The organism is Hyphococcus sp. D3-15, from assembly GCF_055809375.1.
In genome coordinates this window covers 2,965,507-3,023,177 of sequence record NZ_CM147910.1, presented here as the reverse complement: position 1 = coordinate 3,023,177, position 57,671 = coordinate 2,965,507, and the positions used below count along the sequence as shown (strand labels likewise).

Genomic DNA, 57,671 nt, shown 5'->3' with positions numbered 1-57,671 from the left:
AGCGATAGCGACACATCGATCCGCGCGCGAAAGCTCGCCAGGCAAATACTGTTTGCGGAATCTGATATCGAATCGCCGCGCCCCGCGCTGGGCGTCATTCCGCCGCTTGAAACGCGTCTGGCGTTTGAAGGGGAGTTTCATGTGGGCGACGGACCGATCAACACGATCAAGGCAAGCGAGGAAGGCGTCATCATGGCGGCGCCATTCTGGTCCGGCATTGAGCTGACCCAGGCGGGTGAGGGGCGCTTTATCACGCTCGATGATGATGTGCCGGGCGTGCTGCAGTTCGATCCGTCAATCGGCGATGGGGCGCAGGAATATGTGTTTAATCGCGGGGCGCATGAGTTCCGCGGGAAACGCATCACGGCGGCGAACGTGTTGCCGGATAACGCTGGGGAGTATGTCGGGAAGTATACCTCCGCCGGTCTCGACACGTCTTATTTCATCGACTTGACCGATGACGGGTTGACGGTGCGCCATTGGCGCGCCGGTCCCGGAAAATTGCGGCCGATCGGCGAGGATGACTTCGCCTCTGCTGGCGGTGTGTTCGGACGGGTACGGTTCATCCGCAATGACGCAGGCGAGATTATAGCGTTCGAAGGCAGCGACCGTCGCGCCAAGCGCGTTCCTTTCCTTCGGGTTAGCGGGCAATCGTCAATCGAAGCCCGGTTGCCGCAATAGCGGCGGCTATCACCACTACAACTGGCGCAATGAACGAGGTGATCATCATGATTGATCCGTCGAACCATCTTCTTTTGACAGCGGTTACGCTCACCGCAATCGTGCTTGGGCTTTATGTTGAGCGCACGCCGCTGGGCAGGATTTTTCCCGCTGCTGTTTTCTGCATCGTATCCGGGCTGATCCTCGCCAATCTGGGCGTCATTCCGCATTCGGCGCCGATGTATCAGATCGCCAGCGATATCTTCGTGCCGCTGGCGATCCCGCTATTCCTGTTCAAAGCAGACTTGCGGCGGATGATCACCGAGGGCGGGCGTACGATGATCGCCTTCGCGATTGGCGCAGTCGGGACGATTGTCGGCGGCCTGATCGGCTTCATGGTGCTCGATCTCGGTCCTTTGCGCGAAAAACTGCTGGCTGTTTTTGTCGCCACCTATACCGGCGGGTCGATGAATATGATTGCGGTCGCGAAGACCACCGGCCTCGATGACGCGACGGCGATGTCGGCAGCGGTCGCCGCCGACAACATTGTCAGTCTCAGCTATCTCACTTTGCTGACGGCGTTCACGGCCTTGCCGCTGGCGCACCGCCTGTTTGCAAAATCGGGCAGTCAGAACGCAGCGACGGCGGCGCCAGACCGCGATGATGTTGAAATTGCAAGCGCGAAGACCGATCAATGGAACATCGCAATGGGGCTTTGTCTCAGCGCGATCATTTGCGCGATCAGCGTTTCGGTGGCAAACGCCATTGGGCAGCCCAGCTATGCGATCTTGATATTGACGTTCATCTCGGTCGCGCTCGCCAATGCCTTTCCGCAAACCCTGTCTAAGCTGACCGGCGACGAATCGATCGGGATGCTGCTGTTTTATTTCTTGTTCTTTGTGATCGGGGCGGCGGCGGATGTCGGCGCATTGACCGGAACGGCCTTCAATATGGTGCTGCTTGGCGGGATCATTGTCGCCGCGCATGTCGTCTTTGTGTTCGTGGGCGGTCGCCTGTTCGGCCTCACCATTGAGGAAGTGGCGATTGGCTCGAACGCCTGCGTATTGGGGCCTGCGACCGCGGCCGCAATGGCGGGCGCTATGGGTTGGCGCGCGCTGGTGACGCCCGGTATCGTTTGCGGCGTGCTTGGCTATGTGATTGCTAATTTTATCGGCGCCGCCCTGGCGGCTTTGTTCGCCGCCGGTTAGGGGCGAGCCCTCGCGCGGTGCGTCCGGTTACTTGTTTTGCATAGCTTTGTCGGCGCGCCATATCTTCCAGACGCCGAGCGTCAGAAGCGGGACAAGATAGATCGCGATAAAGACATAGGTGAGGATGCCGTATCCTTTCGCGATAAGATCCACAAGTCCGACCGACATCGCCAGCCCGTTGGCGATAGCAAGCATGCCGAACGCGACCGCCGGCCGAACGAACCGCGACATCTGCGCGCCCCGTTCGCGAAAGTTTTCCGCGATCCGTTCGTTTACCGAATGAATTAGTCCGGCGCCCGTCTCAATGAACGTGCCGAGCAGCATGACTTGAAAAACAACGGTCAGCCAAACGATGCCCAGCGCATCCAGAATATATGTTGCGGGGATCGGCGCGTCATTGATGCCGGGATAATAGGAAGCCATCGCGATAAAAAAGAACGCCGCCGGCATGATAGCGATGAACCCGCCAAGAAAGCCGGCGCTGAGCGCTTCCCGGCGGCTGTCGAGCGCGCGTATGGCGAAGAGCACAACCGGCACCACCGAGAGATTATACCCCGCATAGCGCACGCCATCCCAAATCCAACCTGGCTTAACCGGCTCGCTTGAGAAATTTGCGAGAGTGGTGTCGCCAGCTTTGGTCAACGCCATCACCAGAAACAAAAAATACACGGCGTATAACAGCATTGACCATGTGGAGAGGAACCCGGCGATCAAGGCGGAGCCGTAAAACACCAGGAAGATGACGGTGACGAGAAAGGCGCCGGAGCCGATGAATTTAGGGATATTCCACGCCTGATGCGCCAGCTCGCCCGCGGCTGCGCCGATGACGGAAAGAACGATCACCATGAACAGGAGAAATGCAACTTCGAAAACCAGCCAGAACGGCCCGAGCAGATTGCGAAAAAACGTGCGGTAGTCATAGCTGCCGGTCACCCTGGCGAATTCAAAGGACAGGGCGAGGACCGTTCCCCAGATAAGCGTCGCCACCAGCATGGAGAGCAAACCGCCGAGCGGCCCGTGAGGCATGAAAAATTCCGCCAGTTCGCGGCCAGTACCATAGCCCCCGCCGATCACGACCGACTGGAAGATCAGGCCGGGAAGCAAATAGCGTTGAAAGAATTTTTTCATGGTCATTCCTGATGGCTTTTCCGCGCGCGATTGCGGTTTAATTTACCGGCTTTTGTAAATGCACATCCAAGACGGCGCTACGTTGTTCGGTCCGAATTGCGTGGAGCGCCTCTTCAATCGCAGCATCGAGTTCGCTGCAGGTGCGGATCTGCCGCACGAAGGCGCCGCCTGCTGCTGCTGCGATCGCCCCGTAATCGGGCGCGGGTTCAAAACCCAGATCAAGATTTTCGGCCGCGCTGCCTTGTCCGGAAGGGTGCACGGAAAGCATGGAATGGCGCGGTGCGTTCCAGCCATTATTGTTCAGCACGATTTGAAGAAAAGGAAGGTCATAGCGCCGGGCCATCCAGTGGGCGGTCGACGGAATTGAAAACATATAGCTGCCGTCGCCGCCAATCGCGATGACTTCGCTATCGGGCGCGGCGAGCTTCGCGCCGAGCGCGGCGCCGGTGTTCCAGCCAAGCGAGCCGCCGCCGCTGGTGAAAAAGGATCCGGGGCGGCCCATCATCATATGATCGCACACGGTTTTATATTCGGTTATGGATCTCGTTCAGCAGGATGGTTTTGTCCGATACATGGCGGCGAAGTCGCGATACGAGATAGGCTGCAGTGAGGCCATTATCGGGTTGCTCGGAGCGAGCGATCGCTTCGGCGCGATTGTAATGCCGGCTGGCGTAGCCGCTGCGGCGTTCGGCGATCGCGTCAGGGTTGGTTTCCATGTTCTCAAGCGCCGCTTTTATCTGCGGGAGCGCTGTGGCGGCGTCGGCGCGAAAGCTGCGCACGGCGCCGATATGCCATAATGGCATCTGACTTTTTAGCGGATCGATATCGATGTGAAAAATTTTCGCGTCGGCGTTCGGGCGGTTATGGGCCGGAATCCACGGCACATCGCTATCGATCACCAGCACGCAATCGGCGTCCGCGAGGGCGCCATTTTGCACCGGCTCGTTCCACTGGTTGCCTTGATAGAGTTCATGATCATGCGGGAAATTCATCCGGCTCGGCACTGATTCCAATACCCCAACGCCGAAGCTTTCACACAGATCCACCAGCCGCGCGACCGCTTCCGGTTTGCGGCCGATATAGGAGGTGACAATTAGCGGTCTTTGCGCCTGAGACAGTGCGCTGGCCAGCTCTCGCACGCCGCTTTCGGGCAGTGCGCAGTCAGAAACCGGGCTCCACTGGTCCACCATCGTCGCGCGTTTTGGAACAGTTTCTTCCAGAACTTCGCGCGCTGCCGTGACGTAGACCGGGCCTTGCGGATCGCTGCTCGCAAATTGCAGTGCGCGATGGGTGATCTGTTTTATATTTTGTCCGGTGCGCACTTCATTGGCGTAGCGGACCGATCCCCTGACGATCCCCGTCTGGTCATGGGCGTCCTGAATCCATTGAATAAATTCATTGCGGCTGCCCGCCAGTTCGCCATTTTGGGTGATCGGCGACAGGCCCGCAAAGATAAAGACCGGCGCGCGGCCGCGATCGGCGTTGTGCATCGCGCCCGCCAGCGATTGGGTGCCGCAATCCACATGAACGAAAACAGCTTGCGGTTTTCCTGAAACCATGGCGTGCCCATGCGCGGCGCTCATCGCGACTGCTTCATGCGGCGACGTAACGATGCGCGGAATTTTTATGTTTTCACGTCGCGCCTGGGCGATCGCTTCGAGAAGGCCTGCGTGATCGCTGCCAAAATTTGCGAAAATGCAATCTACGCCCAGTTCTTCAAGGGCTTCCAACAATGCCATGCTGGCGGAATACATAATACCTCTGTCATATCTTTGGAAAACTCGCGCAAGCAGGCGCCTGGATTCCGATCACTGTCCGGTTGGGAAAATAGTGCTGTTCGCAAGATCGCATTGGTCGCAATTGCGAGCGTTGAATATTCCCCCGGGTTGTTTTCTACGGCTTGTATCGGCGCCGCGGCTGTTCGTGTTGAGGTGCTCCGATTTTTTCCGCAGTCGTTTCACCTCTGGCGTTTGCGATTATCCGGCATAAAAGTTTGTAATGCAAACAAAAATCGATAAACCATGATTTTGGTGGACCAAAAACCAATTTGATGGTAATAAAAACAAATTCCAGAAACTGAATTCTCCGGAAAAATACGAAGGAGTCATCCATCATGGAGTCCATGGAGGATCGCGATGGTGATATATGGGTGGATGGTTCCTTTGCGCCCTGGCGTGAGGCGACTGTTCATGTTCTTTCCTACACCTTTCAACACGGCGCTGGCGTGTTTGAGGGTGTGCGCGCTTATGACGGCGTGCATGGGCCGGCGATTTTCCGGTTAGCTGATCACACGAGACGGTTGTTTGACTCCGCGAAAATTCTTGGCATGGAGGTTCCCTTTACGCCTCTCGAAGTCAGTGAGGCGCAGCTTGAGCTGGTTCGCCGAAATGGCTTTAAAAGCTGCTATATCAGGCCTGTTTGCTATTATGACGGTAAAGTCGTCGGCGTTTCTGCGGCGGGAAATGACACGCATCTCGCTATCGCTGCGTGGCCGTGGGAGGACTATCTCGGCGCAGAGGCGCAAGAGAAGGGCATAAATGTCAAGACGTCCTCTTATGTTCGCCATCACATGAACGCAGTCATGGGTAAGGCCAAGGCCAACGGCCACTATATTAACTCGATGATGGCTGTGATGGAGGCGCGCCGGTCCGGCTATAAGGACGCCTTGCTGCTGGACGCCCAGGGACATGTGGCGGAATGTTCGACATCCAATGTTTTCGCTTTGCGAAATGGCGAACTTTCAACGCCAGGCCGGGCCAATATTCTTGAGGGCATTACGCGCGATACAATCATGACGCTTGCCGCAGAGCGCGGATTCACCGTGGTGGAGCGGCAAATGTCGCGCGATGAACTATATTGCGCTGAGGAAGTTTTCGTAACCGGCACGGCGGCGGAAATTACGCCGGTAATCGCTATCGACGACCGCGAAATTGGCGGCGGCGCGCCCGGGGAACTCGTGAAGACGCTTCAAAAGGCCTATCGAGATTGCGTGACCGGCGCTGATGACGCGCATGCGGACTGGATTACGCCGGTCGCGTAAAGTCCTGCGCCGCCGGTGTTTTTCAATGCGCCGCGCAGGATTTCATTCACCATTATTTTGTTGGCGTACGGTGCGTTCGGCTAGTCGGGCGGGGCGTTTCGTGCGCTCAAAATTAGGTGGGCGGAAAAACAGTTTGCAATACCAACCAATATTCGATAGGGTGGCTTCATAGGCAACGGGGATAGTGCGCGCGAGTTTCAATGCGCAGACCGACAAGAGGGGCTAAGCATGAAGTTTTCCAGGAATAAATTGTTAATGGCGTCAGCTTTTGCAGCGCTTCACGCGCCGCTGGCGACTGCGGCGCAAGCGCAATCTGCAGTGGATGAAGCAGGCGTTAGAGACACGATCGTTGTGACTGCGCAGAAAAGAGAGCAGTCGATTCAAGATACGCCGCTGGCGGTCAGCGCGATTTCCGGCGAAGACCTGTCGCGCATGGGCGCTGTAGAATTCACCGACTATTTCCGGACAGTGCCGGGCGTCGCCGTGATCGATTACGGCCCGGGCTCCAAGCAATATATTATCCGGGGCATCAATTCGAGCCGCCTCATCGAGGGCGGTCTTGTCGCGCAATATGTTGGTGAATTTCCAATCAGCGCCGGCACCCAAACAGACGTTCGTCTCTATGATATTGACCGCATCGAAGTGCTGCGCGGTCCGCAAGGAACGCTTTACGGCCGCGGCTCCATGGGCGGCACAGTGAAAACCGTGCTCAATGAAGCGGATTCCTCGAAATTCGGCGGCTATGCGGAAGCCCGGCTGAGCACGACGGCCAAGGGCGGTGAGAACTACTCCGTCAACGGCGCCGTCAACATTCCGCTTATTGAAGACGAGTTGGCGGTTCGCATCGTTGGCTATTATGAAGATTTGAGCGGCTTCATCGACAATGCCGCGACCGGTGAGGAAGACATCAACTCAAGCGATGTTCTCGGCGGCCGCATCAATGTCAATTGGACCCCAAGCGACGCGTTCGACCTGAGCTTCACCGCGTTCTTCCAGGACCAGCAATCGGATTCGCTGAATGAAGACACGCCCGGCTTTGTCGCGCCGCCATCGCCATTCCCGCCATTCCTGATGCGCCCATGGTTCCCGACCGGCGTCACGCCCGGCGAATATGAAACCATCAAGGCGATCAACGAAGAATCAAAAGATCAAATCCAGATCTACAATTTGACGGGCAACGTCGATCTTGGGTTTGCAACGCTTACCTCTTCATCGACCTATTTCATCACCGACCGTATCGGCGAACAGGATGCGACAGAGCTTGAAGGCTATGGCGCGCGCATTCACAATATCGGCCATGACGAGACATTCAGTCAGGAAGTGCGGCTAACCTCGCAGCCGGGGATGTTTGAGTATACGATTGGCGGATTTTTCCTCAACACTGGCGACGAGTTCGGCGATACAGGTCAGCAGGTCTATCTGCCCAATGGCGACTTGTTCTTCGACCTTTTCACCAAGCTGGAATACACCGAATACGCAGCTTTTGGTGAAGTGTATTTCCATATTACGGACACGCTTACGGCCACAGCCGGCGGCCGGATCGCAAAATATGACCGGGTGATTTCGACAACCGCCGACCATCCGGCGCCGTTCGATCCCAATCCGGAATCGCGCAACGCCATCGACCAGTCATCCAGCGTGTTCAAGGCGCAGCTCGCCTGGCAGCCAACGGAAGAAGCGTTGATTTACGCCATGGTCGCGGAAGGTTTCCGCACCGGCGGCTTCAACGCCATCGCCCAGATCGACCCGACGGGCACGATTCCATATGAATATGGCTCGGACTCGCTGCGCACCTATGAGGTCGGCGTGAAGTCGAGCTGGTGGGATGACCGGATCACAGCCAATTTCGCGGCGTATTACACCGACTGGTCTGACGTTCAGGTCGGCACGCTGGGCGGTCCGATGAACGCATTTGTTTATCGCGATAATGCGGGCAAGGCGTCTGTCATCGGTGTTGAAGGTGAAATTCGCGCCGAAGTCACCGACGCGCTGACTTTGGCGGGTAGCTTCTCCATTCAACAAGCGGAAATCGCTGAAGATCAGCCGGGCTCGTGCACCGCAGAAGAGCGCGCCAGCATGTCGCCAAGCTGCGGCTTCTTCCCCGGCAGCTTCCCCGGCTTGGCGGGTGACCGCTTGCCGCTGGTTCCGGAGCAAACCTATTCGCTGCAGGCGCAATATCGCGCGCCCATCAGCAACGGCATCGTCGGATTCTTTACGCCGACCTTCACCTATACCGGGGGCAGCTACACCCTGTTCCGTCCGGAAGATCCGCTAAACCGCAAAAACCGTCCATATACGTTGCTTGGACTGCGGGCCGGGGTCGAAATGGACGACTGGACGATGACGGTGTTTGTGGACAACGCGACAAACAAGCGGGCGGAACTGCTTGTAAACAACATCAGCGGTTTCGACAAAGTGAACGTCAACCGGCCGCGCACGATCGGGCTAAGCTTGCGCAAGCAGTTTTAGTTCCGCGCAAGGCGAAGCTGCAAAAGCGCATCTCTCCTGAATGGGCGCGCTGCGCGATTGCGGTCACATGAGTGAAATTCGGTCAGCCGGGGCGACAGGGTCGCTCCGGCTTGCCGCGTTGGATTGACGGGGCGCATGCAAAGCGAAAAATAGGCTTTTGCATAAAAAAAACTCTGTATTGTTTGAGGGATGCAAACTAAACAGCTAGTGTTTGGCGCGTCAGAGTTTGTATGTCTCTCGCCAAATTAGCACCCGCACAGTAGTTTAGCCAAAAAAAGACGATGACAGGACTTCAGGTGAAAACGACCAAAGCCAAGGCGAAAAAAATCAATCGTACGCCAACGAGTGTGAAGCCCGTCGTCGGGCAGGAGGAGCTGGACGCCCCGATTGAGATTGATTATGGGCAGCTGCCCAATCTGGTTGGATACCGGGTGCGAAAAGCCGCCAGCGTTCTTTTCCAGACTTTCAGCGAAAGCTTGCGCGAGGAGCAACTCGCGCCAGGTCAATATAGCGTGCTTTTGCTGATCAGTCTGAATCCGGGCCTTAGCCAGATGCGTCTTGCGGAAGCGACGGGCATTGATCGCTCTACAATTGTGCCGATCATTAGCCGGTTTGTCAGAATGGGCTGGGTTCGCCGCGTTCGCCGCAAGGATGATCGGCGGGTTTATTCGCTACGGTTGACGCCGGCGGGTGAAAACCTGATCGCGGCGGCGCAAGTCAAAATAGAAGCGCATGAAAAAGAATTCGCCGGGGCGCTGACAAAAGCCGAGAAAAAAACGCTTATCGATCTTTTGGCGCGCCTTACAAACGACGCTGACTAGTTCCGCCAAAACCGGATTTTCACTGCGGCAGAAGGTTTTCCTGGCGCAGCATGTGGCCGGCTTCAACCAGTGCGTCGCAAAGCGTGTCAATATCGGCTTCTTCATGCGCCGCGCTTAGCAGGCCGCTGCCCCGCGTGTTCACATCGATACCCAAAACATTGAGCGCCATGCGAAACCGGTTGGTCAACGGTTGAGGCCGGGCGAGATAGTCTTCATAGCGCATGTCGGCCGGCGGGTTCGCGTCGAACAGGACATGAAAAATGGAAAACTCGCCGTAGAAACTGAAGGGCAGGGACTCTGCTCTGGCGGTTTCATTGAGGCGCTTGCGGGCGAGTGCGCCAAGCGTGTTGACTTTATCGCAGGCGTTTGTGCGTTCCAGTTGGGCGATCGTCGCCAGGCCGGCGGCAATGGAAACGGGGTTCGCGGTAAATGTTCCTTGATGCAGGACTTTTGGCCGTCCGGCCCTGCGGGTTTCGTCGGCCGCCATGAGATCCAGAATATCTGCGCGCCCGGCGACGGCGCCGCCCGGCATGCCGCCGCATAAAATTTTCGCCAGCGTTGTTAGGTCGGGAGACAAACCGTAAAAGCTTTGCGCGCCGCCGGGGGCGATGCGAAATCCGCTCAGCACTTCGTCGAGAATGAAGATGGCGCCAGTCTGCCGCGCAGCCTTTTGCACCTGATGCAGGAAATCCGGATCGAGCGGCACGACGCCGAAATGCGTTCCAACCGGTTCGATGATAAAGCCGGCGATCTCATGACCGAACTCTTCGACCGCTTTTGACAGTTGCGCGCTGTCGCCGGGGCGCAGCAGCAGCGTGTTGTTTGTGATTTCAGGTAGAATGCCTGTTGCGGGCGCGCCGTCAAACTGTGCGGCGTAACCGGAAGCGGAATGGTCGTGCCATCCGTGATAGTGACTGGCGAAACGCACGATCTTTGACCGCTCGGTTGCGGCCCGCGCCAGGCGGATCGCCAGAAGGGTCGCCTCGGTGCCGGATCCGGTGAAGCGGACGCGTTCCGCCGACGGCAATAAGCGAATGATCTCGCGCGCAAGGTCAATTTCAAGCGGCTGGTTCGCCGCAAACTGAACGCCCTTCGCAACGGTTTGCTGAACGGTTTCAACGATCTCAGGCGGGCAGTGGCCCAGCAGATTGGCGCCGTGGCCGCCAAAAAAATCCAGATACTCGTTGCCGTCCACATCCCATTTTTTGACGCCCGCTGCGCGGTCCACATAGATTCCATAGGGATCAAAAACGCGCGTGTCGGTGACGACTCCGCCCGGCAGATAGTCGGGCGCTTGCGCCGCGAGTTTCGCCGAGCCGGGGGTTTTTTCAAGATAGCGGTCAAGGATCGTCGACGCGCCGCCGCTTGTCGGTTTCATACTCTGATCCGTCGCTATCTTTTTGACTTCTTATAGCCGCCAAGCTCCAACAATTGATTCACGGCGACGAAGCTACCCCAATCGAGATTTGACAGGACGATCATGTCATATCCGTCAGGGTATGAAAGCGTCATGGTGCTGATCCCGGGAAAGCCGCCGCTATGCCCGTAGCCGCCATCGACAAGCTGCACGCCGTAACCATAATCCGGTGAGGACGGTTTCGGACTTGTCATCAGCGCTACGCTTTCGAGACTCACAAGATCGCCGCTTTTGAGCGCACGCATAAAGGCAAGCATATCGAGAACGGTGGAAAACGATCCGCCGCCCGGTCCGCCGCGCACGACATGATCAAGTATGTTGTTGGTGAAGATAGGGTCTGACTGGTTCGCCAGTTTCGTGCGCGCCGCCATGACGGTTGTCATGGTTCTGTAGTCCGGGTTTTTCGGCGGGTTCCCCTCGGGCAGCGGCTTTTGCGGACGGCGCGCATAGCCTTGCGCATATCCCTTGTTCACATGATCGAGATCCAGCGGGGCTGTATCCGTCATCCCTGCGGGGATAAAGATATTTTCCTTGATGTAGTCAGGGTATTTCTTGCCGGTGACCGATTCAATGATCGCGCCCAGAAGCAGATAGCCGGTATTGCTATAGGACCACTGCGTCCCCGGTTCAAAAGACAGGGTGGAGTCTTCCACAAGCGGCTTGAAATCGTCGACTTCGCGGAACAGCAGGCGCGAGGATTCAATATAGTGCTCGTTGAAATAGTCCGACAATCCCGACGTGTGGCTCAACAGGTTCGCGACAGTCACCTGTTTGGCGATTTCTGGATCGAGCCAGGACGCATCCAGGAATTTATCAATCGTGTCGTCATAAGAAAGGCGGCCTTGCTCTTCGAGCTGGACGATTGAAACCGCGGTGAACATTTTGCCAGCGGAGGCGAGATTGAATTGAGTGTCGAGTGCGTTGGCGACGGAATATTCGCGGCTCGCCTCGCCATAGGCGCCTTGAAAAACAATTCGTCCGTCCTTCGCCAGCAAGATGGCGCCGGAGAACAGGTTCTCTGCGGCCAGCGCATTCAAGGCGGCGTCGATTTCTTCCGCTGTGCGCGCGCAGGGAGCGGTCAAAACGCCCGAGGGGATTGATTGGTCCGCTTTAAGGGATGCGCGGCAATGCCGCGATGCATCTCGCGCAGCGCCGGTTTCGGCCATCGACATCACCGGAATGAGAAGGGTTGCGGAAAAGGCGAGCGCCGACAGGAGCGGGCGGGCCTTGCGTTGGCGAAGGGATGACGGAACCAGGGATTTGTTCGGCATAGTTTTCCTCAATCTCCTTTGCGGACGCGTTCGTCATGCTGTCATAAAATAGATGGTAATGCAAACAAAAATGCGCGCGCTGATCGCATCCGGCGGCGCGAGCGGGGGCAGGCTCGCTTGATCGACTGTAAAATAGATGGTAATACAAACAAAAAGCGTGATGCGTGCTAAACCGACAAGCCATTCTGGCGACATTGCGAATGGTTGCACACCATAAAACACAAAAGGGCGTAATATGAGAAATCTAGCGATTGCGGCAATGTGCGTTTTTGCGATGGCGCCGGCCGGAGCACAGGCGATCGCGCAAGACGCCGATCTTCTGTTGACCGGCGGGATGGTTGTCGACGGGACGGGACGGGAGCCTCGCCGGGCGGACATCGCGATAAAAGGAGATAAAATTGTTGCGGTCGGCCGGAACGTAAAGACGGATTCTGAGCAAAGGGTGGATGTAAGCGGGCTGACCATCATGCCCGGCGCCATTGATCTTCATAACCATTCCGAATTCGCCTTTGGCAAAGTGGAAGACGCTAATCTGAGTGAGAAAACGCTTCGCCAATGCGTTACGACGATTGTGATCGGGCCTGACGGCTCATATGGACCCGAGCAATTGCGGGATGTGTTTTCGACGATCAATGATGAAGGTGTGGCGGTCAATGTCGCCTATTTTGTCGGACATAATGGGGTACGTGAAACGGTGATGGGCGAGCGCCAGAACCGCGCGCCGTTAAAAGACGAACTTTCACTTATGACCGCGCAGGTTCGCGAAGGCATGGAGATGGGCGCTGTCGGGCTGGCGACCGGGCTGATGTACTCGCCGGGCGTGTTCAGTGAAACCGACGAAGTGGTCGCGCTGGCAAAAGAGGTTGCGCCTTTTGGCGGCGTCTATAGCAGCCATGTGCGCGACCCCCATAGCGCTTTGTTGCAGGCGAATTGGGAAGCAATTGAGATCGGGCGTCAGGCGGGACTGCCGGTTAATCTCACGCATCTGACGACGCCGGGAAAACATCACCGCGGCCTGGTGCGCGCCGTGATCGAACAGGTTGAGGATGCAAATCGCGACGGGGTTTATGTGGTCGCTGATCAATATCCCTATCCCGCTGTTGCGACGTTAAAGCTTTGGGACGTGATGTCGTTTCCTGAGGGCGTGCATGTGGAAAGCCTCGAGGATGTGCGCGCATTGTTGAACGACCCCGTTCAGCGCGAGCGCCTTCGCCATGAAACCGTCACCGGCGGCGCGGACGGGTTCAGCCATTATAAAGCATCCGGACCATCCTCATTATACATCCTGGATTGCCCGGGATGCGAGCAATATGACATGAGCTTTGTTTCCGAAGTGGCCGCCGACAAGAACATAAACGGATTTGATGCGGTTGTTTCGCTTCTGCTGGAAGCGGAAGGAGACGTCACTGTCAGCGTCGGCGGGTTTTACGAAGAAGACATGCAAACGCTGATGGTTCAGCCATGGGTGATGATCGCCAGCGACGCCTACCCGATGTTTGATCTCGGCGAGCGTCATTCACCCTCGCTCCTATGGCACGTTCCCTCGTATTCTCGGAAAATATGCTCGCGATATTGCGCGCCTTTCACTTGGCGAGGCGGTTCGGAAAATGACATCGGCGCCGGCGGAGTTCATCGGGTTGAAAGGACGCGGCCGGATTGAAAAGGGCGCCTATGCTGATTTGTGCATCTTCGACGCCGAGAAAATTGAAGACCGGTCAAGCTGGTCTGAGCCAACGCTTATGCCTGTGGGCGTGGAGCATGTGTTGGTGAATGGCGCCTTCGCGCTGCGTGACGGCGCCTCTACGAAGCTGACGCCGGGCGTGTTGGTCAAGCGTGAACTGAAAACATCGCCAACCCCGCCAAAACGTAAATAGAAACGCGAGCCCTGAAATGAGGGCGCGCTGTATTAAACTGAAAGCACTGTAAAAGATGCAGATTGATCTTGCGCGCGTGGACTGGGAGCTGGCGACTCCGCTGCGCATTGCGAATTACAGCCAGTCAACGATCGAAACCGTGCAGGTTCGCCTGCGCGATTCGGCTTTGTCGGGGCGGGGCGAGGGGATAAGCATTTTCTACCGGGGCGAAACCGTTGAGATGCTTGCGGACCAGCTATCTGGCGTGGCTGCAGACATCACAAACGGCGCAACACGCGAGCAGGTTCAGGAATTGCTGCCGCCCGGCGGCGCCCGGAACGCGCTTGATTGCGCATTTTGGGATCTGGAATCAAAGCGCGCAGGCCGGCGGGCTTGGGATCTGGCGGGGTTGCCGCCGGTAAAGCCGTTGAAAACCGTTTACACGCTCGGCGTGGATGATCCGAATGTCATGGGCGCGCGCGCGAAAGCTTCGCCCTATGACATCTTTAAGCTCAAGCTTGATGGCGGTGCGGATCTGGACCGGGTTTCGGCGGTGCGCATCGCCCGTCCGGACGCCGTGATTGTCGTTGACGCCAACCAGTCATGGACGATGGACCAGCTTCGCGAATGGGCGCCTTATTTTTCCGAACTGAATGTCTCGATGATTGAACAGCCGCTCCCGGCCGGGGGTGATGAGGCGTTGGCCGGTTTCGCTTCACCGGTTCCTCTTTGTGCGGATGAATCGTGCCAGACGTCGCAGTCGCTGGCGGCGCTTGAGGGGCGGTATCAGATCGTCAATGTGAAACTGGATAAGGCCGGCGGCCTCACAGAAGCCTTGAAGCTGACGCAGGAAGCAAAAACGCGAGGGTTTCGCATAATGGTTGGCTGCATGGTCGGATCGTCGCTCTCAATGGCGCCGGCCTTCATCATCGGACAAATGGCGGAGTTCGTTGATCTGGATGGGCCGCTTCTCGCAATTTCTGACATTGAGCACGGGATTAAATATTCCGGCAATATTGTCGGCATTCCCGATGCGGCGTTGTGGGGGTAAGGCTTGCGCCTCCCTTTGGCCGACCAACAAATACGTTCGGCCGTCAGCAGATCAGCCGCCCCAGCCGCCGCCGATTGCAGCGTAAAGGTCTACCGATGCGGAAAGCCGGTTGAGCCGGCCCTGCACGAGACTGTCCGACGCGCTGAAAGCGGTTGACTGCGCATTGAGCAGGCTTGTGAGATTGTCAGCGCCGGAACGATAGCGAATCTCGGCAAGCGACAGAGATTTCTGCGCCGCCTCGCGGGCGATGACCAGTTGCTCTTCGCGTTTTTCGGCAGTGTCGAGAGCGCTAAGGCTCACATCCACATCGCGCAAGGCGTTGAGCGTCGCCTGACGGTAGCGGGCGATCTGCTGATCGACGCGGGCTTCGGCGGAATCGAGCTGGCCTTCAAGGCGTCCGCCCGTGAAGATCGGCGCCGCAATCGAGGCTGCGAGCGATCCGATCACGCTGGTTCCGCCCGTCAGTCCCGCATTGACGCCTGAGCTGAGATCAATCGAGGGAAAGAAGGCGCGCTGCGCGGCGGCGACATTGGCGTCGGCGGCGCGCAATTGCGCTTCGGCGCTGAGAAGGTCAGGCCGCCGCAGCAACAGTTCAGACGGCATTCCCGGATTGATGGCGGGCGGCGTCATCGCGAGTATGTCGCCTTCCGGCGCCGCGTATCCTTGCGGCGTCTGCCCGAGCAGCACCGACAGCGCGGTTTCGAGACTTACAAGCTGTTGCACGATTTGCGGCACGCGGGCGCGGGCGTTGGCGAGTGACGCCTTCTGGCTTTCGAGATCGAAACGCGAAACATCGCCCGCTTCATAGCGGGTTTGAATGATGTCGAAGATGCGTTCGGAAATTTCGAGGTTGGAATTGGCGACGGCGAGCTGTTCGCGCGCTGCAAGCACCGAGAAATAGGTGAAGGCCACATCGGAGGCGACGGTGAGTTCGAGCGCGCGCTGGTCGAAAGCTTGCGCGTCGTAACTGGCGCGTGTGGCGGCCCGGCTGGCGCGGTTCTGGCCGAAAAGGTCGAGCTGATAGGATGCCGATCCGCGCGCGGAGGCTGAAATGTCATCAAGCCCGCCGCCTTCAGTGTTGGACGAGGCCGAAGCGCTAGCGCTCAATTGCGGAAACAGGGACGCATTCGCGACCCTGACGGATGCACGCGCAGCGCGCAGCGCGGCGAGTCCGCTCGCAATATCCTGATTGGCGGCGAGGGCTTTTTCGACCAGCGCATCCAGTTCGGGATCGCTGAAACTTGTCCACCACAGCGCGTCTTGTTTTTCGATGCTGTTGAGTTCGCCGGCATAGTCGAAGGCGTCGGGCAAGCGCGTCAGCTCGCTGACCGGCGGCGAAGCGGTGGCGCAGGCGGCAAGAGAAAGCGCGGTTGCGGAGAGGAGGATTTTTTTCATGTTTTTACTCCGACGCCAGGGCGATGACGGGATCGAGGCGTGAGGCTTTGCGCGCGGGCATGAAGCCGAAAAGCAGTCCGATGGCGAGCGCCGATCCGAAGGCGAGCATGGCGGGCGCAGGCGTGATGGCGATGGACATGGCGCCGCTTGCGCCGAGCGCCAGCGATACGCCGAGGCCGATCAACACGCCGATAATCCCGCCCAGCGCGCCGACCACTAGCGCTTCGGTATTGAACTGCATCATGATGTCGGAGCGCCTTGCGCCGGTCGCCATACGCACGCCGATTTCCCGCGTACGCTCCGTCACTGAAACGAGCATGATGTTCATCACGCCAATGCCGCCCACCACAAGCGAGATCGCCGCCACCGAGCCAAGCAGCACGGAAAACGCTTTTTGCGTTTCCTCCACGGATTCAAGAATGGAGGCGGTGTTGCGCAACTGGAAGTCTTCGACGCCATGGCGCGATAGCAACAGGACGCGCGCGGCTTCTTCGGTTTCGGCGATGCGTTTGGTGTCATCGACCGCGAGGGTAATGGATGAAAGGTAATTCTGGCCGAACAGGCGCATCATGCCGGTGGTGATCGGCGCCAGCGCCACATCGTCCATGTCCTGTCCCCAGGCGGTGGCGCCTTTCGGCGCGAGGACGCCTGCAACTTCGAAAGGCGCGCCGCCGATAAAGACATATTGCCCGACTGCGGAGGGGACATCGTCAAACAGATTGTCGGCGACTGTATATCCAAGCACGACCACGGCGGCGCGGCGGGTCTGGTCATCTTGCGTGAAGAAGGCCCCGTAAGCCACGTCCCAGTTCTGCGCCAGCGGCCAGTCATGGGAAACGCCGTCTATGGATGTCTGGTAGTCAGCATTTTCAACACGCAGGGTTTCGCGGCCCGAGCGCGTCGGCACGGCGGCGATGATATTGTCGATTTCGGCGAGCCTTTCGGCGTCCTGCATGGTCAGCGTCGCGATAGCCGATCCGCGCATGCGGGTTCCCGGTGCGCCGGGCCGCACGAAGAGGAGGTTGGAGCCCATCGTCTCGATGCTCGCCACCACTTGTTTCGAGCTGCCTTCGCCAATCGCCAGCATGGCGACGACGGCGGCGACGCCGATCACGACGCCGAGCAGGGTGAGCGAGGTGCGGAACAGATTGGCGTATAGAGAACGAAACGCCATTTTCACCGCTTCGCTCGCCTGCAACAGAAATGACGGCGCATCGACGGTTTTCTCAAATGGGGCGACGGGTGTCGCTTCTGCTGCTTCGCCGGTGTCGGAGATAATCTTGCCGTCAGCGAGTTCGATGATGCGGTGCGCGCGTGCGGCGACGTTGTGATCATGGGTGATCAGGATGATCGTGCGGCCCGCCGCGTGTAGTTCCTCCAGCAGCGCCAGCAGTTCTGCGCCGGAACTGGAATCGAGCGCGCCGGTGGGTTCGTCGGCGAGAATGACTTCCGCATCGTTCATCAACGCCCGCGCCACTGCGACGCGCTGTTGCTGGCCGCCGGAAAGCTCATTGGGCCGGTGCTGGCCACGGTCGCCAATGCCGAGTTTTTCCAGCAGCTCCTGCGCCCGGGCGCGGCGCTCCTCAAGCTTGCCCCCGGCATAGATCGCCGGCATTTCCACATTCTCCGCCGCAGACACTGTCGTCAGCAGATTGTAGCGCTGAAAGACGAAGCCGAATGTGTCCCGCCGCAGCGCCGCCAAGGCGTCAGGCGTCAATTGCGCGACATCACTGCCGTGTACGGAATAGACGCCGCTTGTGGGGCGGTCGAGACAGCCGAGAATGTTCATCAGGGTGGACTTGCCGGAACCGGACTGGCCGACAATAGCGACGAACTCGCCCGCTTTGATGGTCAGGCTGACATCATCGAGGGCGCGGACTTCCGCTTCGCCCTTGCCGTAAATCCGGCTGACATTTTGAATATCGATCAGGGGAGCCATTGTGTTCGCCTCCGCCTATCGCGGTCCGCGCCGGCCCATGCCGGGCGGGCGCTGCATACGGTCGCCGGAGCGCGATGACGGCAGGGTCACAGCCTGTCCGGTGACGACAATGTCGCCGGGTTCGAGACCGAAAAGGATTTCCGCCTGGGTGCGGTTGGAAAGGCCGACGAGCACAGGCTGCGGGCGCGGTTCGCCATTCTCCATCTTCAAGACCATTTTACGCTCGGCGTCCGGATGCGCGGCCATGGCTTCGCGCATTGCGGCGCGGCGCGGATTCTGCGCCTGTGCGTCGTTCGACGTTTCACTGGCCTGTGCGGCCATCAAGCCCGGCCGGCGGTCGCCGTCTTCGCGCGGTTCGCGGGTTCTGTCCGGGCGCGTCCGGGCCGGATCGCGCAGCGCCGCGACGGGGGCTAGCACGGCGTCTTTCGCCGCGCCGGAGACAAAGAAAACCTGCGCGGTCATTTCGGGCTTCAACAGCTCATCGTCATTGGTAATGTCGAGCAGCACTTTATACAGCACGACGTCGTTCAGCACTTCCGGCTGCGGCAGGACCTGACGAACAGTGGTGCGCCATTTTCCGCCGCCGCCGCCAAGCGTGGTGAAATAGGCGTCCTGTCCTTTTTTCACGCGCAAAACGTCCGCTTCGGAGACTTCCGCCTCGACGGTCATGACGGTGAGATCGGCGATACGTAGAATGGTCGGCGTTGTCTGGTTGGCGTTCAGCGTCTGGCCGACGACCGCCGCCTGAGAGACGATCGTGCCGGACATAGGGGCGTAGATCTTGGTGAATTCGAGCGTCGCCTGATCAGCTTCAAGCGTTGAGTTCTGGCGGTCGATTTGCGCATCAAGCTGCGCCAGGCGCGCGGTGGCGATTTTCTTGTCGGCGACAGATGCCTGATATTCCGCCTGGGAGATCGCATCCGCCTTGTAGAGCATGTCGGCGCGCGCGGCATTTGCTTTCGACAATTCGAGCGAGGCTTGCTGCTGGGCATAGGAGGCTTCCAGCTCTTTCAGCTGGGCCAGATCGGCTTCGACTTTGGCGGCGGCCAGCGTTTCGTCGATCTGGGCGAGGAGGTCGCCCTTGTTCACATTCTCGCCGACCTCGAAGAAAAACTCCTCAAGCTGGCCGGAGACCTGCGCGCCCACATCCACATAATTCTTCGGCTGGATTTTCCCGGCGGCGGAAATCGACACCTCAATATCCCCGGTCGTGACTTCTGCGGTTTGATAATCAGGCTCTTTTTCGCGGCCGGTGAATAGGAGATAGCCGGAGACAATCACGACCGCAGCGAGAACCCCTAGCGTCAAGCGATTGATTTTGAACAGATTTCCGATTTTCATCTTAGTGTTTCTTCTTCATTTTCAGCCCGCGATGTGGCCTGAACGGAGGGATGGCCCGACTGCCTGTGATGCCGATTAAACGTGCAAAGTCAGACATTCCGGCGCTGTCATTGATGTTATTTGTTGGGTAATTTTGTGGCCAATTGAGGCGGACGCCCGGGACGCGTTCTCGCTATACGCCGGAACTGGGGAGAGGGCCCTTCGGGCTCATGGGGTTCAATGGGCGGCGAATTCTCTTGAACCGGTCTCATCGCATAAATTTTCGCGCAGCTCGCCTATCCGGGCGCGCATTTTGGCAGTGGGCGCAAACGGGATCATCAGCCTGTAGAGCGGATCTTCGCTGACCGGGAGCTGCGCCAGGTCCTCAATCTTTATGCAGCATGTCTGCGCATTGTCGTCAGCGTCGCCGTCGCAGGGGGCGAGTGACGAGGCTTGCACATGGCTTTTCTCTCCATGGCTCGCGCAGCCGGCGACGCTGAAGCTGACCAGCACCAAAGCTGAAAATACACAGATGTTCATTGCCGCTCTCCTGCCGACAGGAAGACTATCCCAGCGCATTTGCGTCAGCAGCTAACAAAACCGGTTATGACCGGAGCTTTGCCGTGACTATTGGCGCCAGATTGGTAATTTCTATGTGCAAAGATGTGGCTGACGGCAGTCATCAAAAGCGCAGGCGAGGGGTGTGCTCTGATGTCAACACTTTCAAACCGTGTGGATGGGCTGCATGAGCGCTTGCGGGCCCGGCTCAAGAGTCTATATGCGGACCCAAGCCTTTTAAGGCATATTGTTGTGCTGAGCGAAGCGCTGGCGGAAGGTGATGAGGACTGGATTCCCGCACAGCTGTCGCCACTGCTTCTATCGGAGGGCGGCGACGCGGCGTTGAGCCGCCAAATTGCGGATTATCTCGAGCACGAACCATTTTTCGACGGTGCGCTCGCAATCATACTCAACAATCGCCCTTCGCCATCAGCGCCCGCGGACATTCGAAGCGATGGGTTTCAGAGTTATATGTTGCAACTCGAAGTGCTTGGGGATCACAACCGTCCGCTCGCTCTGATGGCTGCGTTTTACGGGATGGCGATTGCGGTCTTTGAGTGGAAGGATCGCGCGCGCTCGGTTCCCTATGATCCAGATGTTCACGGACCGGTAAGGCTGGCGTGGAGTGCGGAGTAACGCATAGCATCAAGCCGGTGCGAAGCGAGGGCCGGCAAGTAATAGATTTTGAAACTAGTTCCCGGAGGATCTTGAGGTTCATGGAAAACTTCAACGGCGTAAAATATTTCCGCTTTGACGGCAAACCCGTGAAGACTGTGTGGGAGGACGGGATCATTGTGGAGACCTATTCGGTCGATCCCGGGACAGCGAGTGAAATCAGAAATGATGCGCTTACTTTCTACATTGAAACCGAAGTGTCGGACCGGCATGAAATTTCCGAAGGCGACTATAAGAACGCAATCGGCAAAGCCTGACGGGCGTCGACCCAAAAGGCGAATGCTGCTTTATCCAGCCACAAGCACAGAAATTTACGCAATGCGCGCGGCGGCGTAGTTTCAGGAATCTTGCGCATCCAGTTTTTCAAGCGCTTTCAACAGAGCTTCGTGGGTGCTGAGCGTATGTTTTACCGCCAAGCGAAGCCTGTCGCCGGCTGCTGGCGGCCAGAGCGCAACGGGCCATGCAAGCAGCGCATGGATAGCCTCATCTTTTGCCGGCGACCGATAGTCCAGTCCCGCCAGAATCAGCGGACCGCCAATGCCGGGATATTTACCGGTAAGCGGCATGACTCCCTGCAGCACGCGCCAATGGCCGCGCCCGGGAAAATAAATATACCCGTTCTCATTGATGCCACACCATTTCACGGCCCAGTCTATGACAGCGCGCGCCTGTTCTTCCGTTCTGACGGCGCGTCGCAGATCTTCCAGATAGGCGGGGTATGCGCTGTTCTTGATGGCGTTGAACAAGGTCGAAAAATACTCGCCTGCAAAAACATTTTCTATGATTGTTATCGCATCATTGAAGTCGGGCTGGTCTGTCTTTTCTAAAGCCGCATTGATTTTTTCCTTGTTGCCGGGCGCGTTCAAGAAATTCACGATCTTGCGGGCCGCCGCCAAATCTTCATCGCGCCCCTTCAACCAGTCTTCATCATCTATTGTTTGGGCGTTGTCCGAGCCGGTCGATTGGTCAGCAAAAGAAAAGCAGGAATAAAAAATCCGCGACAGATGCATAAGCGATTTTAGCGACAGATTGCGGCTCGTCGCGTGATCGATGAGAAGGAACAGGCTTTCAAGTTCCTCCGCTTCATCGCCGGGCTCCACCCAGATCACCGCACGGTCAATACCATTGCATAGATGATTGCCAAAAAGTTTCAGCGCGCCGTCGATCAACCAGTCTGCGGGGGCTTTGTCTTTGAGCGCGGACAGGAGGTCGCCTTTTTCGGTAAACGCAAGGATAATGTCGATATAATCATCGATAACATAGCCGTAGCCCGGATGCGGATCCGCAAACAGGCGCTGCAAAACCCAGTCCTTTATTCGCCGGTCGCTTTCGGGGCCGACATTCTTGAGAACTTCCCGCTCGGAGAAATCCGTTCCGCGCTTTGCGCATTCAAATGCAAGCCATTCCTTATCTTTCGCGGGTAGGCTCGATTGCATGGCGAGCTCGCATGCCCGATCTGCAATTGCAGGATTTTCATGGAAAGAGAGCGCTTCAATGTCCTCTGCCGCCAGCGGTCTGCCGGTGTAGGAGAGAAACAGCATCGCGTTGTGAACGGCGATCGGGTCCGGCGAGCCAAGGACGACAAATTCAAGAAAAAACGCACAGGCCCGGTGCTCGTCCCATGCCGCAAGCGCCGGCTTGATGGCGTCCCAGCTTTCGATTGAGCCATAGTGGCTGATGAAAACATCCTGGATCGCCGCATAGGCGCTGCGCACCATCTGATCGTCAGAGGAGGGGCTGAGCAGAATCCAGCGCGGCAACGGCTATCGGCTTTTGCGCATTGCTTTTGGCCAGTCCGTCTTTGAACTCCGCGCTGTGCAAATTCCGTGGGGCGGCCGGCTTGTTGTCGGTTTTTGTCTGCCCGCCGGCGCGCGCCGCTTCCAGCACGCTCACGGCATTTTCCGGCCAGAGCGCTGCGCGGCGCCACAAAGCGGTTAGGTTGTCTTCCATAGTGAGCGGTGATCCTCTATTGCCGGAAACGCGGTGCATTCGCGATGCCGGGTCGGCGTTGTTACGCCTGATTGAAGGCTTATTTTATTGAATAGGAAAGGTCATAGCCGGCCTCGGCGCGCGTATAGAGGTTGACCGGCGACTTTTCATAGCCCGCGGGGCAGGTTTCTCTAAAGGCGGCGATGACTTTGCCGGAAACCATGCGCCGAAAGGCGTTTTTCTTATCGACGCACATCGAATATCCTGAATATCCGGAAAGTCCTTTGTACTTATTGCCTTTCAAAAGCGCCTGATCTTTTGGCCATTGCGGATATCTCCAGGTGCCATCCGATGCTTTGGTGAAAATCGAGTAATAGGTTTCCCAGAATAAATCGGCGTCCGGTTCAAAGCATTTTCCAGGGGCTAACTTCCACCAGCCTTCCGAGATTGTGCTGCAGCCATTCCCTGAAAACGCACAGCCAAGCGACCCCTTTACATGAAGCGTGGCGACCCAGACGGTATTTCCAGTCTTGTTGCACAAACTCATGCAGCCATCATTGCAACTGCTGGCTTCTGCGGCGCCGGACATCGAAGCGATGAGCGCGGTGCAGGCTGCCGCCGCGATCTTGGCGCCGGGCAGGGCGCGCATTGTGCGGGTCGCGTTTTTCATCTTTCACTCCTGTCTGGTCTAGGCTGTTCATGCGCAAGAATGCGCGCGATCAATTCGCGAAATTCATGGTTGCGGTTCTGATCAGTAAGCGAGGGTTTTGTCGGAGACTTGGGTCGCCCCTAGCTCGCCGCGCTGACGATTTCGAACCAATAGAACAGCGAGCTCGCGTGACGTCTTGTGGTCGCCGACCGGGAACGAACCGTCAAAGGCCCATGCCAAAGCGCCGCCGAGATCATTCGCCGTCCATAGATGAACCATGTTCCGTGCAAATTCCGGAAACATGCTGGAAAGAAGCGCCTGATTGGCTTTGCCGCGCCATGCCCACAAACGTTGATCCTCTTCACTGAGTTCAAGCCCCGGATGATTTTCAGGATCGGACTGCCCGTGATAAGCGGCGTAACCCGCCATGCGATCCAGCTCCCATGCCGTGGGCAGCCGCCAGTCCCGGTATCCGGCAAAGTGAACGGCGCAGCGTCCCGCCTTAAATCCTTGAGTGGATGCTGCAAGCTTGCCCCGGCCCATATACGCCATAGTTTCGCCGACAGAGTAACCGACGGTGGCGCCTTGCCCGAAGAGGTCTGCCGCTTCATGCCAGCGCATCATGATGGGCTCGCCGACAAAAGTTTCTCCTGTCCAGACCATTCCCCATGGCGCGCGAATAAACATGAGATTGCTATCATCATGGGTGACGGTGCCGTCGTCATTGTCGATATAGGCGCCGAAGGGCGTTTGAATGCGCGTCGGCCGAAGCTCAGATGGTTTTTTCGCCAGATGCTCGCCGCGAAAGTTGGTCACCTTGTTTTTCTTGGCTTCTTTAAGCGTGGGCGGAGCTTCGCGGCCGTTCGCCGCCGGCCCGTCAGCGGCGCGCGCATGGGGCGCGGCCGGCGCTTCGCTGGATTTCAGGGAGTTGATAAAACTGATCACCTGATCCGGGTCCGGCGCGTTTTTCCAGACAAGCTGACTGCGATCATCGCCCGTCCAAAAGGCGATGGTGCCGTAATTCAACAAGCGTCCGGGCAGGGTCTGCACCATGTCGGACTGGATCTTGTCGCTGATTGTAAATTCGCGCTTGCTGCGTGAAATGAAGCCTACGGTCAGCCGCAATGACGTTGCGTCGACAATCTCAAAGGAGTGGGTGTAGCGGTGATAAAGCACCGCAAAAAGGATCGGCGCCAGCGCGATGATGAGGCCGAACCCCGAAAGCTCTGCTGCGAGGCCGATGCTCTCGGCGAAGGCGTCAAAGCTCGCTTTCTTGATGGCCCAAAATAGAAACACGCCTGCCATCGATAGACCGGCCGCCCAATAGGAACGCCATGCCGGCCGCATCAGCAATACGGACTTCCCTCCGCGGTGAGTCGCGGCGAATAGTTGAGGCGGCGGCATATGAGTTCCATCACGGCGCATTTGTTTCCCCCGTTTTGAGTCGCGCTGATTGCAGGGCGAGTATGTAACGGCTTTCATTGACTGCAACCCCTAGTGCAATATTACGTTCGGCCAGTCGGGAAGCCTCGGCGCTGCAGATCAACGCAAGCGATGCGTCAGCTCTATGTCCCTCAACATCAATTGCCCCTTCAAGGCAGCGTTCCAACGCATTCGCCGCGGCGGCTCTGGCCGCCATGCGCCTGCGGCAATCTGCGCGCTGACGGTTCGGGACAAAGGGGGTGACCAACTGGTCCGCTTCTTCTCAAGGAACGATAGCTCGCGCTGGCAGCATGCGTTCTCCGCTGAGAGATCGGCTCGCATGCTCTGCTCTTGCTTCCCGGTTCGGTTGACCGGGGAAGGCGCTTCCGGCGCCTCCGGCGCTGACGCGCATGACTGCATCAAGCAGGCCAGGATAAAAGTCGAAGTGAACCATTTCATTGCGATTGCGCCGTCTGAAACTACCACTCTTTTATAAGCGGGATGTCGCGCACAGGCAGCTAACCATTGCGGTTAGGCGTATCCGAGGAGTGGAAAATTCTCCTCGGCGATCTAGTATCAAGCTGTCAATTTCAGGAATATCTCCATGTCCGCCCGTCACAACACGCCCCGTTGCAAATTCATTCGCCGCTTTCGCCATGATGCCGACCTCTGGTCTGCGCATTTCTCATCGGACGGGGAAAGGATTTTGGTGCGCGATGATGGATTTACAAAATGCCGGGAGGACATCCTTGATCAGGGATTTGTCTGGGATATCGAAACTGGCGAGATGCTCTATCGCGGCACGGTCTCGCCAAGAGGGTTCTCTGCGGATGGCCGCTATGTTGCGGCTGACGCTACGCCCGGTGATGCGGCGACAGACCTCTATAAGGTCGGCGAAAAAGAACCGGTGCTATCTATCAAGGGGAGGTTCTGGTTTCCGGAGGGCTCTTCGCTTGCGGTGGTTAGCCGATTGTCTGGATATGAACGCGCTTCCCTGCCCATAGGGGACCGCTGCAGCTTCGTGAATGAGCGCATCTATGACGCGCAATCGCAATCCACCCGCACGCAGCTTGATTTTGTTTCTGACACGGCTCGCATCCACGATATCAGTCCGAATGGCGCGCTTATGCTGTTCAGTGATAACACGGGTGATGGCGCTGAGACGGTTGTAGTCTGGGACATTGAACGGAAACAGCCATTGTCTTCGCTTGCATATGACCAGACGCGCGCAATTCCCGGCCATAAAGACCTGATCAGATATGCGCGCTTTGTCCCCGGCAAAGAAAGGCGCATTTTGACGGTCGTGGAGGACGCAAAATCGGGCGCCAATGATCCGATGGCGGCGATTATATGGGATGCGGAAACCGGCGAGCCAATCGCGCCGATTTACTGCGGCGGCAAGCGCACAGAACCTTCGCCCACTGATAGCGACATTGATTTTGCTTTTAGCTTCGCTTGCGGCGGCCAGTTTCTCGTCACGCGCCGGGTCGATGGCTATACGAGATTCAACGAAACTTTTGCGCGCATCTTTTCAACACAGTCCGGCGAAGAAGTCGCGCAGATAGCTTCAGGCTATAATTATGCAGGGGCGCCCGATCACGCCTGTTTTCTGACGGCTGAACTGGAATCGCCCGTCGTGGATATTTTTGACATCAATGCGCGCCAACCGATCGCGCATATCGCGGCGCCCGCCTGGATGAGTGAGGCGCCAGTCATCCATTTTGATATGGCCCCGTGGTCACCGGAAGGAAGTTTCATTCTGACGACGCATAAGGGCGGCGACGTATGCCTGTGGCGTATGTCATACTGGGATTGATGCGCTTCGCTTTGCGCATTCGAGATTTTGACCGGCGCCGTGCGTGTTCGCTAAAGTCGTTTCAGTTAATCGTTAAGGTCGGAAAGACGATCTGAAAGGTCAGGCCTTCCCTTGAGGGGACGAGCTTGATGCGCGCGCCATGACGGATCGCCACGGCCTGAACGAAGCGCAAGCCGAAGCCGTATCCGGCGACCGGCCCATGCGCCCCCCGGCGGATTAATTCACCGAGATCGTCCGTATCTGCGCCGATGCCCGTGTCGGAAACATGAAGCGTTGCAGCGTTTTCTGTTGCTTCAAGCGCAAGCCGCACTGCGCCGCCCGCCGGCGTGTGTTTTAACGCATTGTCGAGAAGGTTTGCCGTCAAATTCGTGATCAGCGCCGATCGCCCGAGTATATGCGGGGAGGAATTTGGATTGTATAAAAGGCGCACGCCCTTCTCGTCATAGGCGTCCTCATAGAGCTCAACTGCAGCCGCGACCGCATCATCCAGCTTCATTGGCGTCATCGACGAGCCGGGCGTTGCGTCAACAAGCGACAATTCGAGAATTTCTCTTAGCAGGCCATGAAGCGATGCGGCGGCGCGCTCTAGCTCTGGCTGGCCGGCCGCCGCCGCCATTTGCTGCAATACATGCACTTCTTTGTTAAGTTCATGCGCGGCGGTCTGGCTGACGGCGTCGAGCCCTTTCATTAACCGGCTGATCTCATCAAGCGCCTGATTGATATTGGCGCCGAGTGCAGACAGCTCGTCGCCATCGGCGATGGACCCGGCGGGAAGCCGGGCTTGCACGCCGTCTTTTCTGACCTGGCGAAACACTGTGTTCATTTCCGCGACGCGGCTTTGAAACCTGCGTGCGATCCACAGGCTGAAAAAGGCGCCAATGCCGGCTGTTGCAAGCGCGATGATCGCGATCAGCGGGAGAAAGTCCTGTCTGAGCGCGTCATAGGTTTTTAACCGCCGGCCCACGATCAGTGAAAAATTGTCACTGACGGGAATGACCTTGGCGAGGATGGCGCCGGACGCCGCACCGGCCGCCGCGCCGTCAAAACGGACCCACTCGTCACGATTATCGATGCGATTTGGCCATGCAGGCAGATTGCCGACGATTGGCGACTGGTCGCTGCGCGCCAGCAAATAAACGTAGAGCGACGGGCGCCCATCTTCCTCGGGCAATATGCGAAAATCGACGGCTTCGGCGTAATTGAAGATTTCGCGGCCTTCGCGATATTGATCGAGAATTCTGATTTCCGCCTCAATATCGGCGCGCGCTGACGCGGTGACAGCATTATTCGCAGCGAACAGGGCGGCCGCGACCGCCGCTGCGGCAAGGACCAGAGACAGCAGGGCGTTTGCTGCGATGACGCCGCGAAACAATGGTCGCCGCAAAGGCGGGCCGGCGCGATTTCCAACCGCTTTTTCTGCGGCGTCGTTCATTCGACGACCAGCCTGTAACCAAGATCTTCGCTCACAATTTGCGCCGGCTTGTCGAACGCATTGAGTGATTTTCTTAGCCTGTTGATCGCCGTATTGATGACCGTGTCCTGCGGGGGCAGGTTTTTATATTCCACCCAGACGCCGCGCCATAAAGCCTCGCGGCTCACATGATCGCCGCGATGCAGCGCCAGAAAGTCCAGAACCTTGAATGACTGAGGCCGCAGATCGATCTTTTCGCCGCGCCATAATGCAACGCCGTTCAGGGTTCGCATTTCCAGGCCGCCCCAGATACGCACGCTTTGCGGCGCGCGCACAGCTTCGGTGCGCCGCCTTAAAGCGCGCAGGCGCGCCGCAAGCGCGCGCCGTTCATAGGGCTTGTTGACATAATCATCGGCGCCGAGATCGAGCCCGCGAATATGGTCGTCTGTCGTTGTCAGCCTGCTCGCCACGAGAACGCCGGGCGGATGCATCTCAACGTCCCGGAACCATTGCAGCAATGCCAGGCCGTCTTCGCTATCGGCGAGCATCCGGTCGAGGATCACCAGATTTATGTCGCCATCGGCGATGGCGGCGCGCGCCGACTGGACTGTATCGACCCGCAGGGACGCGCCGCCCAGCATTTTTACGGCGTCAGCAGCGCTCTGCGCATCTGCGTCGTCATCTTCGACGATGAGGACCGTACAACCTTGCAAGGCGCGCGGCTCATCCGTATTGCTATCAAAAGACATAGGCGGCTTCTTCCGGCGAATATAAGGGTGGCGGGACCATACTCCAGATTTTCGATGGGAGTCGCTAACAAATCCGGTTATGCGTCGCAAGGAAGCCGGATGTCGCGTGGGAGAGTGTCAGGTGGTAAACAGAGTTGTCGCTGCGCTTGTTGTGGCCGGGCTTGCAGCCGGATGCGCGGGCGCGCCGGAAAAATTGCGGGCGACGCATACAGACCAGATCGCAGCAGATGATCGCGGAGAAAGTCTCGGAGATTTGATATATGTCTCACGGGCGGCTTACACAGCAGCCAGGAAAGAGCACGATGCGCGTGCTATGGCCCGGGCGCTGGCAGACCGTCCCCTCATCGGTGATCGCGGCGGCGATGCGGGGGCGAGCGCGATCTGGCAGGATGTCACCCGGCAATTGTGGGATGATACCTATGCGCTGGCGGCGGCAGACCCGGCAACGCTTGCTGATGTCGAAGAAATCTTCCGCCGCGCCTTCAAGAAGCAGAAGCCTTTAGGAGGTTTTTCCGGCTTATTTGGAAAGTCTGTCAAAACGCCGGCCACTGACGGCGATGCACGTTCTGTCGACCTTGCGCCAAACGGAACAACAGAAATCAAACAATCCGTGTCGGCGAAAAAAGGTGCGATTGTCTATGTCGAGGCGCGCGGCTTGCGCGGCGTTTCGATGAAGATCATCGATGCGGAAGCGCGCGTTTTATGTCAGGACGCCAGCGAGCACGGATTCCTGATTTGCCGCTGGCGCCCGGCTGAACAAACAACGGTCCGCATTGTTTTTGAAAACGCCGCCAGAACGCCTGCGCATATATTGCTGGTGACCAACCAGTAAGGCCGCCAATGATGGCGCGCGCGGATATTCAATTCGCCGATAACCGTCATGGTTATTGGCAATTTGTGACGGCGCCGTATTAATGAACGCCTGATAAACTCGAATTCCCCGGAAGCTGTCATGTCTATACAATTGAATGATCATTTGCGGATGGTCTGGAACTGGGGGAACTTCCTTCAGGAAGACACCAAACCGCGCATCATCGACACCCGTAGCGGTCAGTCCCTCTGTACGCTGGAGGGGCATACGGATTATGTGCGCGGATGCGTCATGCTTGATGACGACAGGCTGCTCACATGGTCGAACGACACGACATTGCGGATATGGCGGCTCGATGGAACCTGCGTTGCGGTTCTGGAGGGTCACACCGATTATATTAACGGCGTTGTCGTTCTTGACGGGAACAGGCTCGCTTCGTCTTCCGGCGACGGGGATGTTCGCATCTGGTCGCTCCCGGATGGCGCCTGTCTGCATCGCCTGAACTGGGTGACGGAGGCCACGAGCGACAAGCCGACGGTTTCATGTGGGAAGGGCGACCGCCTGGTCGTCGCATTTGATCGCCGCATCTTGCTGGTTGATATCGCATCGGGCGAGACGCTGACTGATAGGCGCGTCAGTCAATATGGCCCGCAAGCGCAGACTTATGATGATGCGCATTTCATGATCGTCGCCGATGGCGAAATTGAAATTCTGCGGTGGCGTGATGGCGAAAGCGTCAGTGAACTGGATGCAGGCGATATCTGGCCGCAAATCCTCATCTGTGCGGACGGCAAGCTGCTGACCGCCTCTGTTGATCGGGAGACGCGCGCGCGTGCGACTTTCCGGCTCTGGCGCGCGCTGACCGGCGAGCTTCTCGCAGATATGGTTGTAAGCGGTGCAGAGGCGCTGTCCCTGTCTCACGACGGGCAGGGCGGAGATGTTATCGTCCGAATGAAAGACTATCGGCGTCTGAGATTGTCGTTGCCGTCTCTTCAAAACGTCAAAAAGTCTGGCCTAAAAGCTGTGAAAGCGGACGGGTTTGACAGTTTCGCGCCGGAGCTTCAACAGCCCGAAGCAGATGGCGCGGCTGAACTCAACGTTTCGTGGCTCGACCGGCGCCTGGCGCATACAATTGACTTGTCGCAGTGGTATGAAACGCCGGATTTTCAGGACAGCGGCGCGCTTGACGACGGACGTCTCGCACTGCGCTTTCAGGATCAGTGGCGGCTATATGATCCATTGATGAAAGCGTATGAAGCGCTGTCCGACGCCCATATGTATGCGGCGCATCCGGAATATCTTGAAAAACTGGAAACGCGCTTGCGCCTGAAGGGGGATTTGCAAGCTTTGTCGCGCAATGCGGCGAAAACCAGAGGATATTCTGAGGCCGCTGTGTCGGCGGCGATCGCATCTTTGAACGACGGCGATATGTCCGCGCCAGCAAGACGAGGAAGAGTTGGTTTCGCGCCTACCTTTGATGGGCCGATCATCGCTTTTGCGGCGTCGGAGCATTCCATTTGGCTACTCAATGAAAGCGGCGACGTATTTGAGTCCGTCTGCACGGATGATGAGCGCGCCTTTATCAATGGCGCTCCCATCATCGCGCCGGACGGCGTTTTGCATCGCTGGACGGAAGGCGGCGCGAGACCACTGGTTTCCACGAACAACACTCAGCCGATAAAAGTGCATCCCGATTTCAGGGCGGCGATCACCGGCGCGCGCTGGCGCGACAACGGGCATTTGGTCGTACGCAGCGGCGCAGGCGTTTCCATTTTCGATGTCGGCACGGGTGAAAAGCTGACTTTTCTTGATGGCGGCCATGGCATGGGGAATTGGGGGTTTCGTGAAATTCCCGGCGGCCCGCTTGTCACATGGAGCCGGATTTCCCTGCGAAGCTGGGACAGGGAGAGCTATGCGCCGCTGGTTGAACTGCAAGACCCGGAAGATTGGGGTCCGGGCTATGAAGTGGTGGAGATCGCCGGCGACCGCCTTGCCTTTTCATCGGGCCTCTACACCCATGATAACCGCATCATGCTCTGGGATGGCCGCTATGATCTGGCGGTGTATGGCGGACATAGGCAGGAGGTTGGGAAGGTCCGGATGTTGAAACCCGGTATTTATCTCTCCGAAAGCGCGGAAAGCTGGCGCGGGGGAGAGCTGCATTTGTGGCGCATGCCTGCTTGATCGTCGATGCGGCGAAAAGGATCGCTAAATGCTGACCAACCGCTCGCGCACGAGGCGCCATTCGCCGTCGAATTGACGCCATGAATGTTCTCCGCGCCAATGCGGGGCGGGGGTGATATGCGTGCCATCGAGGCGCGTGGCGTCCGCGACAAGCTCGAATTTGATATCGGCGATATCACCGCTAATCGTCAGTTCCGGTTCGCCCGTAATGGACAGGGTCATGTCTTCGAGGTCTTCGAACACTTCTTTCCATTGGGCTTTGTATTCGTCAAAGCTTTGCGCCTTGATGCGCCGGCCGAAGGCTTCCACTTCGACATCGATGGCGCCGTCGCCCTTGGCGAATAGAGCGTCAATTGAATAGGCCGCGCCCGGCTCGCCGCATTCGTTCCATGCCTTGATCCAGAACTTCAAAAGGCAATTGACGATCGTCGCATCCTTTTTCTTGCAGACTTGCTCCATTTTTCCTCCAACGCCGTACCGCGACTTCTTTTGGCCGCGCGTCGCCGGCAAAAGTCCGCCAAACATCGCAAGTTTGAGCGGAAAGATAAAGGGCGACAGGCGCGCAGTCCGTCGGGGGAAGGACGCCCGCGCGCCTGTCGCTAAGCGGCTTGCGCCGCTTATCGTGTCAAAAAGCCGCGAGGCGGCTCGCGCTTTGCGTCCGCCAGCCTGCGCCAAGGGCCAGATAGACGCTGATATATTTCGCGGTCGCTGCGGTTTGGCTTTCCGCCAGAGAGGCTTCCGCGGAGAGCAGGCGGCTTTCTGAATCGAGCACGTCGATGAAATCGTCGGCGCCGGCGTCATAGCGGTCGCGGGCGAGGGCGGCCGCCTCTCGCGCCGAGCCGGCGGCCTCATCGAGCGCGGCGAGCCGCGCCCGTTCGCGGCCATAGCCGGAAAGGGCGGATTGGGTTTCCTCCAGTGCGGTCAGGACGGTTTTTTCATAAGCGGCGAAGGCGGCGTCGGCGCGCGCATCCGCTGCGTTGACGCTCGCCCGGACGCGCGGGATGTCAAAGCCCGACCAGGATAGCGACGGGCCGACGCCATAGCCGAAGGAGCCATCCGCCCCAACGCCCGATAATGTCTGGGCGGAGGCGCTGACGGCGCCGACAAGGGTGATCCGCGGGAAGTAATCCGCCTTCGCAACGCCGATGCGCGCGGTCGCCGCCGCGAGCATGCGTTCAGCGGCGCGAATGTCGGTGCGGCGGCGAAGCAGGCTTTCCGCATCGCCGATAGCGAGCGCGACGGGCGGTGAGGGCAGTTTTTGCGGACCTGTTTGAAGACGCTCCCTGATCTCGGAGACTTGCGCGCCGGTCAGCGTCGCAAGGCGATTCAGCGCCATGACTTCCGACGCCTCAAGCGGCGGGATCGCCGCCTGCGTGGTCTTCGCCTGGGTTTGGGCGCGGGCGACATCGAGTTTCGAGCCGAGCCCTTCTTCGAAACGCGCCTGGGTCAGCGCGCTGGTTTCAAGCTGGATTTCGAGATTGCGCCACGCAACATCGAGGCTCGTTTGCGCGCCGCGAAAATCCACATAGGCGCGGGCGGTCTCGGCGGCGATGAGCGCCTCGGCGTCCCGGCGCAGATATTCCGCAGATTGCGCATCGGCGAGCGCGGCTCTGGTGGCGTTTTTGACCCGGCCGAAGAAATCGAGCTCCCAGGCTGCATTGAGGCCGACATCGAAATAGTCCGTGTCGGTAAAGCTTGCCCCATCGGCGCCAAAGGAGGCGCCGGAGAGCCTGCGGCGCTGATAGTCTGCGCCGCCCTCGGCGGTGGGGCGAAGATTGACCCGCTCCAGCCGCAGCAGTGCCCGCGCCGCCTCCACATTCGCTGCGGCGACGCGCAGATCGCGGTTTTCGTCAAACGCCGTTGCAATGAGAGCGTTTAGCGTTTCGTCCTGCAACGCCGTCCACCATTCTTCGGCGGGTTCTGCAACCGAGACTTCGAGTGCAGGATCGCTTTCCAGAGCAGTTGGGGCGAGGTCACCGCTTGCCGGGGCGGCGTAGTCGGGACCGACGCTTGCGCAGGCGGCAAGCGTGATCGCGGAGGCGGACAATGCAAGCATTTTGATCAGGGACATGATATTTGTCTCCCTAGTTGGTTTCAGTCGCCGGCTTCGCGGCGCCGGAATTGTTGAACAGGTTTTTCACGCGACGCCCGAGCGCGTCGGTGACGACGTAAAAGACCGGCGTGAACATCAGGCCGAAGGCGGTGACGCCAAGCATGCCGAAGAACACCGCGACACCGAGCGACTGGCGCATCTCGTAACCGGCGCCGGAAGCGAGCATCAGCGGCGTAACGCCGGAGATGAAGGCGATCGAAGTCATGATGATCGGGCGCAGGCGCAGTCTCGCCGCGTCAACCGCCGCATCCTCCGCCGACAATCCCGCATCGCGGCGCTGCTTGGCGAATTCGACGATAAGGATCGCGTTCTTCGCGGCAAGGCCGATCAGGACGACAAAGCCGATCTGAACGAGAATATTGACATCGAAACCGCGCAACAAAACACCGGTGATCGAGGCGAGCAACGACATCGGCACGATCAGGATGACCGCCAGCGGCAAGGTGAGGCTTTCATATTGCGCCGCCAGCAGCAGGAAGACGAAGACCACGGCAAGCGCAAAGGCGATGATCGCCGTACCCGAGGCCATGCGTTCCTGCAGGGCGAGCTCTGTCCATTCGAAGCCGAAGCCCGGCGCCAGCGAATTGTCCGCAAGAGCCTGCACGGCGTCGAGTGTCTGGCCGGTGGAATAGCCCGGCGCATTGTCGCCCTGCAATTCGGCGGCGGGATAGAGATTGTAACGCGCCACCCGGTTCGGGCCGGTAATCGGCTCAAATGTTGCGACCGAGCCGAGCGGCACCATGCCGCCCTGCGCATTGCGGGTTTTGAGGCGCGCAATGTCTTCCGGCGTCTTGCGGTATTTGTCTTCGGCCTGCGCCGTCACGCGGAAAGTGCGGCCGAATGCGTTGAAGTCGTTCACATAGGCGGAGCCGAGATAGACCTCGAGCGTTTCAAACAATTCGCTCGTGGAAACGCCGAGTTGTTCTGCGCGCACGCGGTCAATGTCGGTGTAGATCTGCGGCGTCTTGGTGTTGAAGGTCGTGAACACAGAGCTTGCCGCCGGGTCCTGGTTCGCGCCGCCCGCAAGGCCCCAGGTCGCCGCTTCGAGCGCTTCATAGCCGAGCCCGGCGCGGTCCTGCACATAACCTTTAAAGCCCCCGGCATTGCCGACCCCGCGCACTGGCGGCGGCGGCACGACGAGCACATAAGCGTCCTGATAGGCGGCGTAGGTTGCGCGCAGATCACCGACAATGCGGTTGACGTCGTAGCCTTTCCCGACACGGTCGCCAATATCCGACATGGTGAAGAAGACGGCGGCGGCATTCGAAGCGTTGGTGAACGTGGCGGCGTCGAAGCCCGCAAAGGCGACGGCATGCTCAACATGGTCTTGCGCGAGACCGTCCTTGATCGCACGGTCCATGACTTCCTCCGTGCGCGACAGCGATGCGCCCGGCGGAAGTTGAATGATGGTGATGACATAATTCTGGTCGACCGGCGGCACGAAGCCTTTTGGCGCGGCTTTGAATTCAATACCCGCAATCACCACAAGCCCCGCATAGGCCGCCAGCACAATCGTGGAAAAGCGGATGAATTTGCGGACGAGGCGAGCATAGCCTTGCGATGCGGCGTTGAAGCCGGCGTCGAATTTTCTGAAGAACCACGCAACGGGCCGTTCCCATCTGCGCAATTGCGATGCATCCTTGCGCGGCTTCAAGAGCAGCGCCGCGAGCGCCGGCGACAATGTCAACGACACGCCAGCCGAGATTACCGTGGCCGAAGCGACCGTGACGGCGAACTGGCGATAGAATTCGCCGGAAATGCCTTCAAGAAACGCCGTCGGAATGAACACGGCCGAGAGAACGAGCGCAATGGAAATCAAGGCGCCGCCGACTTCGTCCATGGTCGCGAAGGCGGCGTCTTTCGGCGTCAATCCTTCATGGATTTTGCGTTCGACATTCTCGACGACGACAATCGCGTCATCAACAACAATGCCGATAGCGAGCACCAGGCCGAATAGCGAGAGCGTGTTGATGGAAAAGCCAAGCGCCTGCATCACCGCGAATGTGCCGATCAGCGAAACCGGTATGGCGATAATGGGGATCAGCGAAGCACGCAGGCTCTGCATGAACAAAAAGACGACCAGCGAAACGAGAATCACTGCTTCAAAGATCGTCTTTTGAACTTCGTGGATGGATTCTGAAATAAATTCAGTTGGATTCCAGATCACGTCATAGGCGAGGCCGTCAGGGAATGTCTTCGACATCTCTTCAACGGTGGCGATGATGTTGTCGGCGGTTTCGAGCGCATTGGAGCCCGGCTGTTGGTTGAACAACATGGTCAGCGCCGGATAGCTGTCGAATTTCGCGTTGGTCGAATAGTCCAGCGCGCCAAGTTCAATACGCGCCACATCTTTAAGACGCACCTGGCGGCCGTCTTCGCCGGTCTTGACGATCACGTCGCCGAACTCTTCCGGGTCGGCGAGCCGGCCCTTGGTTTGAACGCTGATTTCAAAAGCGCCTTGGGTATTCGCCGGGGGCTGGTCGAGTACGCCGCCTGCGACTTCGACATTCTGGCGGCGCAAAGCGCCCACAAGATCGCCGCCGGTCAACCCGAAACTCGCCGCGCGTTCCGGATCGATCCAGACCCGCATGGAGAATTCCCGGAAGCCGAACATCTGCAATTGTCCGACGCCGTTTACGCGCTGCAACTGGTCGCGCATTTGCAGCCGCGCATAGTTGGAAATGTAAAGCTGGTCGCGGGTTCTGTCCGGCGAATAGAGATGCACCGCCAGCAGCGCGTCCGGGTTCGCCTTGATGGTGGAGACGCCGAGGCGTCGCACCGGTTCCGGCAGGCGCGGTTCGGCGAGGGCGACCCGGTTCTGGACCAGCACCTGCGCCGTATCGAGATCGGTCCCGGGTTCAAAGGTGACGATGATCGTCGCCATGCCCGCAGAGGTCGACTGCGAGGTGATGTAGAGCATGTTGTCGATGCCGTTGATTTCCTCCTCGATTGTCGCGGCGACTGTTTCGGCGACGGTTGCAGCGGAGGCGCCGGGATAGACGGCGTTGACCTGAATGGTTGGCGGCGCGATGTCGGGATATTGCCCGATCGGCAAAGACGAAAAGGACAGCGCGCCGATAATCGTCACAATGGTCCAGATGACTGCTGCGAAAATCGGTCTGTTGATGAAGAAATGTGCAAAGCGCATGGGAGGTCTCCCCCTTCTTGTTTTAACCGGGTTGGCGTTGCGAAAATTCGGTTGAGCTTGCAGCGGCGAACTGCGCGTCGCTGGTCGCGACGGTTTGGGTCGCAACGGGCTGTTGTATTGCAAGCAGAACAGCCGCCGCCGCCAATGTTGCGGCGACGCTGAATCTGATGTGGGAAGCGGTTTGTCTTATTTCTTTTGACATGATGAATTTCCCCTTTGTCGGATTACTGGGCTGCGGCGATGCGTGTTGTGTCCGCCTGCGGCGAGACTTCGGCGCCGGCCATGACGAATTGCGCGCCGGAAATGATCACCCGGTCGCTTGCCTCCAGGCCGGCGCGGACGATGCGCTTGCCTTCATGGAGCGGGCCGAGCGCAATTTCGCGGCGCTCCGCAATATTGTCGGCGCCGGCGACCCAGACGAATTTTATGTTCTGATCGGTCTGGACGGCGCTGTCGGGAATGAGGAGGGCCGTATATTCGCCCGACCCGGCGAGCTTCAGCCGCCCGAACATGCCCGGCGTTAAAACACCATCTGCATTGTCGAAAGTCGCGCGACCGCGCATGGTGCCGGTGGATGGATCGAACCGGTTGTCGACAAAGCTCATCTCGCCTTGATGGTCGAAATCGCTTTCATCCAGCAGCTTGACCGAGACCGGGTTTTGCGCGCCTTGAAGGCCGGTGTCGTCGCCTTTTGCGGCGAGACGCAGATATTTCAGATAGTCGGCTTCATTGGCGGTGAATTCGAAATAGACAGGGTCAAGGGATACGATCCGTGTAAGAAGCGTTCCGCCTTGTGCGCCGCCGACAATCAGATTGCCTTCGCTGACAAAATTATCGCTGATGCGGCCGGTGATCGGCGCCCGGATTTCGGTGAATTCAAGATTTAGCGCGGCTTGTTCCACGCGTGCATTCGCTGCGGCCCAGGCGGCGTTGGCCTGACGCAGTGCGCTTTCGCGGCGATCGGCTTCTTCCTTGCTGAGAGCTGAACGCTCAAGCAGGCGTTGGCCGCGTTCATTTTCCGCTTTGGCGTTGCGTCTTGCAGCGGCCGCACTCGCCAGTTCCGATTTCGCCGCGGCGAGGTCAGCCTCAAAGGGGCGGGGGTCAATCTTGAAAAGAAGGTCCCCTTTGTGTATAGTGACGCCATCTTCAAAGGCGACGGCTTCAAGATATCCTGATACGCGGGCGCGAATTTCGACACTGTCGACTGCTTTAAAGCGTCCCGTGAATTCGTCCCATTCAACAATTTTTTCGGCTTCGGGCTTGGCGATTGTCACGCTTGGCGCTGGCATAGCTCCGGCGGGTTCGCTTTCCGATGCGCTTGAGCCGCTAAAACTTGCGACGCCGGCCGAAAGGGCGGCGACGGACACTGCAGCAGCCATTAGGTAACGAAGGCGTGATGAAGACGATTTTTTTGAAATAGTCACTGGGTCTCTCTCCTGAAACGGGAAGTTTGGCGAAACAAATGCCGGGTACTTCATGCGTTGACGGGTAGATCGAACCTCAGAGGGTGGATTTCTAATCGTTGCTTCTCATGTCGTGATAACGATAGGTAATCGCAGATGATCGAATTTCGGTTATGGCGGTCTTTTGTAGTGCTCGCTGAGGAACTGAGTTTCCGGCGCGCCGCCGCGCGTCTGAATATCAGTCAGCCCGCATTGACCAAGCAAATACAGGAGCTTGAAACGCGGCTGGGGGTCGCCTTGTTCCGGCGTGAGACGCGCGGGGTTGAGGCCACAAAGGAAACGCTCGCCTGCCTGGACGCAGTGCGTGCGCTTCTTGAACAGGCGGAAACCGTCGAGGCGCAGTTCGGCGCCAGCCGGCAGATGGCCGAAGCGAAAATCACCTTCGGCATGCTTGAATTCTTTTCGCGGACGACGCTGCCCGGAATTTTTCAGGAGGTGCGTAACGCTTACCCCGAGGTAAGGATCTCGATCGTGGAAATGAACACTTTCGAAACCGCGGCGGCGGCGGCTGACGGGCGCATCGACCTTGGCGTGGCGCGTGCGCCCGTTTCCGAGCAGAGCGTCATCGCGCGGCCCTATCGAAGGGGTCACTGGATTTTGATCATGCCGGACACTCACAAGCTGAGTGAAAAAACCGAGGTCACCCTGTCCGATTTCGGCGACGACCCGTTGATCTTCTTTTTGCGCAGGCTCAACCCGGAATTATTCGACGGCGTCATCGCCGCATTGGAAGCGGGCGGGAAAAAGATCGAAATCGCCTATCAGGCGCAAGATCCGATGATCGGGGTTGAACTGGCGCTGAGCGGCATCGGATTGTGTCTCGCCGTTTCCTATGCTGTCGGGGATTTGCCTGACGGCCTCGTCTCGCGGCCGGTCGCCGGGCTGGATTTTGAACCGATGCTTGATCTGGTCTGGCGCCGCGACCGCATGACGCCGCCGCTCCGCATGCTGATCGACGCGATGCTGGAGAGCGGGTAGGCGCCAATCAGATGTGTTAAGCCCGGATTGAAGATGAGGATGGATACCTAAGGTCAGGCTTGGCCCGCGGAACAGTTGATGCGCGCGACTGTTTATTTTGCACGAAAGGCGCTTGGCGACATGCCGAAGGCGCGCTGGAAGGCGGAAGTGAAAGCACTCAGGCTGTCATAGCCAACGGCAAGGGCGACGCTTGTGACTGTTTCCCCTTCCGACAACCGAGCGGCGGCTTCCATCAACCGCACCTGTTGACGCCATGCCGCGAGGCCCATTCCGGTTTCCTGCTTAAAGTGACGCGTAAAACTTCTGCGGCTCATGCCGGCGACTTCCGACCAGGCGGTGATTTCCCGGTCGTCTGATGGGTTAGACATGATCGCGTCGCAGACCTGGCGCAAACGGGCGTCCTGAGGAAATGTAACGCGTACGGAAAATAGCGGCATGCGGGCGACTTCTTCAAGCAAGAGACGGACGATGCCGCCCTCACGGTCGTTCATGTCGTAATTTGAATCAAACGTGATGATCTCGTGGATCAGTCCGCGCACCAGCGGCGAAACATCGAAAACACGGCATGCTTCCGGCTGTACGCCTATATCGGGGTCAATATAAACGATCTGAAAATGCATCGCGCTGCGCGAAGCGACTTTATGACTTGTTTTTGCGGGAATCCAGATCGCGCGATTGGGCGGCAGAATGAAATTGGCGTCTTCGGTCATGACAGACATGACGCCGCTTAACGAGAATGAAAGCTGCGCCCTGTCATGGGTGTGTTCCGGGTACACATAGCCTAGAGGGAACTTGTCCTCATAGGCGAATACAGGCCGGCCGGCGATCGGCAAGTATTCCTTGCGATCGACGCCGAAGACGGATGAACTAAAATCCAGCATTGACCCATGATGCTAAAAGCCCGCTGTTTTGGTCAACAGGTTTCGGTGCGGCGCCGAATAGATTTCGCCGCTTGTGGCGGTTGAAAGCTTTCAGGCCGGCCTTTCGGGTCTGTTCATGCGCGCTTTTCCGGTAAAAGTCAGGCAAGGCGCACTATGCCTGCCGGGATTGAACCAAAGCCGGGCGCGCCGCCATTTTGTCGCAGGCATGCCATCATTCCGTGCGGTCTTCGGTGAAGCGATACTGGCTTGGCGGGACGCCGAATGATTTATGAAACATCGATGTAAACGCGCTTGGGCTGTCATATCCGACAGCATAGGCGACCGTCGTTACGGGCTGTCCTGACGAGAGCAGGGATAAAGCTTCGAGCAGGCGCGCTTGCCGGCGCCAAGTGGCGAGGCCCATGCCGGTTTCTGTACGGAACAATCTGGTGAAGGTGCGCCGCCCAAGATTTGCAAAGGCCGCCCATTCATTCAGGTCGCGTTTGTCCGTAGGATTTTTAAGCAGCTCCCGGCAGACCGCTATGAGCCTCGGATCTTCGGGCATGGGGACGTGATAGGGCGCGGCGGGCATGTTGATGATCTCGTTGGAGAGCAGTTTGATGATCGCGTTTTCGCGTTCTTTGTCGCTATTGGTCGGATCGAATTTGACCACTTCCAGAATGAGCGCGCGCAGAAGTTCAGAAACCTCAAGGATTTTGCATTCCGCCGAAGGCGTGTCTTCGCTTTCCTGAAAATAGAGCGTTCTGAGAGAGACCGCGCCGCGGCAGGAGACCTGATGAACCACGCCGCGCGGAATCCATAATGCCCGCTGCGGCGGCACGACAAAGCTTGCGGAGGCCGCTTCAACAGACATGATTCCGCTGGAGGCGTAGAGAAGCTGCGCGCGTTCGTGGCTGTGAAACGGGTCCGTGAACCCTGTCGCATATTCATCGGCCAAGCCAATAACCGGGCGCGCCGGATCGTCTATGTCCTGATAATGCTTCATTGGCCTGATTGCGACAATTCCGATGCGATTGTTGGAAAAATGCTATTTAGGCGCCATTCGTCAAGTCAATATAACAGCGCGTATTTTTTGGTTTTGCCCGAAGCAGCATGCATTTGTCCCGTCGCCAATGGCGTTTTGACGGCCGTCGTTTCATGAGGGGGACCACTGACTTTCCCTAGGGAGGAAATGAGGGCGGGATGACGTCACTGGAGAAAAGCGCGGCGGAGATAGATGATGTCGATCTCGCCATTCGCGAATTTCACAATATTACGAGCCGCGATTATGCGCGTTTTTCCGAAGGGTCTGGCGGCGGCATTGTCGCCCGGCGCGATATTGCCGAAAGGGTGAGGGCGCCATGGCGGGCCGGCGGCCCGGTGATGGCCGCAACGCGGGAAACGAAAACGCCGTCAGGGATCTCGCTTGCGTATCTACACGCCCCAACATGCCAAGCCGGGCCGGGTTCTGGTTTATGTGCATGGCGGCGGCTGGGTCATGTTTTCACTGGATACGCATGACCGGCTGATGCGCGAATATGCAGACCGGTCAGGAACGACCGTTGTCGGCGTCGATTACTCGCTCTCGCCGGAGGCGGTTTATCCGCGGGCGCTCGACGATGTTTCCTCCGCCTTTGACTGGGTTGCCGATGGCGGATTGGGCGCCGGCTATGAACAGCCTGCCATCTTTCTCGGCGGCGATTCCGCCGGGGCCAATCTCGCCCTGGCGACGGCGATGCGCGCGCGCGACGAGGGGAGAAGGCTTCCCGATGGTCTCCTGCTCAATTATGGCGCGTTTGATACAGCAGAACGTCCATCTCATCTTCGCTATGACGGCGACCGATACATGCTGACGCGCGCTGAAATGGCGGCGTTCTGGCGTGATTATCTGGGCGGTCAACATGCTGAAGACTGCGAGTATGCGCGGCCGCTGCATTTTAATGTTACGGGCTTGCCGCGCACCTTTATGTGTATCGCTGAGTGCGACATCCTGCATGACGAGAATCGCGATATGGCAGCGCTGTTACGTAAGGCTGGGGTTGAGGTGACGGAAAAGATTTACGCGGGCGCGACGCACAGCTTTCTTGAGGCGGTGGGCATATCTTCCTTAGCGGGAAAAGCGTTCGATGACGCCGCCGCATGGCTTAAAAAAACCGTCGAGGACTGACCGGCATATGGTGCAAGCTGCCGAGCGTTTGGCCGATGAGGATATTGTCAGGCTGATCCGCGAGTATCCGCTGGCCTGGATCGTTCCGCATGACCCTGCGGTTTTTCCTGCGCTGCTGCCGATGCTGGTGGAATGCGATGGGGCGGGCGCCCCGGTCTCACTGCTCGGTCATATGCCCAAGAATCACGCGCTGGTTTCTGCATTCAAGGCGGATGGGCGTGGGCGTTTTCTCTTTCTCGGGCCCCATGGCTATATCTCGCCCGAGCTGATGAGCAACAAAGACTGGGCCCCCACCTGGAATTACGCCGCCGCCCAAATCGACGGTGATGTGAAATTTGAAGACACGCTCATCCATGAGGCGCTTGAAACGCTCGTTAAGCATATGGAGCAGGGGCGGGCTGAGCCCTGGACCGCAGCCATGCTTGGAGAGCGCTATTCGGCTTTGAGCGCGCGTGTGGTCGGGTTTCGTGTCCGAATAACGGGCATGCGCGCCCGATTTAAGCTGGGGCAGGACGAAGGCGATGGCGCCTTTGGTGAAATCGTCGATGGCTTGAGTGATCCGCATCTCTCATCTTGGATGAAACGGTTTCGCCCTTCAGATTAAGCGGCTTGTGGCCCTTTCGCGCTAATCAATGACCCTTCAAAGGAAGCGGCTTCGGCTGAGGTCTTTTAGCATTGCCCGCTTAAATCGCTAAAAGCGGAGGGGTATTATGTCAGAGTTTACTACAGGAAAGAGTTTCTTGTTGCTTGCCGGGTCCATTGCGGCGCTGGTGAGCGCAACGGGCGGCGCCAATGCCGCGGAGGGCGATGACGTCATCATCGTTACGGCAACCAAGCGTAACACCGATCTGCGCGATGTCGCCGGCTCCGTGAGCGCGGTGACGGAAGAGAGCCTGAAGGATATCAACGCGCAGAGCCTTTCCGATTACATCACGCGCGTGCCGGGCGTTGTTTTCAATGATTACCAGCCCGGCGTGTCGGAAGTCGTCATTCGCGGCGTCGCCTCGACCACTTACCATGAGGCCAACCAGGCCACGACGGGCTATTATCTGAACGAAATTCCGCTGATTGAGCCGGGCTTTCCCCTAGCCATTCCCGATGTTGACGCTTTCGACCTGCAACGGGTTGAAGTGCTGCGCGGGCCGCAAGGCACGCTGTTCGGATCGTCATCGCTCGGGGGCGCGGTGAACTATGTGGTGAATGAAGCCGACGCGAGCGGTTTCGACGCCGCATTTGAAGGCAACGTTTCTACGACACGGCGGGCCGGAGAGGCCGGCTATGCCGTGAAAGGGATGATCAACGCGCCGTTGATTGAAGACAAGCTCGCGGTGCGCGTGGTCGCCTTGCAGCGTTTTGATGCTGGCTATCTCGACAACCCGCAGGCCGGGATTGACGGCAGCAATGATCTGCGGGTTCGCGGCATCCGCGGTTCGATCGTCTTCACGCCTACGGACACGACAACCTTGTCCACGCTCAGCATGTATCAGGAATACAATCTGGACGATCAGACCTATGTGATCTTCGGCGCCGACCCGCATGTTCCGACCTTCGACCGCGCAACCAACGTGCCCGAGTTTCAGGACACGGATTTCATGTTGCATAGCCTCAAGCTCGAACAGGATCTGGGCTTTGCGGCGCTGACAGCGCTTGGCAGCTATGTCGAGAAAAGCAGCGACCTTGCATTTGACGATCTCGATCTTTTTCGGCGGCGACGACCCGCGCACGGGCACGCCGCAGCTTTCGTCGTCATTCGGCGAGTCGAAGACTTATTTTGGCGAGCTGCGGCTTGCCTCGGTCGGCGAAGGGCCGTTTTCATGGCTGATCGGCGCGAACTATACAAAGATGAATGCGGACAGCACGGGCGCCGTCTTTATCGAGGGTATTGGCGCTTACATAGACGCCAATCCCGGCATGTTTGGCGGACAACCGAGCAGCGTGATCGCGCCTGACGATCTGACGCAGCGAACGGTCAGCGACAGCAAAGTCAAAGAGATCGCGCTATTCGGCGAGGTTTCCTATACCTTCGCCGAGGTCTTGACCTTGAGTGTTGGCGGACGGGTTTTTGAATATACATCCGAACCGCGTCTGCAGTTCCTGCCGAACGCCGATCTTGTTCCGCCGTTTGATTTCCAGCCGAGCCCCAGCAAGGAATCGGACTTCATCCCGAAAGTGTCGCTCAGCTACACGCCGACCGACAATTTCATGGTCTATGCGCTTTATTCCGAAGGGTATCGGATCGGCGGCGTCAATGTCTATTCGGCGGCGACGCCGGGCTTGCCGTTGTCCTTCGACAGCGACGCGACGCGAAACTTTGAAGTCGGCACGCGGTTCGACCTTGCCGACGGCGCGGTTGTTGTCGATCTTTCAGCATACCATATCGACTGGAACAACATTCAGGCGCGTCTGTTCACCCCTGTCGACTTCAACGCCTACACCATCAATGGCGGCGGCGCTGACATAAACGGGGTTGAGCTGAGCCTTTCTGTGAACCCGACCGACTATGTCTCGTTCTCATCGAGCGTTTCATACACGGATGCGGAGCTTTCATCTTTGCTTCCGGACAGTTTTGCGCCGGGCGGCGGCTATGCGAAGGGGACGCAGCTTCCGGGGGCGTCGGACTGGGTGCTCGCCAACAGTCTCGATTTCCATTTCGATGATATGGCGATGAAGCCGCGTTTCAGCATCGCTCATCGCTATTTGAGCGAAGCGCCGGTCGCCTTTGGCGCGACTTTGCAAAAAGGCGGCTATCACATTGTCGATCTGAACGCCTCTGTTGAGGTTACCGATCAGATTGAGTTGGGATTATACGCCAAGAACCTCTTTGACGAATATGGCATTTTGAATGCGCCGTTTTCGTTTGCGGGCTCGGTTGCGCGGCCGCGCACCATCGGCGCCCTTCTCCGCTGGAATTACCGGTAAAAACTGTTACGGGGCTTTCGGATCATCCGGAAGCCCCGCCAGTGCCGGTATGGCTTCGGCTTTCCAACATGCGCCTGACGAAGATTTCAGGCGGATAAACTAAAAATGCGTCTGACAATGAATGCGTCTGACAATGACGGGGCATGCGAGCGCGTAATATGAAAGCATTCTTCGCCAGAGAGCAGTTGCTGCATGAGCAAAGCGTCGAGTTTAATCGCGGTGAATTAACGGCGCCGTATGAAAGCGGAAAACGCGCTGAGGCGCTGTTCCAGGCGCTTCAATCGGCCTTCCCGGGAAGCGCCAGCGATGTCGAAGAGTTTCCGCTTTCGCATATTCTCAACATACATGATGCGGGCTACATCGCCTTTCTTCAAACCGCCTTTAACGATTGGGCGGCGGACGGACGCGATGGCGACGCTTTTCCCATGGTGTGGCCGGTCCACAATATGCGCGGCGAGAAAACCCCCGGCACAATCGTCGGCAAGGTTTCGCGCTATTCCTTCGAGATTTCGACCGCCATTACGAAACATAGCTGGACATCAGCGCGGCGGTCTGCTGAGACTGCGTTGGCTGGGGCGCGCGAGATGGCGCATGGCGCTGATATGGCCTTCAGCCTTTGCCGCCCGCCGGGCCATCACGCAGGACGCGATTATTTTGGCGGCTATTGCTATTTAAACAATGCGGGCGTCGCGGCCCAATATCTGCTTGATGAGGGCGCTTCAAGGGTGGCGGTCCTTGATGTGGACTATCATCACGGCAATGGGACGCAGCAGATTTTTTATGATCGCGACGACGTATTCTATGCGTCTGTCCACGCCGACCCCGACACGGATTTCCCGTATTTTCTTGGCTATGGGGATGAGCTCGGCGTCGGCAAGGGGGAAGGGTTCAATCTCAATATCCCGCTGGCCAGAGGCGCTGCTTGGGCTTCCTATGAGGAGGCGCTATCGCGCGCCCTGAAGCGCATAGACGACTATGGGCCGGACGCGCTTGTTGTTTCTTTGGGTGTCGACACAAGCGACGGCGACCCGCTGTCTGGATTTTTGCTGAAGCCTGACGATTTTTCCCGGATGGGGGCGTTGATCGCGCGCCTTGGAAGGCAAACGCTGTTTGTGTTCGAAGGCGGATATGCGATCAAGGACATAGGCGGCAATGTTGTGAGCGTGCTCAACGGGTATCTCGCCGCCCAAAAATCAACCCCGTAAACCGGGAAGCGCTGATGCTCGAACCGATAGAACAGTTTTCCGCCAGTCTGGTGCAGGTGGTCTTTTCATCGGTTCGGCTGGGCGGCGTCGATATACAACTTATCGTTCTGTGGCTCGCTTTCGCGATGGTGTTTTTCACCGTCCGGCTTGGGTTTTTGAATGTGCGCGGGTTTGGCGTCGCCATAGACATCGTCCGCGGCCGGCGGGCGGACCCGTCTGCGCCCGGGGAAATTTCACAAGGCGCGGCGCTGGCGACTGCTTTGTCCGGCACCGTTGGTCTTGGAAACATCGCGGGCGTAGCCATCGCGATTTCCATAGGCGGGCCGGGCGCGGCTTTCTGGATGTTTGTCATCGGCTTTTTCGCCATGAGTTTGAAATTCGCCGAGGTGACGCTTGCGGTGAAATATCGGCAGAAGACCGAAGACGGCCGTTACACTGGCGGGCCGATGTGGACATTGCGAAATGCCTTTGCGTCGAGAGGCATGCCGAGAGTTGGGAAAGTGCTTGGCGGGATCTATGCGATTTTCGCCATCTTCGCATTCATTCAGATCATTCAGGTCAATCAGTCATACGCCCAGTTGAATGTCATTATGGGCTTTGGCGAAAACAAATGGGCGGCGTTCGCTTATGGGTTGGTTATCGCCTTTGCAGCGGGGATGGTGCTGATCGGCGGCGTCAAATCGATAGCGCGCGTCACCTCAACGCTCGTCCCGTTTATGGGCGGTCTTTACGTTGTCGGTGTGTTGCTGATTCTCGCCCTGAATATCCAGGCGATTCCTGGCGCGCTTGAACTTATAGTCCGCGAAGCGATGAACCCGTCTTCCGTTCAGGGCGGCGTTCTTGGCGCCTTTGTCGCGGGGATGCGGCGTGCGGTGTATTCCAGCGAGGCGGGGATCGGATCGTCGGCGATCGCGCATGCCATTGCGAAAACGAGATCGCCGGCGTCGGAAGGCTTCGTCGCCCTGCTTGAGCCGTTTATCGACACAGTTGTCATTTGCACGGCGACGGCGCTGGCGATTGTCACTACCGGCGCCTGGCGGCTTGGTCTCGATGACATCGCCATGACGTCGGCGGCGTTTGAAACCGTGTCGGCGTGGTTTCCCTATCTGCTCGCGGCAGCCGTTTTTCTGTTCGCGTTCTCAACGATCATCGCGACCGGATATTACGCCTTGCAGGCGTGGAAATATCTCGCCGGAAATTCGCGCATCCTGTCGCGGCTCTATATGCTGTTTTTCTGTTGCTCTCTTCCGCTTGGCGCGCTGATGGATGTCGCAACCGCCGTCAACATAATCGACAGCCTGTTCTTCCTGCTTGCGGCCCCGAACATCATCGGGCTTTACATTTTTTCCAATGAAATTGCTCGTGACGCCAGCGCCTATCTTCGCGAGGTGCGGCGCATACCGGGCGGTGCAAGTAGAGCAGGTCACAATGAAAGGTAAGAACATGACCATGCGATCTTCGGCGTTCATCAGCATGACAAGAGGTTCTTTCAACTGGCGTTGCTTGCCTTTGCTGCTGCTTGTGACTGCCGCAGCATTTTCCCTGTCGAGTGCGCGCGCATTGGGCCCGGATGCCGATGGGACGGCTTTGCCCCTTCAAATGCCACGCAGCCTTGATTTTGAGGTCGATGAAGGCACATGGATGGCGCTGGATGTCTCGCCGGATGGCCGGACAATCCTGTTCGACCTTCTGGGCGACATTTACGCGCTTGATGTTGTTGGCGGCAAGGCGCGCCCAGTTTTGCAAGGCGCCGCCTTTGAAACGCATCCTGTGTTTTCGCCGGACGGGAAACAGTTCGCTTTTATCAGCGACCGGTCAGGCAGTTCCAATCTCTGGATCGCAAATGCGGATGGCGGCGGTTTAAAGCAATTGTCCCATGACAAGGGGACGACGCTGTTCGCCTCGCCAGCATGGAGCGCCGATGGCGGGTCGGTATTTGTCTCGCGCGCCGTACATTACATTCTGGCGTTTGAGCTCTACAAATTCAGCGTAGAGGGCGGCGAGGAGGAACGCATCACCAACGCCAAACCGTCAGGGCATGAAGGGTTCGATGCGCGTCACAATGCGCTCGGCGCCGTCGCATCGCCGGACGGACGTTTTATCTATTATGCAACCAAGCATGGCTCCACCTGGACGGATGAAGACCCGCCCAATTGGGCGATTGCGCGCCGCGATTTGAAGACTGGCGTTGAGGATTTGATCGTCGCTGCGGTCGGCGGCGGGGGCATGAAGCCGGCCCTTTCTCATGACGGGCGGTATCTTGCCTATGCGAGCCGTGACGGTAGTCAAACCGGTCTGCGCCTGCGCGACCTTGAAACCGGTGATGACCGGTGGCTTGCGCTTCCCGTCGGCCATGATGGCCAGGTGGGCGGCTATTATTCCGACCTTTTCCCCCGCTTTGTTTTTACGCCGGATGATCGCGAAATTATCTTCAGCTCGGGCGGCAAGTTTCATCGTATTTCCATCGAGAACGGGGCCGTAAGCGATATTGCGTTCTCCGCGCATGTGATGTTGGGGCTTGGCCCCGCCACGCGCGTTCAGCAAACAGAAGAAACCGGTCCGGTGCGCGTTCGCGTCATCGAAGAAACGAAGCTGTCGCCAGACGGCAAGACGCTTGTGTTTTCCGCGCTTGGCGCGATTTACGTACAAGACCTTGCCGAAGGGGCGTCTCCGCGAAAGATCAGCGATCCGGAAACGCCTGCTTTTCAACCGTCATGGTCGCCGGATGGAAAGCGCATCACCTATGTCACCTGGTCCGCCGAGGACAAAGGGCATGTGTGGACGGTCGCGGCCCAAGGCGGCGCGCCGCAGCGCGTGACGCAGTTTGCGGATTTTTATTCCGATCCGGTGTTTTCACCGAAAGGCGACATGATTGTCGCCATGCGCGCCAATCACTATGAGCGCTTGCGTAAAATATACGAAATCTCGCCGGAGCGCCCGACTGACATCATTCTGCTGCCCGCCAAAGGCGGCGAGCCGTCGCTCGTGGCGCACGCTTTCGGCGCACGCCTGCCGCAAGTGAGTGCGGATGGAACGCGTATTCGTTTTTATGCGCCGGACGGCGCCAAGTCGGTTCGCCTTGACGGAACGGATATGAAGACGCGTGTCAGGATTGTTGTTCAGAACTGGAATCAGTATTTCGCAGATCAAGACGCTGCGGTCGACGATCTCAAGCTTAATCCTCGTGGTGATCTGGCGCTGGTGAAGACTGCGTCGCAGCTTTATCTGGCGCCCGTTTCGCCGCAGCGCAGCGGTGATGCGCCGGTCATTAACCTCTCGAAACCGGGCGCCAATGCGTTGAAACTGACGGACATCGGCGCCGACTTTTTTGGCTGGTCTGCGGATGGTGAGACGATCTACTGGACTGTCGGCGCTACCTATAGAGAGATCGCTGCTGAAGACATTTTCTCATTGAAGCCCGGTGAGGCGGAAGACAAGGCAAAATCAGTTCCGGTCGTGCTGGAATTGCCGCGAGACAAACCGGACGGCGCAATCGTGCTGCGCGGCGCGACGGCGATCACGATGAATGGCGACGAGATCATCAAGAACGCCGATGTCCTTGTCGTGAATGACCGCATCGCCGCCATCGGCAAACGCGGCAAGCTTGATATTCCGGAGGGTGCGGCGATCCGCAACGTCAAAGGAAAATATATCCTGCCGGGTTTTGTGGATACGCATGCTCATTGGGTCGAGGTCCGAAGGAAACTGCAGGAGCCGGGACACTGGAACTTCCTGGTCAATCTCGCTTACGGGGTTACCTCGGGGCTCGATGTGCAACCCTTCACCACCGATGTCTTCGCCTATCAGGACATGATCGACGCCGGGCTGATGATCGGCCCGCGGGCCTACTCAACGGGGCCGGGCGTTTTTGTAAACAGCCGCATGGATTCCAAAGAAAACGCCGTGAATGTTCTGTCACGGTATCGCGATTATTATCGTACCCGAAACATCAAGTCCTACATGGTTGGCGGCCGCGAACAGCGCCAGCATATGATTGAGGCCGCCGCTGAGCTTGGCATGATGCCGACAACCGAAGGCGCCAGCGATTTATGGTTGAATCTGACGCACGCCATAGACGGCTTTGCAGGCAATGAGCATACCTTGCCGGTCGCGCCGCTTCGCCGCGACGTCATTGAGCTCTATGCGAAAAGCCGGATCGCCTATACGCCGACGCTGCTTGTGGGCTATGGCGGTCCGCCCGCATGGGACGATATGGTGATCGGCGATTACGATCATTTCGATGAAAAGCTGCGGCGCTTCATGCCAGAGCACATCATCACAGACAAGCTGAGAAACATTCGCTGGCGCCCGCCGGAATATCAAACTTACCCCTTATTCGCCGCAGATGCATTGGCCATATTACGGGCGGGCGGCCTTGTGGGCGTCGGTAGCCACGGCAACATGCAAGGCCTTGGCTACCACTGGGAGATGCAGGCCTTGGGCGCAGGCGGCGCCACGCCGCATGAAGTGTTAATGGCCGCGACCATAGGTTCAAGTGAAGTGATCGGCCGCATGAATGATATTGGCAGTCTTGAGCCCGGAAAATTCGCCGATCTGTTGATCCTTGACGAGAACCCGCTGGAAGACATTCGCAATACCTTGTCGCTTCGCTTCATCATGAAGAATGGGCGGCTTTACGAGGCCGACACGCTTGATGAAGTCTGGCCCCGTCAAAGACGGCTTCCCAGAAGCTGGTTTCAGGATGAGACCGCCGAAGGCGAGGACCTTGGTGCAGGGTAGGGGCGGGTATTAGCGGATTTGAGCCGCACCTCTTTGCCTTTCCCGGGCCGGAATGTCAGATCATTTCCTGTTTTTGAAACTAATTGTGTTGGCGTCTATTGCTGCGATTCCCCCGGCTGGGTTGCGCGAATGACTACTCTTTCCGAATTGCGCCTTGTGATTTCCGCGCTGCCGGAAAGGGCGACAGTTGTAAGAAACGCTTCGGGATCGTCGGCGGAAAACACCCCGGAAAAGCGCGGGCCTTCGACACCATCTTCTTCGACGACTATCCTTGTGCGGTTATAGCGGTTGAACTCTGCGGCGATCTCTGAAAGCGGCGCCTGTTCGAAGATAATCTTTCGTTCGCGCCAGGCGCTGACCGCATTGAGATTGTCTATTATTCGGGGTTCTGACGCGCCGGATGTCGCTTTCTCGCCTGCCGTCAGCATGACGCCCGGGGCTGGCGATCGTGAAACGCTGTTGCTTGTTTCGTTTCTTGTGAGGGCGACCTTTCCTTCAATCACCGCCACTTCCGTAGTTCCACCTGCAAGATGTACGTTAAATAGCGTGCCGATCGCTTCAGCCACGGCGCCGCCTGCATATACGCGGAAAGGCCGTAAAGGATCATGGGCGACGTCGAAAAGCGCTTCGCCCTCGATCAGGTCAATGGCGCGCTCATTTTGTTCATAGCGCACCCGGACTTTCGACATTGTGTTGAGGTGGATAATCGATCCGTCGTCAAGCGGCAGACTGCGTTGTTCGCCGAGCGTCGTCGCGACGACCGCGCCGTTATGATCAGGGGGCTGCCCGGCGCCAAGATTATTGGCGGACAGAAATAATACCGAGACCGCGATGACGGCGAACGAAGCGGCGAGTGCGGCATAGACCAGGCGTTCTCGAGAGAGCCGTTTTGAACGCCAGCCTTGTTGCGTGTATGTGGCTGGCGTTGCCGTCGGTAAATCGACGATCTCCGCGCCAGCATCGTCAAGCAATGCGTCAACAGAGATGCGGTTGTCGGGATCAATGCCATCCGCATCCGTAAGCATTGCTTTCGTGATCAGGAGTTCGCGCACATGGTGGGGCGACTCGCGCAGCCACGTCGCCAATCGTTCCAGTTCCTCCGACGGCAATGGGCCGTCGTCCAGCCTTGCCGCCCAGAGAGAGGCCTCTTCAATAATTCGCTTATCGCGACGAGGTGCAATATTCATTGTCCTATGCCTTCCAATTCGTGCGGCAATGGGCGAGTGCGCGCGCTACATAGGCTCGGGCCGTATTAACGGAAATGCCTAGCCGGTCCGCGATTTCGGCATGGCTTAGCCCGTCGCGTTTTTTAAGAACGAATGCCGCCTGCTGCAGGGCCGGCAATTCTGCGATTAACCGCTCGACCTCACGGCAGATCTCGCGCCGCCTCAACTCATCTTCAAAAGCGTGACCATCGGAATCTGCGCCTGTGTCGGCCGCTGCATCATTATCGATGAGCGCAGGTTCGCGTGAACGTTTCAGATAGAAATCATGCACGACATTCGAAGCGATGCGAAAAAGATAGTCTTGGGGCCGGCTGATGAGCTCTGGCGTTTCCACGCGCAACAACCTCAGAAATGATTCTTGTGCGACGTCTTCCACATCGGCTTCATTCCCCAGTTTTGAACGTAAGAAACGGTGAAGCTGCGGACGATATTCATCAATCGTCCGCTCCAGGGAGCGTCGTCCCATCGCCACCTTTGCCTTATGCCGGTCATCCGCCAGAGTGAAACTCCTTGCCCTCATGCAGTAAAAGCATTTCAGGCCCTAATTCCGCTGTCGCCGTTTTTCATATAATCGATCTGCATATCGCTTCGTGTATAAAGACTGCTCCCCGGCGAAAATGTGTATTCTTTTTTTAGGTCAGGCGTTCGAGCGAGAACCTTTTTTATACACATTTCGCGGCTCGCAGCAGTCTTTACCAATATGCGGGGCAGAATCCCGCGCAAATATTGGGCGAATGCCCATAGACAAAGTTTTAGAGGGGCCGGGCAGTGGACAAAACGATCATCAAAAAAATCCTGAAAACAAATGCGGTGAGCCTGATAGCGCTCGGCGCGGCGATGGCGGCTGCGACGCCGTCAGCGGCGGAAGAATCGCAAGCAATAGAGATCAATATAGAGGCGCAAAGCCTGGATGGTGCGCTGAACGAACTCGCGCAACAATCAGATTTCCAGATACTGACCGTTGCAAATAATGCAGCCGACATAACGAGCCGCCATTTGGCCGGCGCCTATACGAAACAGGAAGCGTTGGAGCTTCTTCTTGATGGAACAGGGCTCGGCTTTCGCCGCGTCAATGAGCGCACTTTCTATGTCGGATCGCCAAAACAACTTGCGAGCATCAAGGATGAGCGTGCAAAACCCTTTCGCCTGGCTTTGGCGAATTCTGGAACGGCTGACGTGGAAGGGGCCCAAACCGGAATAGCCAATGACGAGGCTCAGGGAAAAGACGAGATTATTGTCACCGGCTCGAACATTCGCGGCCTGGAGCCGGACTCCTCGCCGCTTATCCAATTTGACCGTCAAGACATCGACCGCAGCGGTTATTCAACAGCGCATGAATTTTTGCGAACCCTGCCGCAAAATTTCGGCGGCGGCGCAACGGAATATGCTGATGGCGCCATTACAAGCGCCAATGGCGCGGCGGCGAATTTCAATAGCAGCACCGGCGTCAATCTACGCGGTCTCGGCAGTGATTCAACGCTTGTTTTGTTGAACGGGCGCCGCTTCGCCGCCGCCGGCAGGGGATCGTTTACAGACATTTCTCTTATTCCGTTGTCGGCCATTGAACGCGTAGACGTGCTCACCGCCGGCGCTTCCGCGGTTTATGGATCGGACGCGGTGGCGGGCGTGGTCAATTTCGTTCTTCGCGACGATTATGAAGGCGCAGAGACGCGCTTGCGTTACGGCACGGCCACATCCGGCGACAGCACCCTGTTTCAGGCTGGTCAGACCTTAGGAACGAACTGGTCTCTTGCCGGCGGAAGGGATGGCAATGCGCTGATCACCTATGAATATTACAACCGGGAGGCGCTTGATACGGAAGACCGGTCCTTTACGGCTGACGTGCTTGACCCTTCCGATTTAATGCCTAAACAAAAACGCCATAGCGTCTTTGCGAGTTTTTCCCAGGATTTGTCTCGAAATGTCCGCCTTTTCGGGGACGGATTTTTCAGCAAACGGAACAACGCAAGGCATGGCACAACGGCGACCACCTCGCGCCGGTCTTTTGGTGAATCCACGCAATATGGCGCGACGGCGGGTATTGGCGTGGATCTGTCGCCGGAGTGGAGTGCCGATTTCACCGGTTCCATGAGCCGAAATCACTCCGTTGAAAACAGCGATGATTTGCTGACCATGACCACAAGCTATGGCAATAATGACACCGTGGCGCGCACGCTTATGTTTGACGCCAAGACTAGCGGAACCTTGTTTGAGATTCATGGCGGTGAGGTGAAACTAGCCTTTGGCGGCCATTATCGTAATGAAATCTACCGGGATGACAGCCCGACATTTATGGCTGAAAGCGAGCGCAACATCTTCGCTGGTTATGCTGAGGCTTTCATTCCCTTGATCAGCGAGGAGAACCGCATTCCCGGCATCGAGCGCCTTGAATTCAATGTCGCGGGCCGTTATGAAGAGTATAGCGACTTCGGGTCGACGCTTGATCCTAAGGTCGGCGTGCTCTGGTCTCCCGCAAAGGGAGTGAATTTTCGGGCGAGCTATGACAACTCGTTCCGGGCTCCGCTATTCAGCGAGCTGATCGAAAACAACACGCAAGGATTCCTGCTTGATCTCGTTCCCAACCCGGCGATGCCGATGGGCCCCAATCCGCTTGTCGTGCTTGCATTTGGCAATAATGGCGACCTTCAACCGGAAACGGCGCGGACATGGACGGCAGGGGTTGATTTCAAACCTGACTATGCGCCTGGACTACGACTGGGCCTTACCTACTACAATATTCGGTACAACAACCGGATTTCAGATGTGGTCGCCGGGTTCGACCTCTTCAACCCGCTCTACGCGCCGGTGTTTTTCGATAATCCGGACCCGACGCTCATGGCCTATCTGATGTCCTTGCCAAATTCCATTGACTTTACTGGAGGGACCGCAGACCCAGAAGATGCCGAGTTCTTCTTTGACAGCCGCCTTAGAAATCTGTCGATGACGCAGACGAGCGGTATTGACTGGAATGCGTCCTACAGGTTCGAAACCGGTCTCGGGAGTTTTGTCGGCTCGTTGAATGGCGCCTATATGCTGAAGAACACTGAGCAGCCATTCGCGGGCAGTTCCTCTGTCGACAAGCTCAACTCGGTGAGTAATCCAATTGACCTGCGATTGCGGGGAGGCCTTGCCTGGGCCAATGACGGTTTTGCAGCGAACATGTTCGTGAATTACGCCAACGGATATCAAGATGATCGCTTCACGCCCGCTCCGGATATTGCGTCATGGACGACCGTTGATCTCACTCTTGCCTACACGCTTGCGCCGGCCGAAGGCGATCTTCTGGGCGGTTTGCGTCTCGCGGTGAGTGCGATCAATGTTTTTGACCAGGATCCACCCCTCGTCGACAGTTTCTTTCTCGGACGCGGTTATAATTTCGACAGCGACAATGCGACCGCGCTCGGCCGTTTCGTTTCGTTTTCTGTGACAAAACAATGGTGAGGCCCGTTTATCGGGACTGAATGCAAGTGCGCCGGTTTTGCTTTTTGAGGAACCGGCGTGCTTGTTTCATGGCGAGAAATCTCCGTCGCAAGGTGTTGTAGATGACGCAGCGAGCGCTGTTAATCCTGTTGCTTTGGACCTCAACTCTTTGCGCGCTTCCTGCATGGGCCGGTTCCGGTAAAGGGGGGATCGTTCAGCAGCTTTTCACCCGCGATGTTCCAACTGATGATGCCGGGTCATTGGTTCTGTCCCCGGACGGAGCGTATCTCGCTTATGTGGTCAGGCAGAGCAATCCGGCCCATGCGCCCGGTGACGGGCGGTTTCAGCCTAGCGGAACGCCTGCGAATATTAATGGTTCCAGTATCGCGCTTATTGAGACTGATACCGGGGATCGGGCGGCGTTTTGCAACATATCCGGCAATGCCTGGCGCCCTTCCTGGTCACCTGACGGGCGGTATCTGGCGTTTTATTCAGACGCGAAAGGCGCGCCACAGGCCTGGCTTTATGATCGTAAAAAGGACCGTTGCCGCCGAATAAGCGAGGCGGTGCTGAAACCCGCTATCTGGCCGTGGGATGCCATTCGATGGAGCGCTGACGGACGATTTATCTATGCGGCGCTGGCGCCGGATAAGCCCGAGAAAACACAACCGGCTACAGCTATGGAGCGCGATGCCGGTGAGGGGGTGAACGTCTATCGCAGCGGCTTTGATGAGCCGAAGACGGAAACCGCGACGCAGGATTTTTCAGAACCGCCTGAAAATGAACTGATGCGCGCGTTGTATGGCGCGGACATCGCCGCAATCAATGTGCGGCGCGGTTCCCTGAAAGTGATTGCATCCGCTGGCTCAAAGCGTTCGCCACAGTCTTATTTTCAGCTATCGCCATCGGGCCGGTTCGTTTCTTACCTGACCGTGCCTTACCTGGCGCCCGACAAGGGCGCCGGATTGAAGATGGACCTGCTGATTGCGCCGGCAGATGACCCGGACAGGGCTTTTCTGGTGGCGGAAGGTCTGGCGTTGCAGGGAAATGATTACGGCGCCTACTATAAATGGGCGCCGGACCGCGATGAGCTTGCATATCGGATCGACGGGGGGCTGCGGCGCATTGAAATTCAGTCGACCGGTTCCGTGTTGCGCCGGAAAATACCGCAATCGGCGCAGCAGGGCCCGGTTGTTGCATTTTTCTATAGCGCAAGCGGGAACGATTTTTTCAGCATAAGCCGGCCGCCGGAAGGGGGAGGGTTCGCCCTCCGCCGCGTTCCCGCAGCCGATGTAGCGGGTTTGTCAGAACCGATCGACGTCAAGGAATACACATTCGGATCAGTTGTAACGGATGAGAACGGCGCCGCGTGGCAACCGGTTGCGGAAACAATCACGGTTGTCGGACGACATAACAAAACCGGCATTCCGGCGGTTCTTCGCCTGTCGCTTGATGATGGCGGCGGCGAGCTTCTCTGGCGTGAGCGCGCGCAGTTGAACCCTTTGTTCGTCCATAATGACCAGCTTTTCGCGCGCTATGAAAGTTTCGATACGCCGCCGGATATTTATGAACTGACGCCAGGGTTCGAACGCAAACGCCGATTGACGCAACATGAGCCCGCGTTAATTGCGGCTGCAAAACAGGAGTTTCAATTCT

Annotated in this window: 46 protein-coding genes and 2 pseudogenes (2 of these 48 only partly in view); 24 read left to right on the top strand and 24 right to left on the bottom strand. The window is 57.9% G+C overall.

Annotation, left to right across the window (positions count from 1 at the left end; genetic code table 11):
- Window positions 1-681 carry the end of a serine hydrolase domain-containing protein gene (locus AC0L8G_RS14950; protein ID WP_473384974.1) on the top strand. Its footprint begins 1,092 nt before the window's first position, so the window shows 681 of its 1,773 coding nt (coding positions 1,093-1,773); the start codon falls outside the window, past its left edge; its stop codon occupies window positions 679-681.
- Window positions 682-710: 29 nt separating this feature from the next.
- The gene (locus tag AC0L8G_RS14945; protein WP_473384973.1) at window positions 711-1,868 is read left to right on the top strand and encodes a DUF819 family protein; all 1,158 of its coding nucleotides are present in this window, start codon (window positions 711-713) and stop codon (window positions 1,866-1,868) included.
- A gap of 27 nt (window positions 1,869-1,895) precedes the next feature.
- Here AC0L8G_RS14945 and AC0L8G_RS14940 read toward each other — a convergent pair whose 3' ends face one another.
- Genes AC0L8G_RS14940 through AC0L8G_RS14930 form a run of 3 tightly spaced genes read right to left on the bottom strand, consistent with a single transcriptional unit; the run spans window position 1,896 to window position 4,735 of the window.
- A complete protein-coding gene (locus AC0L8G_RS14940; protein WP_473384972.1) occupies window positions 1,896-2,996 on the bottom strand; it encodes a YkvI family membrane protein in 1,101 nt (366 codons plus the stop codon).
- Between the two features lie 37 nt (window positions 2,997-3,033).
- Complete coding sequence (locus AC0L8G_RS14935) at window positions 3,034-3,504, bottom strand: thiamine pyrophosphate-dependent enzyme (RefSeq protein ID WP_473384971.1); 471 nt, start codon at window positions 3,502-3,504, stop codon at window positions 3,034-3,036.
- A gap of 16 nt (window positions 3,505-3,520) precedes the next feature.
- Complete coding sequence (locus AC0L8G_RS14930) at window positions 3,521-4,735, bottom strand: thiamine pyrophosphate-binding protein (RefSeq protein WP_473388882.1); 1,215 nt, start codon at window positions 4,733-4,735, stop codon at window positions 3,521-3,523.
- A 374-nt stretch (window positions 4,736-5,109) separates the two neighbouring features.
- Here AC0L8G_RS14930 and AC0L8G_RS14925 point away from each other — a divergent pair, with 374 nt between their 5' ends.
- The 3 genes from AC0L8G_RS14925 (at window position 5,110) to AC0L8G_RS14915 (ending at window position 9,326) form a co-directional block, all read left to right on the top strand.
- Entirely contained in the window at window positions 5,110-6,036 is a 927-nt protein-coding gene (locus AC0L8G_RS14925) for a branched-chain amino acid transaminase (RefSeq protein WP_473384970.1), read from the top strand.
- A 228-nt stretch (window positions 6,037-6,264) separates the two neighbouring features.
- A complete protein-coding gene (locus AC0L8G_RS14920; RefSeq protein ID WP_473384969.1) occupies window positions 6,265-8,505 on the top strand; it encodes a TonB-dependent receptor in 2,241 nt (746 codons plus the stop codon).
- 281 nt (window positions 8,506-8,786) lie between these two features.
- The gene (locus AC0L8G_RS14915; RefSeq protein WP_473384968.1) at window positions 8,787-9,326 is read left to right on the top strand and encodes a MarR family winged helix-turn-helix transcriptional regulator; all 540 of its coding nucleotides are present in this window, start codon (window positions 8,787-8,789) and stop codon (window positions 9,324-9,326) included.
- Window positions 9,327-9,345: 19 nt separating this feature from the next.
- On the opposite strand, the gene AC0L8G_RS14910 is transcribed toward AC0L8G_RS14915, so the two are convergent.
- Window positions 9,346-10,704 (bottom strand): aspartate aminotransferase family protein, encoded by a 1,359-nt coding sequence (locus AC0L8G_RS14910; protein ID WP_473384967.1) that lies wholly within the window; start codon window positions 10,702-10,704, stop codon window positions 9,346-9,348.
- A gap of 14 nt (window positions 10,705-10,718) precedes the next feature.
- Window positions 10,719-12,014 (bottom strand): serine hydrolase domain-containing protein, encoded by a 1,296-nt coding sequence (locus tag AC0L8G_RS14905; RefSeq protein ID WP_473384966.1) that lies wholly within the window; start codon window positions 12,012-12,014, stop codon window positions 10,719-10,721.
- Window positions 12,015-12,249: 235 nt separating this feature from the next.
- Between AC0L8G_RS14905 and AC0L8G_RS14900 the strand changes: the two genes are divergently transcribed.
- From AC0L8G_RS14900 to dgcA, 3 genes are read left to right on the top strand one after another with little or no spacing between them, the layout of a single operon-like run.
- Window positions 12,250-13,674 carry an N-acyl-D-amino-acid deacylase family protein gene (locus tag AC0L8G_RS14900; RefSeq protein WP_473384965.1) on the top strand — a complete coding sequence of 475 codons (1,425 nt, stop codon included), beginning with the start codon at window positions 12,250-12,252 and terminating at the stop codon, window positions 13,672-13,674.
- Entirely contained in the window at window positions 13,562-13,888 is a 327-nt protein-coding gene (locus tag AC0L8G_RS14895) for an amidohydrolase family protein (RefSeq protein WP_473388881.1), read from the top strand. The genes AC0L8G_RS14900 and AC0L8G_RS14895 overlap by 113 nt, the downstream gene beginning before the upstream one ends.
- 55 nt (window positions 13,889-13,943) lie before the next feature.
- The gene (gene dgcA, locus AC0L8G_RS14890; RefSeq protein ID WP_473384964.1) at window positions 13,944-14,918 is read left to right on the top strand and encodes an N-acetyl-D-Glu racemase DgcA; all 975 of its coding nucleotides are present in this window, start codon (window positions 13,944-13,946) and stop codon (window positions 14,916-14,918) included.
- A 51-nt stretch (window positions 14,919-14,969) separates the two neighbouring features.
- On the opposite strand, the gene AC0L8G_RS14885 is transcribed toward dgcA, so the two are convergent.
- The 4 genes from AC0L8G_RS14885 to AC0L8G_RS14870 form a co-directional block, all read right to left on the bottom strand.
- Window positions 14,970-16,313 (bottom strand): efflux transporter outer membrane subunit, encoded by a 1,344-nt coding sequence (locus AC0L8G_RS14885; RefSeq protein ID WP_473384963.1) that lies wholly within the window; start codon window positions 16,311-16,313, stop codon window positions 14,970-14,972.
- A gap of 4 nt (window positions 16,314-16,317) precedes the next feature.
- Window positions 16,318-18,252 carry a MacB family efflux pump subunit gene (locus AC0L8G_RS14880; protein ID WP_473384962.1) on the bottom strand — a complete coding sequence of 645 codons (1,935 nt, stop codon included), beginning with the start codon at window positions 18,250-18,252 and terminating at the stop codon, window positions 16,318-16,320.
- Window positions 18,253-18,267: 15 nt separating this feature from the next.
- Window positions 18,268-19,593 carry an efflux RND transporter periplasmic adaptor subunit gene (locus tag AC0L8G_RS14875; protein ID WP_473384961.1) on the bottom strand — a complete coding sequence of 442 codons (1,326 nt, stop codon included), beginning with the start codon at window positions 19,591-19,593 and terminating at the stop codon, window positions 18,268-18,270.
- 216 nt (window positions 19,594-19,809) lie between these two features.
- A complete protein-coding gene (locus AC0L8G_RS14870; RefSeq protein WP_473384960.1) occupies window positions 19,810-20,112 on the bottom strand; it encodes a hypothetical protein in 303 nt (100 codons plus the stop codon).
- Between the two features lie 171 nt (window positions 20,113-20,283).
- Here AC0L8G_RS14870 and AC0L8G_RS14865 point away from each other — a divergent pair, with 171 nt between their 5' ends.
- Together AC0L8G_RS14865 and AC0L8G_RS14860 are read left to right on the top strand one after the other, a co-directional pair.
- Window positions 20,284-20,766, top strand: a complete 483-nt coding sequence (locus tag AC0L8G_RS14865; protein ID WP_473384959.1) for a hypothetical protein — start codon at window positions 20,284-20,286, stop codon at window positions 20,764-20,766.
- A gap of 80 nt (window positions 20,767-20,846) precedes the next feature.
- Window positions 20,847-21,062, top strand: coding sequence for a hypothetical protein (locus tag AC0L8G_RS14860; protein WP_473384958.1), 216 nt, complete (start codon window positions 20,847-20,849; stop codon window positions 21,060-21,062).
- 81 nt (window positions 21,063-21,143) lie between these two features.
- Here the strand turns inward: AC0L8G_RS14860 and AC0L8G_RS14855 are convergent, their stop codons facing one another.
- The 4 genes from AC0L8G_RS14855 to AC0L8G_RS14840 form a co-directional block, all read right to left on the bottom strand.
- Complete coding sequence (locus AC0L8G_RS14855; protein ID WP_473384957.1) at window positions 21,144-22,565, bottom strand: hypothetical protein; 1,422 nt, start codon at window positions 22,563-22,565, stop codon at window positions 21,144-21,146.
- On the bottom strand, window positions 22,531-22,698 hold the full coding sequence (locus AC0L8G_RS14850; protein ID WP_473384956.1) for a hypothetical protein: 168 nt from the start codon (window positions 22,696-22,698) through the stop codon (window positions 22,531-22,533). The genes AC0L8G_RS14855 and AC0L8G_RS14850 overlap by 35 nt, the downstream gene beginning before the upstream one ends.
- A gap of 136 nt (window positions 22,699-22,834) precedes the next feature.
- A complete protein-coding gene (locus AC0L8G_RS14845; RefSeq protein WP_473384955.1) occupies window positions 22,835-23,404 on the bottom strand; it encodes a hypothetical protein in 570 nt (189 codons plus the stop codon).
- 81 nt (window positions 23,405-23,485) lie between these two features.
- Entirely contained in the window at window positions 23,486-24,679 is a 1,194-nt protein-coding gene (locus AC0L8G_RS14840; protein WP_473384954.1) for a hypothetical protein, read from the bottom strand.
- 271 nt (window positions 24,680-24,950) lie between these two features.
- On the opposite strand from AC0L8G_RS14840, the gene AC0L8G_RS14835 reads away from it, so the two are divergent.
- Together AC0L8G_RS14835 and AC0L8G_RS14830 are read left to right on the top strand one after the other, a co-directional pair.
- Window positions 24,951-25,301, top strand: a complete 351-nt coding sequence (locus AC0L8G_RS14835; RefSeq protein WP_473384953.1) for a hypothetical protein — start codon at window positions 24,951-24,953, stop codon at window positions 25,299-25,301.
- A 108-nt stretch (window positions 25,302-25,409) separates the two neighbouring features.
- Window positions 25,410-26,621 (top strand): WD40 repeat domain-containing protein, encoded by a 1,212-nt coding sequence (locus AC0L8G_RS14830; RefSeq protein ID WP_473384952.1) that lies wholly within the window; start codon window positions 25,410-25,412, stop codon window positions 26,619-26,621.
- A 61-nt stretch (window positions 26,622-26,682) separates the two neighbouring features.
- Here the strand turns inward: AC0L8G_RS14830 and AC0L8G_RS14825 are convergent, their stop codons facing one another.
- Together AC0L8G_RS14825 and AC0L8G_RS14820 are read right to left on the bottom strand one after the other, a co-directional pair.
- On the bottom strand, window positions 26,683-28,053 hold the full coding sequence (locus tag AC0L8G_RS14825; protein WP_473384951.1) for a sensor histidine kinase: 1,371 nt from the start codon (window positions 28,051-28,053) through the stop codon (window positions 26,683-26,685).
- A complete protein-coding gene (locus AC0L8G_RS14820; protein WP_473384950.1) occupies window positions 28,050-28,781 on the bottom strand; it encodes a response regulator transcription factor in 732 nt (243 codons plus the stop codon). Before AC0L8G_RS14820 ends, AC0L8G_RS14825 begins: the two co-directional genes overlap by 4 nt.
- Before the next feature lie 121 nt (window positions 28,782-28,902).
- Here AC0L8G_RS14820 and AC0L8G_RS14815 point away from each other — a divergent pair, with 121 nt between their 5' ends.
- Together AC0L8G_RS14815 and AC0L8G_RS14810 are read left to right on the top strand one after the other, a co-directional pair.
- The gene (locus tag AC0L8G_RS14815) at window positions 28,903-29,613 is read left to right on the top strand and encodes a hypothetical protein (protein WP_473384949.1); all 711 of its coding nucleotides are present in this window, start codon (window positions 28,903-28,905) and stop codon (window positions 29,611-29,613) included.
- A 120-nt stretch (window positions 29,614-29,733) separates the two neighbouring features.
- Complete coding sequence (locus AC0L8G_RS14810; RefSeq protein ID WP_473384948.1) at window positions 29,734-31,776, top strand: WD40 repeat domain-containing protein; 2,043 nt, start codon at window positions 29,734-29,736, stop codon at window positions 31,774-31,776.
- A 24-nt stretch (window positions 31,777-31,800) separates the two neighbouring features.
- On the opposite strand, the gene AC0L8G_RS14805 is transcribed toward AC0L8G_RS14810, so the two are convergent.
- The 5 genes and pseudogenes from AC0L8G_RS14805 to AC0L8G_RS14785 all read right to left on the bottom strand — a co-directional run bounded on the left by AC0L8G_RS14805 (window position 31,801) and on the right by AC0L8G_RS14785 (window position 38,326).
- Window positions 31,801-32,235, bottom strand: a complete 435-nt coding sequence (locus AC0L8G_RS14805) for a Cif family virulence factor (protein WP_473384947.1) — start codon at window positions 32,233-32,235, stop codon at window positions 31,801-31,803.
- Between the two features lie 166 nt (window positions 32,236-32,401).
- Window positions 32,402-33,847, bottom strand: a complete 1,446-nt coding sequence (locus AC0L8G_RS14800; RefSeq protein WP_473384946.1) for an efflux transporter outer membrane subunit — start codon at window positions 33,845-33,847, stop codon at window positions 32,402-32,404.
- Window positions 33,848-33,870: 23 nt separating this feature from the next.
- Window positions 33,871-37,037 (bottom strand): annotated as a pseudogene (locus AC0L8G_RS14795) (efflux RND transporter permease subunit).
- Between the two features lie 22 nt (window positions 37,038-37,059).
- Window positions 37,060-37,239 (bottom strand): hypothetical protein, encoded by a 180-nt coding sequence (locus AC0L8G_RS14790; RefSeq protein WP_473384945.1) that lies wholly within the window; start codon window positions 37,237-37,239, stop codon window positions 37,060-37,062.
- A gap of 22 nt (window positions 37,240-37,261) precedes the next feature.
- Window positions 37,262-38,326, bottom strand: coding sequence for an efflux RND transporter periplasmic adaptor subunit (locus AC0L8G_RS14785; protein WP_473384944.1), 1,065 nt, complete (start codon window positions 38,324-38,326; stop codon window positions 37,262-37,264).
- A 270-nt stretch (window positions 38,327-38,596) separates the two neighbouring features.
- Here AC0L8G_RS14785 and AC0L8G_RS14780 point away from each other — a divergent pair, with 270 nt between their 5' ends.
- Complete coding sequence (locus AC0L8G_RS14780) at window positions 38,597-39,478, top strand: LysR family transcriptional regulator (protein WP_473384943.1); 882 nt, start codon at window positions 38,597-38,599, stop codon at window positions 39,476-39,478.
- Between the two features lie 92 nt (window positions 39,479-39,570).
- Here the strand turns inward: AC0L8G_RS14780 and AC0L8G_RS14775 are convergent, their stop codons facing one another.
- Window positions 39,571-40,359, bottom strand: a complete 789-nt coding sequence (locus AC0L8G_RS14775; protein ID WP_473384942.1) for an AraC family transcriptional regulator — start codon at window positions 40,357-40,359, stop codon at window positions 39,571-39,573.
- A 211-nt stretch (window positions 40,360-40,570) separates the two neighbouring features.
- Window positions 40,571-41,344 carry an AraC family ligand binding domain-containing protein gene (locus AC0L8G_RS14770; protein WP_473384941.1) on the bottom strand — a complete coding sequence of 258 codons (774 nt, stop codon included), beginning with the start codon at window positions 41,342-41,344 and terminating at the stop codon, window positions 40,571-40,573.
- Window positions 41,345-41,764: 420 nt separating this feature from the next.
- On the opposite strand from AC0L8G_RS14770, the gene AC0L8G_RS14765 reads away from it, so the two are divergent.
- From AC0L8G_RS14765 to AC0L8G_RS14735, 7 genes and pseudogenes are all read left to right on the top strand, one after another.
- Window positions 41,765-42,505 carry an alpha/beta hydrolase gene (locus AC0L8G_RS14765; RefSeq protein WP_473384940.1) on the top strand — a complete coding sequence of 247 codons (741 nt, stop codon included), beginning with the start codon at window positions 41,765-41,767 and terminating at the stop codon, window positions 42,503-42,505.
- Between the two features lie 7 nt (window positions 42,506-42,512).
- A complete protein-coding gene (locus AC0L8G_RS14760; RefSeq protein WP_473384939.1) occupies window positions 42,513-43,109 on the top strand; it encodes an FMN-binding negative transcriptional regulator in 597 nt (198 codons plus the stop codon).
- A 106-nt stretch (window positions 43,110-43,215) separates the two neighbouring features.
- Window positions 43,216-43,629: pseudogene (locus AC0L8G_RS14755) on the top strand (TonB-dependent receptor plug domain-containing protein); the annotation flags it as partial.
- Between the two features lie 553 nt (window positions 43,630-44,182).
- Window positions 44,183-45,424 carry a TonB-dependent receptor gene (locus AC0L8G_RS14750; RefSeq protein WP_473384938.1) on the top strand — a complete coding sequence of 414 codons (1,242 nt, stop codon included), beginning with the start codon at window positions 44,183-44,185 and terminating at the stop codon, window positions 45,422-45,424.
- A 158-nt stretch (window positions 45,425-45,582) separates the two neighbouring features.
- Window positions 45,583-46,629, top strand: coding sequence for a histone deacetylase family protein (locus AC0L8G_RS14745; RefSeq protein WP_473384937.1), 1,047 nt, complete (start codon window positions 45,583-45,585; stop codon window positions 46,627-46,629).
- A gap of 14 nt (window positions 46,630-46,643) precedes the next feature.
- Window positions 46,644-48,068: an alanine/glycine:cation symporter family protein gene (locus AC0L8G_RS14740; RefSeq protein WP_473384936.1), complete on the top strand. Its 1,425-nt coding sequence runs from the start codon at window positions 46,644-46,646 to the stop codon at window positions 48,066-48,068.
- A gap of 160 nt (window positions 48,069-48,228) precedes the next feature.
- Window positions 48,229-51,369, top strand: coding sequence for an amidohydrolase family protein (locus tag AC0L8G_RS14735; protein WP_473384935.1), 3,141 nt, complete (start codon window positions 48,229-48,231; stop codon window positions 51,367-51,369).
- 95 nt (window positions 51,370-51,464) lie between these two features.
- On the opposite strand, the gene AC0L8G_RS14730 is transcribed toward AC0L8G_RS14735, so the two are convergent.
- Window positions 51,465-52,556, bottom strand: coding sequence for a FecR family protein (locus tag AC0L8G_RS14730; protein ID WP_473384934.1), 1,092 nt, complete (start codon window positions 52,554-52,556; stop codon window positions 51,465-51,467).
- Window positions 52,557-52,560: 4 nt separating this feature from the next.
- A complete protein-coding gene (locus AC0L8G_RS14725; RefSeq protein WP_473384933.1) occupies window positions 52,561-53,061 on the bottom strand; it encodes an RNA polymerase sigma factor in 501 nt (166 codons plus the stop codon).
- A 302-nt stretch (window positions 53,062-53,363) separates the two neighbouring features.
- Between AC0L8G_RS14725 and AC0L8G_RS14720 the strand changes: the two genes are divergently transcribed.
- A complete protein-coding gene (locus AC0L8G_RS14720) occupies window positions 53,364-56,036 on the top strand; it encodes a TonB-dependent receptor domain-containing protein (protein ID WP_473384932.1) in 2,673 nt (890 codons plus the stop codon).
- Between the two features lie 101 nt (window positions 56,037-56,137).
- Window positions 56,138-57,671, top strand: the 5' portion of a protein-coding gene (locus tag AC0L8G_RS14715; protein ID WP_473384931.1) for a S9 family peptidase. The gene runs 809 nt beyond the window's last position; 1,534 of the gene's 2,343 nt are visible here — the first part of the coding sequence; it begins with the start codon at window positions 56,138-56,140; its stop codon lies off the right edge, out of view.

Excerpts from the sequence above, each read along its gene's own strand:
- AC0L8G_RS14945 (WP_473384973.1), top strand. The coding sequence starts at position 711 with ATGAACGAGGTGATCATCATGATTGATCCGTCGAACCATCTTCTTTTG.
- AC0L8G_RS14940 (WP_473384972.1), bottom strand. The coding sequence starts at position 2,996 with ATGAAAAAATTCTTTCAACGCTATTTGCTTCCCGGCCTGATCTTCCAG.
- AC0L8G_RS14935 (WP_473384971.1), bottom strand. The coding sequence starts at position 3,504 with ATGATGATGGGCCGCCCCGGATCCTTTTTCACCAGCGGCGGCGGCTCG.
- AC0L8G_RS14930 (WP_473388882.1), bottom strand. The coding sequence starts at position 4,735 with ATGGCATTGTTGGAAGCCCTTGAAGAACTGGGCGTAGATTGCATTTTC.
- AC0L8G_RS14925 (WP_473384970.1), top strand. The coding sequence starts at position 5,110 with ATGGAGTCCATGGAGGATCGCGATGGTGATATATGGGTGGATGGTTCC.
- AC0L8G_RS14920 (WP_473384969.1), top strand. The coding sequence starts at position 6,265 with ATGAAGTTTTCCAGGAATAAATTGTTAATGGCGTCAGCTTTTGCAGCG.
- AC0L8G_RS14915 (WP_473384968.1), top strand. The coding sequence starts at position 8,787 with ATGACAGGACTTCAGGTGAAAACGACCAAAGCCAAGGCGAAAAAAATC.
- AC0L8G_RS14910 (WP_473384967.1), bottom strand. The coding sequence starts at position 10,704 with ATGAAACCGACAAGCGGCGGCGCGTCGACGATCCTTGACCGCTATCTT.
- AC0L8G_RS14905 (WP_473384966.1), bottom strand. The coding sequence starts at position 12,014 with ATGCCGAACAAATCCCTGGTTCCGTCATCCCTTCGCCAACGCAAGGCC.
- AC0L8G_RS14900 (WP_473384965.1), top strand. The coding sequence starts at position 12,250 with ATGAGAAATCTAGCGATTGCGGCAATGTGCGTTTTTGCGATGGCGCCG.
- dgcA (WP_473384964.1), top strand. The coding sequence starts at position 13,944 with ATGCAGATTGATCTTGCGCGCGTGGACTGGGAGCTGGCGACTCCGCTG.
- AC0L8G_RS14885 (WP_473384963.1), bottom strand. The coding sequence starts at position 16,313 with ATGAAAAAAATCCTCCTCTCCGCAACCGCGCTTTCTCTTGCCGCCTGC.
- AC0L8G_RS14880 (WP_473384962.1), bottom strand. The coding sequence starts at position 18,252 with ATGGCTCCCCTGATCGATATTCAAAATGTCAGCCGGATTTACGGCAAG.
- AC0L8G_RS14875 (WP_473384961.1), bottom strand. The coding sequence starts at position 19,593 with ATGAAAATCGGAAATCTGTTCAAAATCAATCGCTTGACGCTAGGGGTT.
- AC0L8G_RS14870 (WP_473384960.1), bottom strand. The coding sequence starts at position 20,112 with ATGAACATCTGTGTATTTTCAGCTTTGGTGCTGGTCAGCTTCAGCGTC.
- AC0L8G_RS14865 (WP_473384959.1), top strand. The coding sequence starts at position 20,284 with ATGTCAACACTTTCAAACCGTGTGGATGGGCTGCATGAGCGCTTGCGG.
- AC0L8G_RS14860 (WP_473384958.1), top strand. The coding sequence starts at position 20,847 with ATGGAAAACTTCAACGGCGTAAAATATTTCCGCTTTGACGGCAAACCC.
- AC0L8G_RS14845 (WP_473384955.1), bottom strand. The coding sequence starts at position 23,404 with ATGAAAAACGCGACCCGCACAATGCGCGCCCTGCCCGGCGCCAAGATC.
- AC0L8G_RS14835 (WP_473384953.1), top strand. The coding sequence starts at position 24,951 with ATGTCCCTCAACATCAATTGCCCCTTCAAGGCAGCGTTCCAACGCATT.
- AC0L8G_RS14830 (WP_473384952.1), top strand. The coding sequence starts at position 25,410 with ATGTCCGCCCGTCACAACACGCCCCGTTGCAAATTCATTCGCCGCTTT.
- AC0L8G_RS14825 (WP_473384951.1), bottom strand. The coding sequence starts at position 28,053 with ATGAACGACGCCGCAGAAAAAGCGGTTGGAAATCGCGCCGGCCCGCCT.
- AC0L8G_RS14820 (WP_473384950.1), bottom strand. The coding sequence starts at position 28,781 with ATGTCTTTTGATAGCAATACGGATGAGCCGCGCGCCTTGCAAGGTTGT.
- AC0L8G_RS14810 (WP_473384948.1), top strand. The coding sequence starts at position 29,734 with ATGTCTATACAATTGAATGATCATTTGCGGATGGTCTGGAACTGGGGG.
- AC0L8G_RS14805 (WP_473384947.1), bottom strand. The coding sequence starts at position 32,235 with ATGGAGCAAGTCTGCAAGAAAAAGGATGCGACGATCGTCAATTGCCTT.
- AC0L8G_RS14800 (WP_473384946.1), bottom strand. The coding sequence starts at position 33,847 with ATGTCCCTGATCAAAATGCTTGCATTGTCCGCCTCCGCGATCACGCTT.
- AC0L8G_RS14790 (WP_473384945.1), bottom strand. The coding sequence starts at position 37,239 with ATGTCAAAAGAAATAAGACAAACCGCTTCCCACATCAGATTCAGCGTC.
- AC0L8G_RS14785 (WP_473384944.1), bottom strand. The coding sequence starts at position 38,326 with ATGCCAGCGCCAAGCGTGACAATCGCCAAGCCCGAAGCCGAAAAAATT.
- AC0L8G_RS14780 (WP_473384943.1), top strand. The coding sequence starts at position 38,597 with ATGATCGAATTTCGGTTATGGCGGTCTTTTGTAGTGCTCGCTGAGGAA.
- AC0L8G_RS14775 (WP_473384942.1), bottom strand. The coding sequence starts at position 40,359 with ATGCTGGATTTTAGTTCATCCGTCTTCGGCGTCGATCGCAAGGAATAC.
- AC0L8G_RS14770 (WP_473384941.1), bottom strand. The coding sequence starts at position 41,344 with ATGAAGCATTATCAGGACATAGACGATCCGGCGCGCCCGGTTATTGGC.
- AC0L8G_RS14760 (WP_473384939.1), top strand. The coding sequence starts at position 42,513 with ATGGTGCAAGCTGCCGAGCGTTTGGCCGATGAGGATATTGTCAGGCTG.
- AC0L8G_RS14745 (WP_473384937.1), top strand. The coding sequence starts at position 45,583 with ATGAAAGCATTCTTCGCCAGAGAGCAGTTGCTGCATGAGCAAAGCGTC.
- AC0L8G_RS14740 (WP_473384936.1), top strand. The coding sequence starts at position 46,644 with ATGCTCGAACCGATAGAACAGTTTTCCGCCAGTCTGGTGCAGGTGGTC.
- AC0L8G_RS14735 (WP_473384935.1), top strand. The coding sequence starts at position 48,229 with ATGCCACGCAGCCTTGATTTTGAGGTCGATGAAGGCACATGGATGGCG.
- AC0L8G_RS14730 (WP_473384934.1), bottom strand. The coding sequence starts at position 52,556 with ATGAATATTGCACCTCGTCGCGATAAGCGAATTATTGAAGAGGCCTCT.
- AC0L8G_RS14725 (WP_473384933.1), bottom strand. The coding sequence starts at position 53,061 with ATGGGACGACGCTCCCTGGAGCGGACGATTGATGAATATCGTCCGCAG.